Here is a 41,720-nt window from a genome sequence, read left to right as displayed (position 1 = left end):
CAGCAAATCCCGAGCCGATCAGAGCTCACCGACCGAACAGGAGGCCACCCCCGCGGCACTGACCGCCTGAACCATCACATCGAAGAATCACACGACGACGTCGTACACCACGCCCCTGGACTTGACCGTCGATGTCGACCAGGTGCTGCTGACCCAGGCACAGATGCAGGCGATCACCGGCGGCGGCCAGGACCTGACGATCATTCCGACCATGGACGGCAAAGTCCCCGTTGACATCGAGCAGCTGGCCGAATCGGTGCCAAGCGATTGCCGCTTCCTGTTCGCCGAGACCGACACCTTCGGCCCCGATGTCGAGGACTTCCACAAGACCAGCTTTCAGCACCCGGCCCGGCGCGCACTGATCTCGGAGGGGGCGGCGGCCTACCGGGACAACGACACGGCACGCCAGGCGTTCAACATGCTGTCGACGACAGTGCATCGCTGCGCCGCGGGACCGATGGGGTCATATCTGGTCGGCGAGGTCACCGCGGACACCGAATCGCTGCACACCCGGCCGGGCCGGTGCGGCCGCGACTACCGGCTGAAGACGTCGGTTCTGGTCGAGGTGACCTTCTGCACGTATCCCGAGTCGGTGCCCGAGATCGTGATGGCGAACATCGTCAACAAGATTCCGGGTTGAGGACCGTCGAACCGTAACGAATTGTTGGGGCGGTGGCCCACAGTGAGCTTCATTGCGGATACGACGCATCGAATTTCCGTTCCGGAGTCAGTGGCGGCATCGCCGAGTTCGCGAGGGTGATTCACGCCTTCGCGCGATTAGGCCGAATATCCCAAATGTGGAGTCGTGCGGCCGGCTACGCTGACGCCGTAACGGGGTAGTCCGAGCTCCTGTCGGCCTCGTCCCAGAGGTGGAAAATGCTACTGGGGGACGGACGGCCGTTTCATAATGCACCGGACGTTGCACCAGTAGTCGAGGTAAGCGATACTCGACCCTCCTGATGACGCCGTCCAGTCGACCAGTTCCCATCCCTGCGTTCCTAGTGCGTTGAGTTGTTGCAATGCGCTGTCATACGCCAAACTCGTGCAGCTGCGACCCTCGCCTGACGCCGTGAATTGTGTGTACTCCCACCGCTGGGGATACCACTTTTCATCTGATGCCCGCCACCAACCCGACCCGGGCGAGGGAGTGTCCGTCATTTCGGCATCCTACGATGTGCGGGTTCAGCCCGAGTGGCAATTATCGGCGCTCAGAACGGCCCACGTCGTGCCAAGGGACAACAATTCGAGCGAGCTCCTCCGGCGGCCTGATATCCCGAGGCGCAGTCCAGCACCGAATCCCCCTCGCCTCGAGCTCTGCGCAAACGGCATCAGCAGCGGGTTCATCCAATGACGAATGACTGATAAACACGTCATGCGCCATCACAGCCCACCTTCAGACGCGAGCCGAGTCACCGTGAGGGCCACCGTCGACAGAGGCGGACGCATGAGGCGAGACCTCCAGGCGTTTGATCTGCAGTCCCAGCGAAGCCAGCAACGCAGGGAGTTCGCGCGCGAAGTTTCGGTCGTACTCGGCGATGTCTGGATACTTCTCTTGAAGCTCGTCGAACGGAATCAGGTACGGCGAGAGCTTCTTTTCCGGGTCTTTGACCTCCGCCAACTCCCAGCCGTCGTTCCAGCGGTCCGCGTTCCATCGTTCGTGCTCTTGCCGGGCGAGAGTGTCCACCTCGGCCGGCGAGAACGTGAAATGTGTTGCCCTCCAGTCGCCCAGCGGGGTGACGACGCAGTTCATCTGGTGGAGCTTTTTCTTGATATGGCGGGCGTGCGCGAAGTTGGATCGACGGCGCGACTCTTCGAGCTCATCCCACGTCGGCGGATCCGGCTCCCCCGGCTTGCGTTCCATCGCGCGCCAACGTTCGTGGAGGGCCCTCGCGATGGGTTCGAACGACCCACCCTCGACGAGTTGCTTGGTACAGATTTGTTCCAGGGTCAGGAACACCTCGATATCCAAACCGGTTCTGTGCGCGTCTCTGATCAGGCTCGTCACACCGTGGGTACGTGACAGCGCGACCGCCACCGGAATCCCGGGAGGCAGGAGTTGACGCACGTTCAAAGCGTCCTCGGCTGCGATCTCATCGCGGCTCGCGGTCACGTACGCCCGGGTCAACGGTGGCGCACCCGCCTCAGCGTGCAGCTGCGGCAACCGGGCCAGGTCGCGAGCCGTGGCCCTGATCGGCGGAGAGAACCGGCACACCTGCTCCAGTTCCGGGTGGCAGCTCATGAGGTCGGCAACACGTTCCTCGGCGTCCTCGTCGACGACGGTGATCCACAGCGGAGTGCTCGGATTGGTGTCGTCCCAAATCCGTGCGGCGGTCCTGACCAGCCAGGTCCCCAACTGATCCAGCCGGCTGACCAGCAGATGCGGGTTTCGGGTGTCCTTGTCGATGAACGGGCACTGCTCGAGCCACATACGGGCTGCGGTCTCATCGGGATTGAAGTAGTGCAGTGTCGACAAACTGTCGTGTGGATCCTGCGTGGACTGGTCGCCGCTCGACGTCAGTTCGCGGGCGAGCTCCCGGACTCGCAACAAGGCACATAGGTCGGGGTTGTCGATGCGGGCCAGGCAATGCAAGACCCGCCGGTGTCGACTGCGAGCCATGTCCCGAGCAATGGCCACGATCTGGGCGTTGACGGCATCCTGGTCGGTGACCGCCAGCAGGTGCGCGGCATGTCTGATGCCGGCGGCGCGCAGCGTGCGCTCGGACTGTGCATCGCCGATGATCACCGGCACGCCCCGCTGGCGGCACTTGTCGATCAGTGGGTTGGCTGGGTCGAGCTCGACCACAACGACGGTGCGGGACAACCGCTTGGGTTTCCTGCGAAGCAGAGTGTCCAGCGCGGCGGCGATTCGGTCGCGCCGCGGGGCGTCGTCCTCCCGGAGGTGATGGATGAATACGTCTCCGATGTAGCCGAGACCGCACACCACTATGTGATTCGTCATGAATGGAATGCGGATCTGTTGGGTCCGGTCTCGGAAGAGCACAGCCAACGCAGTGAGCGCCGCGTAGCCGGCCACCGCGGGCGCGAGAAAGCGTGCGATATCGAGCAAGACCGGTAGCCCCGGCCGTTCCGGCCCGGATCCGGGGGCAAACAGCCCGAGGGCGTGGTAGAGGTAGTCCGTCCAGCCGCCAGCGGGCTCTCCCGGAGGAAGGGAAGCGTAGGACTGGCGGTACCCGAGGTAGCCGAAAACGGCCGCGATGATCCCCAGCACGAGAAGGACCACCCAGCGCACATCCGCCCACCGCAATGCCAGCAGCCGCTGGAAACGCGCATGTTTGACGAGCCCATCGGGACTGGCGGCTGCGCCGGAGTTCGTCGCGCTCGTCGAGGGGTCCGCCATCGCTTCTCCGTCCCGCACCATGGTGAGCGTCTGCCCGCCCGTTGGCTGGGCCCTCACCGCTGGGATCATCTCATCGGCATCGCGATCATGTCGGGCGATTCAGCTGGGGTTGACCCGAATGACCTGCAGGCCCACGACCGCGAGCAGGTTGGGGATTTCGCGGACGAACATCCGGTCGTACTCGGCGATGTCGGCGGGCAACTGGTCGAACGGCACCAGATAGGGCGTCGTCTTCGCCGCAGGGTCCTTCGGCCCCGGACGCCACCCGGCGGCGATCCGCTCCTTGACCCAGCGATCGTGCTCGTGACTACCCAGATAATTCACCTCGTCGTCGGTGAACCGGAATTCTTGGGCGCCACCGCCGGTCAATGGTGCGATCGCGCATCCAATGAGGTCGAGTTTGACCGCGATATCGCGGGCTTGAGCACGGCTGGAGTTTCGCCGGGACTCGTCGAGTTCGTCCCAACCGGGTGGCGCGGCAACACCGGCGGCACGCTGCTCGCCACACCAGCTCTCATGGATCGCGCGGGCGATGGCTTCAACCGACTCGTCCCGCACCCAACCACAGTAGCGAAACGTGGTCAGTGACACGGCTGCCACTGGCCATCTGGTGACTCAGGCGGTATCGTCGCTCTCTTAGCCTTCGGGCGGAGTACTGCCGGGAGCAACCGTGTCGAACCACCATCCGTCACGTTCGTGGCGCGGCTGCGCAATGTGCAAGCCGCACAAGCGCAGAGGTGCAGGCCGTGCCACCAAAGATCCGGTCGCGGTCAATCGCCGACTCGGGCGAGCGCGTCGGTACACGCGCCGCACAATCGGATAGGGCTATGGCTGTGGACCGATCTCCTGGAGGAGTTGGCGCAACTCCTTCCCGCTGACTTCTTGTTTGTCCTGCAACGTCTTGGCAACCTGTTCGAGCAGCGCTCGGCACGCCTGAAGTCGGCTTCGCGTGTTGCGGTAGGCATCCCGCAGCACCTGATCGATCTTCTGGTCTTGATCGGCGGTGGGCTGGGTTGTCCACCGAAGAAGGCTGTCGGCGCTGAGCCCAGATTGACAGACCAAGAGCGTTGCCAGCCGCGTCGCGACCGCCAGATCGCTGCCCGAACTCTGCCCACCCGCACCGGCGCTGATGTCGTCGGGGCCGAAAATCACTTCCTCGGCGGCACGCCCGGCAAGAACCGTTTCGAGTTGCTCGAGCATACTTCGCCGGGTGAGCACCCGGGTGTCGGCCGGCACGGCCGCGGTGAATCCCAACGAACCATCAAGGCGGGGGGTGATCGTGACGAAAGTCAGGTCCGCCCCCTTCGTGGCGCTGGTCAGCCGAGCGACTGCGTGCCCGGCCTCGTGGATGGCGACCCGGCGCATCTCTGCCGGCGTGAGACGCGGCGCACTGTCGGGGTGCCGGGGGCGGCGGGTGACTTCGGCGAGCAGATCCTCCTGCCCCAGCGGCCTGCGGTTGCGCCGCGCCCGTCGGGCACCGCCACGTACGAAGAACTCGACATCGGCGGCGCTCAACCCGAAAGTCAGCTCGGCCAAACCCCGCACGTCGACATCCGATCCCAGCTCGCCCCCGCCGGATGCGAACAGATCGAGGTAGTAGCCGTAAATCCGTTCCAAGCCTTCGATATTCGGCAAGGGAATCTCGACCACCTGGTCCAGCCGCCCGGCACGACGCAATGCGGGGTCCACGTTGTCGAGATAGTTCGTCGCCGCGATCACGATCACCGACTCGGTTGAATCGATGCCCTGAATCTCCGCGAGCAGAGCATTGATCACCTCGGTCTGATACTGCACGCTGGGTCCCTGGATCCGCTCACGGCTGCCGACGCTGTCGACCTCGTCGATGAACAGGATCGCCGGTGCGTAGCGCCGCGCCTCCGCGAAATCGTTTCGCATCGCCCGCAAGTGCGCGTCCAGGTAGCCCGACGACTGCCAGTTCGCGGCGCTCGCGACGACGAATTTGACGCCGCATTCCTTGGCGATCGCACGGGCCAGCGTCGTCTTGCCGGTCCCGGGTGCCCCGACCAACAACAGGCCCCGATCCACTGCCGTCCACGGAATCTCGCCATCCTGGGCGGCGCGGATATCCTCGATGAGGTCTTCGGCGACCTGACGCGCCTCACCGAGGCCGTGGAGTTCGTTCAGTCGCGGACCGACGTCCGGGGTCACCGCATCCAGGCGCGCCGCCACCCGATCGCGCAGCAACGTCAAGGCTTCCGTAGCGGATAGGCCCAGCCGACGTGGTGCGTGGAAGTCGGCGGGGACCAGGAACCGGGTCCAGTCGCTACCCTCGCCTTCCCAACCCGCAACGGGTTTGACGCCGAATACCCGCTCGAAAATGCGGGCGAAGCGCTGCCGGTCGATCCGCGGGAAGCTCAACACAAGATCGGCCATCCGCCGTAGCGGTTCGGGCACCTCGCCAGCGCGATTGCAGCCGATGAGCACCGACGCGTCGCTCAGCGCCAGATCATTGGCCACTCGTTCGGCGTCGAATAGACCTCGATAGGTCTGAAACGACAGCAGATACAGCTTGCTGTGATTGTTGACGGCGACCTCACAGCGCAGGTCGTCACCGGAGACCGGGCCGGCCCGCACGACATCACCGTGGCCGACGTCGGGCGCGGCGGCCAACCGGGCAACAAAATCCTCGACGAACGGGATGTCCGACTCGATCAGCACCATCGCCGTGGACTCCGACATGAGCCGGGTCAATTGCTCGATCGGCCGGTCGGCATGGGTTTGAGAATTGAAGTGGCGCAACAGAACACTGCCGGGTTTGGTATCAGAGTTGCGCTCCCGCAACGCATCCTCCAGGAGCGCCGCAACCACCGCCTGAGTCACCTCACGGTCGGGTTGCACCGCGTCGTCGAGCGGCCCCTCGCTGCGATACCGCGTATCTGGTGGTTCTGCCGCAAGATGGTCGGCCTGAATCTGTAGTGTCAGGGCCGGCGGCTGCGAGACCACCAAACCGTCGAGTGTGCCGATCGGTTCGTCATCGAGCATCTCCACTTGTCCGTCCGGCCCGACCGCGATCGAGCTGGTGAACAGTGCGTCGCCGTAGGCGATGGTGGCGTCGAACAGCCAACGCCCGTCGTCGCGGCCGCGCGCCGTCAACGGCCGCGTTTGGCCTCTCGCCTCCGCCAACGTCAGCGCCGTTCCCGCCTCGGTTGAGTCGACGTCGGTATCGTCATCGGGCCCGATCTCGGAACTGTCCTCGGTGAGGACGAAGGCGCCCGAATCGGCACGCAGGAAGTAGAAGAAGAACCGGACGTAGTCAGCAACGGTCTCGTCGGTCAATGCCAGCGATTCGTTCTCGTTGGTCTCATGGATAGGCCCCGAGTCCCCGCTCAGCCACACGGTGGTGCCGAGGCCGTCGAGCACGAATGCCCGCTCGGTGCCGTGGTCCCGGACGAAGCCGAGTTCGATCAGCTGATGATCGTCATAGAAAGACAGCGGCGACGAACGGCATTCGAGCACTATCGAATCGGCGAAGAACGCAGGAAGCTCGGCGGCGAGACGAGCCAGGATCTCGGCGGCGCGATCCTCGTCGAGTGGCTCCCATGACGCCCACGGCTGAGTGGATTTTTCCGGCAGACTCACCTATCCGCGCTCCTTCACCGTCGTCACGATGGCCGCGCCGCCAGCCCGAGCGGTGGATAGCCCGGGATCACAAGGTTGCCCAACTCGCCGATCGGCTCATCCCTCCCCATCTGGACAAACCCGCCGGTGGTAACGGAAATCGACACGCGGAACAGTTCGCCAAAATAGGCGACGGTGAGCCGAGCTTCCCACCGATTCGTCGCGTCGCGACCGTGATTCACCATCGGGCGCGCCTTCTGCCGTGCCTCCTCGAGGGTGAGTACATCGCCCGGGCCGTCGACGAGGATGTCACCGGGCTGGATCTCATCGCCGGACTCGACGATGACGAAGGCACCGTCATCGGCTCTGAGGAAAAAGAAGAAGAACCGGATGTAGTCGGCCACCGCCGAATCGGTCAACATCAGGGACTCGGCTTCGTTGATCTCATGGATTGGTGCGCTGTCTCCGTTGAGCCACAGCGGACCGTTGGGGCCGTCGAGCACGAATATTGTTGCGACGACGTCATCGTCACGCGCGAGTTCCAGTTCGACGATCCGGTGCGCCTCATAGAAGGAGAGCTGCGACCACCGGCTGCTGAGCAGCCTGGCACCGCCAAAAATGTGCGGTGTGGCCGACGCCAACCGTGCGAGGAGGTCGGTGCTCTGCTCGTGGTCAGCGGGCAACCACGTCATCCATGACCCCGCACCTTCCGATGACGTCCGTGCCCTGGCGTTGCGTCCGACACCGTTGCGGTTCAATTCTTTCGGACATGAGTAGAGGTAGTCAATATCCGGCGAAACCCACTCGCGCCAGTCCTGTTCGCTGATACCGGCGGTCAGTTTGGTTGCCAGCTCTTCGCTCGGCGTGCTCACCTGCCATAAACGGACATCGTGGTTGGCATCGCCGCTGGCCACGGTGCGTCCGTCCGGGCTGAACACTACGGTGGTGACCTCGCCGCGATGGCCAGTCAGTGGATTTCGGACGGGTGCGCCCGTCCGGATGTCCCACAGCTGGACCGTGTTGTCGTCACTGCCACTGGCCAGCAGCCGCCCGTCGGGGCTGAACGACAACGCGGAGACCGCATTGGTGTGGCCGGCAAGAGGTGGACCGAAAGGCTGACCGGTGTCGGTGTCCCACAAACGAATCACCTCATCCCAGCCAGCACTGGCAACAAGCCGCCCGTCGGGGCTGAAGGTCACCGCGCGAATCGGGCTGATGTGACCGGTCAGTGGCTCACCCGACGGCAGGCCGGTACGGATGTCCCACAGCCTCAACACTCCCTCACAGGCTGCGGCGATCCGATGCCCGTCGGGGCTCAGCGCCATGCAGTCCACCCGACCGATGGACTCCACGAGTGGCTCTCCCACAGCCAGTCCGGTACGCGCATCCCAGACCTGCATTGTCTGCGCAGTCGCGGTGACCAGGCGACGCCCATTCGGACTGAGCGCGACGCTGGTGATCGGGCCGCTGAGTGCGCTGACCGGGGCGCCGACAACAGAATCGGCATCGAGATCCCACACCTGCGTGGTCACACTGGCCAGACCACCGACGGCGAGGCGTTTTCCATCGAGGCTGAAGGCCATGCAGTCCTCAGCATCCCGGTCGTCGTCAACGGTGTCGCCAGCTCCGGCGAGCAACGTTCCGGTGTTGGCGTCCCACAAGCGAACCGTCGGGGCGGGGCTACCCATCGTCGCGCTGCCCAGCGCAAAGCGCTTCCCATCGGGACTGAACGCAACGCACGTCACCACAAACGAATCCGACTCCGTTGGATCCGACAATGGCGCGCCGGTCTGCGGATCCCACCGTCGTGCGCCCTTGGTCCAGCTGGCGCTCACGAGTGTTTGTCCGTCGGGGCTGAATGCCACTTCGACGGCCAATGCGCGGTCCTCGACGCTGGGATCACTGATGCGCTGGCCGGTTTCGCTGTTCCATAGCGACAGCGACTCATCGGTACCGATTGCCAGGCGCTCACCGTCGGGGCTGAAAGTCACACAATGCACTTCAGAGCCGTGACCGGTAATCGGTTCGCCCAACGGCAGGCCGGTGCGGGTATCCCATCGCCGCACCGTCTGATCCCAGCTGGCGCTGGCGAGCCTGAGCCCGTCCGGGCTGAACGCCACGCAGGACACCTCACCGGTGTGCCCGGCCAGGGGTTCGCCGACCGGCTGGCCAGTGTGCGCGTCCCAGAGCCGCACCGTCTCATCGTCGCCCGCGCTGGCGAGAAGTTGCCCGTCTGGGCTGAACGCGACCGTGCGTACCCATCCTTGGTGCCCAGTCAAGGGTTCGCCGACCGGCTGGCCGGTGCGGGCATCCCAGAGCCGCACCGTCTCATCGCCGCCTGCGCTCGCGATCAGCAAGCCATCCGCGCTGAACGCCACACTCCACACCGCGCCGTAGTGACCCATCAACGGAGCGCCGATCAGCAGGCCGGTCTCAGCATCCCACAGGCGCAGCTGCGCATCGTCGCCCCCGCTGGCGAAGAGCCGCCCGTCTGGACTGAACGCAACCGTGCGAATCATGCCGGTGTGCCCGGCTACCGAGTTGCTGATGTCGTGGGAATGAACGTCCATCAGAATCACCGCAGTGTGCCCGACCCCGAGGCTGTTTCCACTGGCGCCCACGAGGTGGCGCCCATCCGAGCTGAAGGAGATGTTGAACATCCAGCCATTCCCACAGGTGAGCGGATCACCAACTGGTTCGCCCGTCTGCACATCCCAGAATCGAACGGTCTGATCCCGCGCCGCGCTGGCGAGGCGGCGGCCATCTGGGCTGAACGCCACACTGCGCACCCAATTTGTATGACCGACAAGGGGTTCGCCAAGTGCTTGGCCGGTGTCCGCGTCCCACAGCCGCACAGTTCCGTCCAGGGAGCCTGAGGCGATCTTGCGTCCGTCCGGGCTGAATCCCACCGTGCGCACCCAATTCGTGTGGCCGACAAGCGGTTCGCTCAGAGGGTGGCCCGTGCCGACGTCCCATAGCCGCACTGTCGCGTCACGGCTGGCGCTGGCCAGTCGGAGTCCGTCGGGACTGAAGGCCACACTCCAGACCATGTCGGTGTGACCGCTGAGGGGTTCGCCGACGGGTTCGCCTGTGTGGCCGTTCCACAGCCGTACCGTGCCATCTTCGCCCCCGCTGGCTAGATATCGCCCATCGGGGCTGAACGCTATGCTGCCCAGTTCACCCAGGTGACCAGAGAGGGGCTCGCCGACCGGTTGTCCGCTGTCGACGTCCCATATCACTATCGTGTCGCTGGAGGAAGCCGCTGCCAGTCGGCGCCCATCGGGGCTGAAGGCCAGTTCGTAGATCAGATCGCTCTGGGCGGTCAGAGGGTCCCCGATGGGGCGACCGGTGCGGGCATCCCACATTCGTATGGTGTGCTCGGCGGCGGTTGCCAGGCGTTCGCCATCCGGGCTGAACTCGACGAACGTGACCTCCCGGAGGTGCTGGGCTATCTCGTCGTCGGTGGAAGCGGCATCCCACACGTGCGCCGGTTCGTCGGGAAGCCGCAAGTTGACATCGCATGCGTGCTGTCCGGTGTGGGCGTCCCACATTCGAATCGCCGGATTTCGGCCGGCGGCATCGCAGGTCGCGGCCGTAAGGCTCTGCCCGTCGGGGCTGAACGCCACGCTCACCACCCCCGCGTCCGCCGCGAGCGGCTCGCCGAACGGCTGGCGGATGCGCGCGTCCAGCAGTCGTGCCGTGCCGTCGTCGCCCACACTGGCGAGATGTTGGCCGTCAGGGCTGAACGCCACACAATTCACCTCGCCGGCATGCCCGACAACGGGTTCGGCGAGCGGTTGGCCGGTCTCGACATCCCACAAGCGCACCGTCGCATCGCGACCGGCACTGGCCACCACTCGCCCGTCGGGGCTGAACGCCACACTGCGCACCCAGCCGTCATGCCCGACCATCGGCTCCCCGATGGGTTGGCCGGTCTGGACATCCCACAAGCGCACCGTCGCGTCACGACCGGCACTGGCCAGCACTCGTCCGTCCGGGCTGAACATCACGCTGCACACGATTCCGACGTGCCCGATGAAGGGATCGCCGACTGCATCGCCGGTCTGGACATCCCACAAGCGCACCGTCGCGTCCCATCCCGCACTGGCCAGCCGGTGCCCGTCGGGGCTGAACGCCACATTAGAGACGGCTGCATTGTGGCCGGGAAGATCCCGGTTGAGCGGCTGACCGACAGCCGAATCCCACACCCGCACAGAACCATCAGCACCAGCAGAAGCCAACCTGCGCCCGTCAGGACTGAACGCCACACCAAACACAAACCCGGTATGCCCCACAAACGGATCAGCAACAGACCGACCGCTGGCCGAATCCCACACCCGCACAGAACCATCAGCACCAGCAGAAGCCAACCTGCGCCCGTCAGGACTGAACGCCACACCAAACACAAACCCGGTATGCCCCACAAACGGATCAGCAACAGACCGACCGCTGGCCGAATCCCACACCCGCACAGAACCATCAGCACCAGCAGTAGCCAAGCTGTGCCCGTCAGGACTGAACGCCACGCTCCTCACACAACTGCCGGTCTCGATGAGTTTGAGTATCTGAGCTCTGGCGGCGAGCGCGTCAAGAATCGGCTTGTCATCGGGCTCAGACGAAAGACCATGGGCCACCAGGAGTTGCTGGAAGGCGCGCACATCCCCACCGGGAGCTTTGCCGGCAAGCATCGCCGCCGATTCCGCGAGGAGTTGACCTGCGACCACATCGCAGAATCGTTGATGCTCGGCCCGCTGCATCTCTTGCTCACGGGCGATCTTCGCGTCTTCGCGAGCCCGCGACGCGGCGAGGAACTGCCTCGCATTGGCGATCTGCTCGGCGAACTCGGCAAATCCCGATGCGGCAATCAGGCTTTCGGCGGCACTGAGCCGGTCACCTTCCAGCAGCCACCCCGGCTTGCGGTCATTCTTGTCCCACGCTCGGGCGGCGCGTTCAAGCTCAGCAGCGGCGACGAGATTATGGCGCTCCTCCTGTAGCCAATCGGCGAGCTGATCCCACTGGCGCAGTAGGCTTTCCAGTGCAACCTCGACGACCGGCTGGCCGTCACGGTGGTCGCGCTGCAGCAGCCGCTTCTCCACCAGAGCGTTGATCAGTCTTTCACTCTCCGAGGGGAGCTCGGAGAGCAGCGCTACCCGGCGCATAGGCTGATCGCTGTCGGGGTTTATCGAGGCAAGCCACGGGATGAACGCAGAGCGCAGCAGTGCCAGCGCGGCATCACGCTCGTGTGGTGCGGTCGGCAGAATCTGCTCGATCTGGTTGTCGACCACATCGCGCATGCCTCCCATCGACTCGTAGTCCGCGACAGTTATCGTTTGGGCGGTTCCGTAATCGGTGTAGAGCCGGTTGAGAGTCAGGGCCAGCAGCGGCAGCGTGTCAGCGCCGTCACCGGCGTCGGCGATCAGCCGGTCGACCAGATCGTCGGCGATCGTGAGTTGATGGCCCGCCTCGGTGGCGCGCTTGGCCGGTCCCCGGATCGCGATTGGGAATTGATGTGGTGGAATCGTTTTCAGTTCGCTAAATACGACCTTCTCGATATCGGTCAGGGCGGGGTGGTTTTGCATCGACTCGTAGCAGTCGGTTCGGATGCTGGCTGCGACCATCAGCCTGACCTCGTGGGTGTTGGCCCGGGCGATCACCGCCGCCAGCAGAGCTAGGAATCGCTCGGCTTCGTGGGCGGCGTCGGTCGAGACAGCATTGGCCGAGAACAACTCTTCGGCTTGATCCAACGGCAAAACCAAAGTGGGACCTACTAATTCGCGGGCCGGTACGACCCCAGCCGCGTCCGGCTTCGTCGGCAGTACGTTCTCGGCGAGCCGCGCGATAGCCGCGGCACGGATTTCCATCAAGAGGTCGTAGACGCGTTCGGCATCCCCGTCTCGACAAATCCTCTTGATCTCGCCCAACGGTGGCGTGCCCGGCAATTTCAGCGCACTACGCGCGGACTGGATCGCCGCGGCCAACCCACGTTCTCCGATGAGTGCATTGCGTCCGGGGCGCACGAGGCCCAACACCACGAAATTGCGGTCGTCACGCTGCAACCGCGGAATCAGGCCGGCCCGCAAAAACGAGGACTTGCCACTGCCCGACGGCCCGAGCACCACGAATAGTGATTTGCGCCCCGCGAATTGAGCCCGAAGTCGATCGCGCATCGACCGCAGTTCGTCCAACCCCCTGGCGATCTCCGCATCCCGGCCGAAAAAGACCCCGGCGTCGATGTCCTCAAAGGGATCCCACCCTCGATACGGCGCACGCCCCGGATCCTCGGCGGGCGGCCACTTGAAGTGTTCTGGCGAAACACCTGAACCCTCAATCGCCTTCTTGACTTGGTCCAGCGCGGCGGTGTTGAACAGCACCGGCGGCCCGGCATCTATGGCGATCTCCGTCTTGTTGCCGTCGGCGAACAGATCACAACGCTGCCACCGCGACGTGATGTCACCATCACCGGCGTCCTCGATGCGGGCGACCAGAATCCGCTTGCCGAAACCCTCGGCGGTCCGGTACTCGACGGGGCATTCTCGCGACGCCGCCCAGTTCCGCGACATCAGACAAATCAGATACTCACAGCGCGAATTGCTGGTGACGAGTTGGGCGTCCCAATGCTCACTGAGCCGCAACCCGGTATCGGTGTCGATGTCCAGGAAGATTTCGCCGGCCAATTCGGGCCGCTGCTCAGTCAACCACTGCTTGAGTGCGACTGCCTCACGCCAATCGAGGCTGGAATGACTAAGGAAGATCCGAGACATGAATCCCCCGCGACCGGCTTCACGAATCAACGACTGGTGCATTGTGGCACCGCACTGGGCCATCAGCCCAGGCCAGCCCGAAGCACACAGGAAATCCTTAGACGACGATTGCCGCCCAGAACGTATTCAGCTCAGCTTTCACCGCGGTGTTGCGAATCGGCATGGCAAACAACGCTATCTGGTCCGATCTGAGATCCGACGATGCCTGGCAACGTCGGTGCCGCACCTCAGCACAGTCGTCGTTGTCAGCTGCGCGCGCTGATCGTGGCGCTGCCGATGACCTCGTCACCGGCCGGATCGGGCCGGTAGAGCACCATCGTCTGGCCCGGCGCGACGCCGCGAAGCGGGGTCCGCAGCGCCACCCGCAACTCGTCGGCGACGATTTCGGCGACGGCCGGCACCACCCCACCGTGGGCGCGTACCTGGACCTCGCATTCCACGAGTCCGGTCGGTGCGACGCCGGAGGTGAACACCGGCCTCGCACCGGTCAGTGACCGCACCTCGAGATCCTCTTTCGCGCCCACCCGCACCGTCTGCGATTCGGCGTCGATGGCCGTGACGTAGCGGGGCAGGCCGTCCGGTCCCGGCCCGGCGATGCCGAGGCCCTTGCGCTGCCCGATGGTGAAGCCGTGCACGCCATCGTGCTCGGCGAGGACGGCACCACTCGCATCGTCGACGACGTTGCCGCGACGCACCCCGATCCGGGCGCCGAGGAACGCCTGGGTGTCCCCGGAGGGGATGAAGCAGATGTCGTGACTGTCGGGCTTCTCGGCCACCGACAGTCCCCGGCGGGCGGCTTCCTCGCGGATCGCCGGCTTGGGAGTGTCTCCGACCGGGAATGCGGCGTGGCGCAGCTGCTGTGCGGTCAGCACGCCCAGCACGTAAGACTGGTCCTTGTCGGCGTCGACCGCGCGGCGCAACCGGCCTTCGGACAGCCGGGCGTAGTGGCCGGTGGCCACCACGTCGAAGCCCAGCGCCAGTGCCTTGGCGGCCAGCGCGGAGAACTTGATCTTCTCGTTGCACCGCACGCACGGGTTCGGGGTTTCGCCGCGCTCGTAGGACGAGACGAAGTCGTCGATGACGTCCTCGGCGAACTTGTCGGCGAAATCCCAGACGTAGAAAGGAATTCCGAGCACATCGGCAACCCGGCGGGCATCGCCGGCGTCCTCCTTGGAGCAGCATCCGCGCGAGCCGGTGCGCAGGGTCCCAGGTGCCTTGGACAGCGCCAGGTGTACGCCGACGACGTCGTGGCCGGCGTCGACCATCCTGGCGGCGGCCACCGACGAGTCGACGCCGCCACTCATCGCGGCCAGCACCCTCATCGCAACGCTCCCAGCGACGAGCTGGCCAGTGCGGCCTGGCGGGCACGCTCGACAGCGGCGGGCAGCACCCGCAGCGCCGCATCGACGTCGGCTTCAGTGGTGGTGTGCCCCAACGACAATCGCAGCGAGCCCCGCGAAGCGTCGGCGTCGGCTCCCATGGCCAGCAGAACGTGTGACGGCTGAGCCACACCGGCCGTACACGCCGACCCGGTGGAGCATTCGATTCCGTTGGCGTCCAACAACATCAGCAGGGAGTCACCCTCGCAACCGCGGAAGGTGAAGTGGGTGTTGCCCGGCAGCCGCCGATCGCCAACGGCGCCGTTGAGATGCGTGTCGGAGATGGAACCCAGAACCCCGTCGATGAGTCGCTCGCGCAAGACACGCAGGTGGGCACCGATCTCCTCGAGGGATTCGACGGCCACGTCGGCGGCCGCGGCCATCGCGACCACACCTGCGACATCCGGTGTGCCGGAACGGACATCGCGCTCCTGGCCGCCGCCGTGCAGCAGCGGGACGCAGGCGGTGGCGCGGCGCAGCAGCAGCGCGCCGACGCCGGTGGGTCCACCGAACTTGTGCGCGGCCAGACTGACGGCCGACAGGCCCGAGCCAGCGAAGTCCACCGGGATGTGGCCGACGGCCTGCACCGCGTCGCTGTGCATCGGCACATCGAATTCGGCTGCCACCGCTGCCAATTCGGCGATCGGCATGATCGTGCCGACTTCGTTGTTGGCCCACATCACCGACACCAGCGCCACGTCATCGTGCTGTTCCAGGATGTCGCGAAGGGCGGCGGCGGTCACCGAACCGTCGGGTTCGGTGGGCAGGAACGTCACCTCAGCACCCTCGTGTTCGGCCAGCCAGGTGACGGCGTCGAGAACGGCGTGGTGTTCGACGGCGGTGGTGACGATGCGGCGGCGGCCCGCAGCCACGTCGCGGCGGGCCCAGTAGATGCCCTTGACGGCGAGGTTGTCGCTCTCGGTGCCGCCGGCGGTGAAGATCACCTCGGACGGGCGGGCGCCAAGCCGCGCCGCGATGCTCTCCCGGGCCTCCTCCATCCGGCGGCGGGCGTCGCGGCCTGCGGTGTGCAACGAGGAGGCGTTCCCGACGGTGGCCAGCGCGGCCGTCATCGCCTCGATGGCAGCAGCGTGCATCGGGGTGGTGGCAGCGTGGTCGAGATACACCGGACCGGTGGTCGGGCTCATAGCTCGTCCAGAATACCGGCCCGAGCAGGTCGCCCTGACCACGCCGAAAACGGGCAGTCAGCCCGCCAGTGCGTGGCAGTGCTCGAAGCGCGGCGCGATCTGGCCGCGAACAGCCACCTCGCAGCGGGACGCCAGCTCGCGCCGGTCGGCGCCGGGCAGCTCCAGGGAGGCGACCTCGACGTCGACGACGGTCAGCCGGGCCCGGACCGTGCGGCTCAGCGACTGCCAGAGCGTGTCATCGCCGACGAACGCCGTGACCGTCGAGGGCCGGCCGTCGCGGTGGAGGTAGGTCAGCCGCAGCGGCTGGACCGGGCGGCCGGAATCGACCGCGGCCTGGAACATCGCCGGGCGGAACTGCCCGTAGGCCAGCCCGCACCAGGTGGTGCCCTCGGGGAAGGCGACGACGGTCTGCCCGTTGCGCAGCCGCCCGGCCACCTGCGCCACGACCTGCGGCAGCCTGCGCAGACTGCCGCGGTCGATCGGGATCACCTTCATGATGCGCGCGGCGAGTCCGACCGCTGGCCAGTCGATCAAGTCGGCCCGCGCGACAAACGCGCCCGGCAGCACCGAGCCGATGACGAAGATGTCGATCCACGAGACGTGGCCACTGACCACCAGCACGCCGCGCAGGTTGCGAATCGGTCCGCCCGACACGGTGATTCGCACGCCGAGGCAGCGCAGGAAGGTCCGGCAATACAACCGCTGCACGCGTGACCGGCCGGGCAGCGGCACCGCCAGCAGCGGCACCATCAACAACATCGTCAACGCCGCCGTGATGCGGACTCCTGCGCGGAGCCCGGCGATGAACCGCCGCGACGGCGGGGCACCGCCGGCGCGCACGCAGCTCGCGTCGCACAGCGCCCGAGGCAGCCAGGCGTGATCGGGGGCGGTCATGCCGTCTCCCCCATCCCGCCGGCCATCTCGCTGGCCGCCGAGACCGAGCGCAGCCGGGTCAGGTAGCGGGTGTCGGCCTCGCGCTTGTCCAGCAGGGCCGGGAAGTCGCCGACGCCGAACTCCGGGTCGTGGGCGGGCTCACCGCAGACCCGGGCGCCAAGCCGCAGGTAGCCGCGCATCAGGGGCGGAATCGTGGGCCTGGCCGGCGGCGCGATGTCGTCCAGGCCGACCCCGTCGAGGACGACCGGGCGGTACGGATACACCGTGTGCTCGGGCGCGGCGGCGTGTCGGCGCAGAACGAAGTCACGGACCCCGCGAATCTGGCTGCCGGGGGGTGCACCCGCCGGGTCTTCTGAATGCGTGGGCACCGAGACGCATCCGGTGACGTAGTCGTATCCGCACCGGTCCAGGTAGGCCAGGATGCCGGCCCACATGAGCAGCACCACCGCGCCGTTGCGGTGGTCGCCGCGGACCACGGCGCGGCCCATCTCCACCAGCGACGGCCGCAGCACGTCGAGCGCGCTCACATCGAATTCTGTTGCGGTGTAGAGACTTCCAGCGGCAATCGCGCCGGGAGGCGGAAGCATCCGGTAGCAGCCGACCAGCTCGCCCGAGATGTCCTCGCGCACCAGCAGGTGGTCGCAGAATTCGTCGAACCGGTCGGCGTCACGGCCGTCGCCGTCGGCGGGCAGTGCATAACCGGGCTCGGTGGTGAACACCTGATAACGCAGCCGCTGGGCCGCCTCGATCAACGTGGGATCGGTGGACAGCAGCAGCGAGTAGCGGGGGCCGCGCAGTGCGGCGGTCTCGTTCTGGTCAGGAGCTATGAGTACAGCGGCAGTGCTCATAGCTGAAACGGTTGCGGAGGTGTTCGGCGGGATGTCAACGCCAGCGTGACGTGTTCGTGCACGCTCGATGACCAATAAAAGCGAGAAGCCCCCGAACACCGGAAACCGGTGCCGGGGGCTTTTCTGAGGTACTTAACCCTTGCGGGCCTTGACCGCCTCGGTCAGCTGCGGGGTGACGTTGAACAGATCGCCCACGATGCCGTAATCGGCGATCTCGAAGATCGGGGCTTCCTCGTCCTTGTTCACCGCGATGATCGTCTTCGAGGTCTGCATACCGGCACGGTGCTGGATCGCACCGGAGATGCCCAGCGCGATGTACAGCTGCGGCGAAACCGTCTTTCCGGTCTGGCCCACCTGGAACTGGCCCGGGTAGTAGCCCGAGTCGACGGCGGCACGCGATGCGCCGACGGCGCCACCCAGCGAGTCCGCCAGGTCCTCGACGACCGAGAACTTGTCGGCACTGCCGACACCACGGCCACCGGAGACCACGACACTGGCCTCAGTGAGCTCGGGACGGTCGCCGGCAACGGCGGGCTCCCGCTTGGTGATCTTGGTGGCGTTCTCGGCCTGTGCGGGCACCTCGACGCTGACCTGCTCACCGGCACCGGCGGCAGGCGAAGCCTCGATGGCGCCGGGACGCACGGTGATCACCGGGGTGTCACCATTGGCCTTGGCCTCGACGGTGAACGCGCCACCGAAGATCGAGTGGATGCCCGTGCCGCCCTCTTTGACGTCGACGACGTCGGACAGCACGCCCGCACCGGTGCGTGCGGCCAGCCGGCCGGCGATCTCCTTGCCGTCGGCGTTGGCGGCCAGCAGCACGGCGGCCGGAGTGGCCGACTCCACCAACGACGCCAGGACGTCGACGAACGGGGTGATCAGGTAACTCTCGGCGTCGGCCGACTCGGCGACGTAGATCTTCGCCGCACCGGCTTCCTTGAGGGCGTCGACCAGCGGCGCGGCGGTGCCGGGGGCACCGATCACGACGGCGGCGGGCTCGCCCAGAGTGCGGGCGGCGGTGATGAGTTCGGCGGTGACTTTCTTCACCGCACCTTCGGCGTGCTCGACGAGCACAAGTACTTCAGCCATAGCTGTTCAGCCTCTTGTCTTTCGGATGATCCGGGAACGGGTTCTAGATGATCTTTTGCGCGACCAGGTACTCGGCGATCTTCTTGCCGCCTTCGCCCTCGTCGGTGATCTTCTCGCCAGCGGTCTTCGGCGGCTTCGGCGTGGACGCCGTCACCGTCGTGCCGGCGTTGGCCAGGCCGACCTCGTCGCCCTCGACACCGATCTCGGCCAGCGTCAGGGTGGTCACTTCCTTCTTCTTCGCGGCCATGATGCCCTTGAAGGACGGGAAGCGCGGCTCGTTGATCTTCTCGGTGACGCTGATGACCGCGGGCAGTGTTGCCTCGACGGTGAACACGCCTTCGTCGGTCTCCCGCTCGCCGGTGATCTTGCCGCCCTCGACGGTCACCTTGCGCAGATGCGTCAGCTGAGGCAGGCCGAGGTACTCGGCGATGATCGCCGGAACCGCACCGCCGGTGCCGTCAGTGGCCTCGTTGCCGGCGATGACCAGCTCGGTGCCTTCGATGGCGCCCAGCGCGCGGGCCAGAGCCCAGCCGGTCTGCACCATGTCGGAGCCGTGCATGCCGGCGTCGAGCAGGTGTACGGCCTTGTCGGCGCCCATCGACAGCGCCTTGCGGATCGCCTCGGTGGCGCGCTCCGGGCCGGCGGTCAGCACGGTCACGGTGCCCTCGCCGCCCTCTTTCTCCTTGATCAGCAGGGCTTCTTCGACGGCACGCTCGTTGATCTCGTCCAGCACGGCATCGGCGGCGTCGCGATCGAGCGTGAAGTCTCCCTCGGACAGCTTTCGCTCGGACCACGTGTCTGGGACCTGTTTGATCAGGACCACGATGTTCGTCATGAGTCTTCTACGTCCTCCTGGCAGGCGTCCTGCGGCCAGGGAAGGTCGCAAGACTTTTGGTCATTCCGCAACTCACATCATGTTACCGATGGGTAACTTAGAGTGGTTCGCACGAACACCATAGCTGGTCGAAGTTTGTGTATTAGCAGCCCATCGGTACCGAGCAGTTCGCGAACCGCCAACTTCGGGTTAGCCTGCCTTGCAATGAGCGCATTCGTGACTGATGCAGGTGACAGCGGTTTACCGCTGACCGGCGAGCGGACCATCCCCGGGCTGGCGGAAGAGAACTACTGGTTTCGCCGTCATGAGGTGGTCTATCGCCGCCTGTTGGACCTTTGCGCAGGTCGTGACGTGCTCGAGGCTGGTTGCGGTGAGGGCTACGGAGCCGACCTCATCGCCTCGGTGGCCAACCGGGTGGTGGCCGTGGACTATGACGAGGCGACGGTGGCGCACGTTGCGGCGCGCTACCCCCGGGTGACCATGCTCGCAGGCAATTTGGCCGCTCTTCCGCTGCCCGACGCTTCGGTTGACGTTGTGGTGAACTTCCAGGTCATCGAGCACCTGTGGGATCAGCCACAGTTCGTCGCCGAATGCGCGCGAGTCTTGCGACCTGGCGGTTTGCTGTTGATGTCGACCCCCAACCGCATCACGTTCTCCCCCGGTCGCGACACCCCGATCAACCCGTTCCACACCCGTGAGCTCAATGCCGCCGAACTGGCCGAACTGCTCACCGACGGCGGCTTCGACATGCGCTCGATGAGCGGGGTATTTCACGGACCCGGCCTGGTCGCGATGGACGAGCGTCACGGCGGCTCGATCATCGACGCTCAGATCGCGCGGGCGCTGGCCGACGCCCCGTGGTCCGACGACCTGCTGGCCGATGTCGCAGCCGTGCGCTGCGAGGACTTCGACCTACTCGAACAAGCCGGGCGCAACATCGACGACAGCCTGGATCTGGTGGCGATCGCGGTGCGTGTATGAGTCTTGACGCACCTGAGCAGGTGCCCGGGCAGTTCACCCTGGTCCTGCACACCCATCTGCCGTGGCTGGCCCATCACGGCCGCTGGCCGGTGGGCGAGGAATGGCTCTACCAATCCTGGTCGGCGGCCTATCTGCCGCTGATGCGGGTGCTGCGCACGCTCGCCGCAGAGGGCCGCCGAGGAGTGCTCACCCTGGGCATGACGCCGGTGGTCACCGCCCAACTCGACGACCCTTACTGCCTGGACGGCATGCAGCGCTGGCTGGCCAACTGGCAGCTGCGTGCGCTGGAGGCCGCCACCCTGCGCACCCCGACCGGCGCCGAGCCTGGTACCGCGACCACTCCGGAAGCATTGCGCGAGTTCGGCATTCGCGAGTACGACGAGGCCGGCCGGGCACTCGAGGAGTTCGGCACCCTCTGGCGCCACGGCGCCAGCCCGCTGCTGCGCCAGCTGATCGACGCCGGCACCGTGGAGCTGTTGGGCGGCCCGCTCGCCCACCCATTCCAGCCGCTGCTCAACCCTCGGCTGCGCGAGTTCGCGCTGCGCGAGGGGCTAGCCGACGCCGGCCAGCGGTTCGCCCACACACCGAAGGGCATCTGGGCGCCCGAATGTGCTTATGCCCCAGGCATGGAACACGATTATGCCGCAGCAGGCGTCGGCCACTTCATGGTCGACGGGCCGTCGCTGCACGGTGACACCGCGCTGGGCCGGCCGGTCGGGTCGACGGACGTGGTGGCCTTCGGCCGCGACCTGCAGGTCAGCTACCGGGTGTGGTCGCCCAAATCGGGCTACCCAGGGCATGCCGCCTACCGCGATTTCCACACCTACGACCACCTGACCGGACTCAAGCCGGCACGGGTCACCGGCCGCAACGTCGACTCAGACGCCAAGGCGCCGTACGACCCTCAGCGCGCCGACAAAGCCATCGACACCCACGTCGCGGATTTCGTCGGCCTGGTGCGTCAGCGACTGGTCTCGGAGTCGGAGCGCATCGGCCGTCCCGCGCACGTGGTGGCCGCCTTCGACACCGAGTTGTTCGGGCACTGGTGGTACGAGGGACCGATTTGGCTGGAGCGGTTGCTGCGTGCGCTGCCGGAAGCCGGTGTCCGAGTCGGCACGCTGCGCGACGCACTGAGCGCCGGGTTCGTCGGCGCACCCGTCGAATTGCCACCCAGCTCTTGGGGATCCGGCAAGGACTGGCAGGTGTGGTCCGGTGACCAGGTGGCCGATCTGGTCCAGCTCAACACCGAGGTCGTCGACACCGCGCTGGGATGCGTCGATAAAGCGCTGGCGCACAGCGCGCCCAGCCGGGATTTCGTCGCCGATCAGATCCTGCGCGAGACGCTGCTGACCGTGTCCAGCGACTGGCCGTTCATGGTCAGCAAGGATTCCGCGGCCGATTACGCGCGCTATCGTGCGCATCTGCACGCCCACGCCGCACGGGAGATCTCCGACGCACTGGCGTCAGGACGCCGTGATGCCGCCGAACGGCTGGCCGCCGGCTGGAACCGCGCTGACGGCTTGTTCGGCGCACTGGACGCAAGGCGGCTGCCGTGATGGCCTCTCTCCGCGAGCGTGCGTGTCGGCACGCTGACACGCCGAATTTCCGAGCAGTTCGCGCACGTTCGCGACAGAAGGTCACCGCGTGAAAATCCTTATGGTGTCGTGGGAATACCCGCCGGTGATCATCGGCGGGCTGGGCAGGCACGTCTATCAGCTGGCGACCGCGCTCGCCGCCGACGGCCACGACGTGGTGGTGCTCTCGCGGCGGCCGTCCGGGACCGATCCCAGCACCCATCCGACCACCGACGAGGTCCACGAGGGCGTGCGGGTGATCGCCGCCGCACAGGACCCGCACGAGTTCGACTTCGGCCGCGACCTGATGGCCTGGACACTGGCAATGGGCCACGCCATGACCCGCGCGGGGCTGACCCTGCACGCCAAGGGCTGGCAGCCCGATGTCGTGCACGCCCACGATTGGCTGGTCGCCCATCCCGCGATCGCATTGGCCGAATTCTTCGATGTGCCAATGGTTTCCACGGTGCACGCCACCGAGGCGGGCCGGCATTCCGGCTGGGTTTCCGGGCAGATCAGCCGCCAGGTGCACGCGGTGGAGTCATGGTTCGTCCGGGAATCCGATTCGCTGATCTCCTGCTCGGCGTCCATGTCGGACGAGATCACCGACCTGTTCGGCCCCGACCTGGCCGAGATCGTCGTGATCCGTAACGGAATCGACTCCAGCCGTTGGCCGTTCGCGCCGCGGCGGGCTCACACCGGTCCGCCGGAGCTGCTGTACGTCGGACGGCTGGAATACGAGAAGGGTGTGCACGAGGCGATCGCAGCGCTCGCCCGCATCCGTCGCACCCACCCCGGAACCACACTGACGATCGCCGGTGACGGCACCCAGCAGGACTGGCTCGTCGAGGTAGCCCGAAAGCACAAGGTGCTCAAGGCGGTTCGGTTCGTCGGCCGCGTCGACCACGATCAGCTACTGCGCCTGCTGCATCAGACCAACGCCGCGGTGCTGCCCAGCCACTACGAACCGTTCGGCATCGCCGCACTCGAAGCGGCCGCCGCAGGCGCGCCGCTGGTCACCTCGAATGTCGGCGGCCTCGGCGAAGCGGTGATCGACGGCGAGACCGGGGTGTCGTTCCCGCCGCGCGACGTCGGCGCGCTGGCCGACGCGGTGCGGCGCGTCCTCGACGATCCCGTTGCCGCACAACAGCGGGCGAACGCCGCCCGCGAGCGTCTGACATCCGATTTCGACTGGCATACCGTGGCCGCCGAGACCGCGCAGGTCTATCTGGCCGCCAAACGCCACGAACGCGATCCGCTGCCGCGCCGGCCGATCATCGAGCACGCCCTGCCCGGGCGCTCATAGTCAGGTCAGGGCGTCCAGATCAGCAGGTCCTGCATGCCGTTGTTCATGGTGACCGTCGTCGGCGGCGGACCGGTGACGTCGAAGTGGATCTTGCCCGTCGCCGTCGCGCCTTGCGGAATGGTGGCGCCACTGATGTTCGACGGTGCCGCGACCATCCACAGCACCCGGTAGGCCGCCTCGTTCGGGGCGACCGCGTTGAACTGCGAAACAGCCGGCGTGACGGGGCCGTTCAGGGCGTTGACCGTGGCCGTGGCCTCCCAGAGCCGGCCCGCGACGGGATAGCCGGGCATGACGTCATTGGATGGCTGGAGGCCGCTGACCGTCCAGGTCAGGGCTATCTGGCCGACACTGTCGGTCATCGTCAGCGGGCTACCCAACCGGCCGACAATGGGATAGTCGGCCGCCGCCGAAAACGGTGCGGCCGCCAGCACGATGAGCATGCTCACCGCGGTGGCCAATACTGCCTTGATGCTTCTGGAGATCGTCACAGGGCCCTCCCCGAGGAGACGTGATTGGATGCCTCTGGCATAACTCCAGACAAACGCCGGACCATAGTGCCCAAAGGCTCACCCTGTGGTGACCTAAGCCTCTAGACGCGAGGCCTTCTTGCGCTCGATATCTGCCAACGCGGCCGCAAGCTCGGCCCGCTGTGCGGCCGAGGTGTCCCAGGCCAGTTTGCGGTTCTTGACCACCTTCGCCGGCGAGCCGACGGCGATCGAGAAGTCTGGGATATCGCCCTTGACAACCGCGTGAGCACCGAGCACGCATCCGCGCCCGATCGTGGTGCCCCGCAGCACGGTCACCTTGGCCGCGATCCAGGTGTCCGGGCCGATGCGGACCGGGCTCTTGATGATGCCCTGGTCCTTGATCGGCATCTCGATGTTGTCCATCTTGTGGTCGAAGTCGCAGACGTAGCACCAGTCGGCCATCAGCGCGGAATCACCGAGCTCGATGTCGAGATAGCAATTGATGACGTTGTCGCGCCCGAGCACCACCTTGTCGCCGAACCGCAGCGAGCCCTCGTGGGCCCGGATGGTGTTCTTGTCGCCGATGTGCACCCACCGGCCGATCTCCAGCTGCGCCAGTTCCGGGGTGGCGTGGATCTCGACGTTCTTGCCCAGGAACACCATGCCGCGGGTGATGACATGCGGGTTGGCCAGTTTGAACTTCAGCAGCCGCCAGTAGCGCACCAGGTACCAGGGTGTGTACGCCCGATTGGCGATAACCCAGCGCAGCGATTCCTTGGTCAGGAACCTGGCCTGACGCGGATCGCGCAAGCGCGAGCCCTTCCACCTCTTGTGGACCGGCGAGCCCCACATCGACGTCATGGGCTGAGAGCCTAACGCCACGAATGGTTCGAGTTACCCTCGCCTGTACTGTCGGGTGGCGGGATGGCGGGATGGAAAGGTGGCACGGGTGCTGCGGCGATTGCTGGCGTCGGCGTCGGCCGCGTTGGTCGTGACCGGGTTGGCCGGGTGTGGCAACACCGACTCTTGGGTCCACTCCACCGCGGCGCACGGCTGGGCCGCCCAATACGGCGATGCCGCCAACAGCAGCTACACCTCCACCGCCGGCGCGTCGGCGCTGCGGCTCACGTGGAGCCGGTCGGTCAAGGGCGAGCTGGGCGCCGGCGCCGCACTGGGCGAGGGCAGCTACCTGGCGGTGAACGGCCAGACACCCGGCGGCTGTTCGCTGATGGTGTGGGAGAACGACAACAACGGCCGCCAACGCTGGTGCACCCGCATGGTGCTCGGCGGCGGATTCGCCAGCCCGCTGTTTGACCAGTTCGACAATCTGTTCATCGGCCAGCCCGGCATGATGCAGGCCTACCCGCCCACCCAGTGGATTCGCTGGCGCCAGAATGTCATCGGAATGCCAACCACGGCAAGGTTTCTCGGCGGCGGCCAGCTGTTGGTGGTCACCCATCTGGGTCAGGTCCTGGTTTTCGACTCGCATCGCGGCGACGTGACCGGGACACCGCTCGATCTCGTCGAGGGGCTCGACCCCACCGATTCCACCCGCGGTCTGGCCGACTGCGCCCGCGCACTGGCCCAGTGCCCGGTGGCGGCTCCGCCTGCGTATGCCGCGAAGACCCAGATGATCATCGTGAGTCTGTGGCAGCCGGGCGCCAGGGCGTCGACGCTCGTCGGCCTGCAATACCACCCCGGCCAGACCCCGCTGCTGACACGGGAGTGGACCAGCGACGCCATCGCCGACGGAGTGCTGGCCGCCCCGGTGTCCTCGAGCGACGGCGCGGTCGTGTACGTCACCGGCCGCGACCAGAAACTCTGGGCGCTGAACACCTCCGATGGCAAGGTGAAATGGTCTGTGCCACTGGACTTCCTGCCGCAGACCCCACCATCGGTGTCACCGGACGGACGGATCGTCGTCGGCGGCGGCCCGGGCACTCATCTCGTCGCAATCAAGGACGCGGGCAACCACGCCGACACGAGCTGGCGCCGCAACGACATCACCCCGCTGAGTTCGTCGAGTCAGGCCGGGACGGTGGGATACGCGGTGGTGGCCGATCCACCGTCGGGGCTGTCGTTGCTGGTGTTCGACATCGCCAACGGCCGCACTCTGAACAGCTATCCGATGCCGGCGGCCGACGGCTTCCCGGTGGGCGTGTCCGTGGGCCTGGATCGCCGGGTGGTGGTGGCCACCAGCGCCGGTCAGCTGTACAGCTTCGACCCGGCCTAGCACCGAGGCCTTTTGGCCAATGCCGTGTCCTGACCCGCTTGGGGTCAGATCTAGTGTGCTGTAAGGGATTCCAGCGCGGAGATCCCAACAGGTTCGAACGTCAAGAGCGGGATGACGGCATAGCGGGTGGCAAGCTTGGCACGCACCGTGTCGATCTGGTCGACCTCGGCGGCGGCACGCTGTCGCAGGAGCGGGTCGGTAGGTGCGGCCGCGGCCACTGAGTTGTTGATGACCCACGCCCACGGTGTGATGCCGGCGCGTTCGAGGTCGTGTTGGAGCTCGGCGGCTTCGAGCACCGGTGTCGTTTCGGCCAGCGTGACGAGGAGGACTTTGGTGAGTTCGGGGTCCTGCAGGCGCATCAACGGGGTGGTGTAGTGCCCGCTGTCCCCCATTTGTCGTGCGATTTCACGATGGTAGGAGCCGGTGGCGTCCAGCAGCAGCAGCGTGTGCCCGGTCGGGGCGGTGTCGAGCACGACGAACTTACTGCGGGACTCGTGGATGACTTTGGAAAAGGCCTGGAAGACAGCGACTTCCTCGGTGCAGGGTGAGCGCAGGTCCTCGGCAAGGGTGGCGCGGCCCGCCTCGTCGAGATTGGCGCCTTTGGTGGCCATGACTCGCTCGCGGTAGGCACGGTTCGCTTCGACAGGATCGATCCGGGACACCTGCAGGTGCGCCAACCCGCCTTGCAGCGTTTCGGCGAGATGAGCCGCCGGGTCGGTGGTGGTGAGGTGCACGTCGTGGCCGCGATTGGCCAGAGCGACTGCGATGGCGGCGGCGACCGTGGTCTTGCCGACGCCGCCTTTGCCCATGCACATCACCAATCCTGTTCCGCCGCGCTCGATGTCATCGATCAGCCGAACCAAGGGAGCGTCGGCTACGGGCGCGATTCCAGCGGGCTCGCTACCCGCATCGTCGACGCCGGCAGTCGGGGCGAATAAGGATTGCAATGCCTCGACGCCGACCATGTTGGTGGCTTTGAGGTCGATGCGGTCTTGCGGCAGCGCGCGCAACGCATCGGGCATGTCGGAAAGGGCAGCCTGTTCCCGGCGGATGATCGCGTCGGCAAGCGGGTCGCTGTCGTTCTGCTGCTGTGGCATGACCGCGTTGACGACGACGTACTGCCGATGCATTCCGAGGGCGGCCAATTCGGTGCGCGTGCGGTCTATTTCGCGTAGGGCAGACCGTGACGGGCGGGTCACCAGGACCAGCCGGGTGCGGTCAGGGTCGGCCAGTGCGGCAACCGCTGCGGCGTAGGTTGTTTTGTGTTTGTCGAGTCCTGCCAGCGGCCCCAAGCATGAAGCATCGCCCTTTCCGGCCTCGAGGAACTCAGTCCAGTTGCCGGGCAGTTGTAGCAGCCGGATCGTGTGCCCGGTGGGAGCGGTGTCGAACAGCACGTGGTCGAACCGCGACACCGCTCCGTCAGTGTCGGTCAACAGGGCGGTGAACTCGTCGAAGGAGGCGACCTCGGTAGTGCAGGAACCCGAGAGTTGTTCGGTGATCGAGGCGATAGCCGACTCGGGCAGCACACCGCGCACCGGTCCGACGATGCGTTCGCGATAGGCCGACGCGGCCTGTTCGGGGTCGATCTCCAGGGCCGACAGACCCGGCACGGCAGGAATGTCGGTGATGGTGTTCCCGATCGGCACCCCGAATACTTGGCCGACGTTGGATGCCGGGTCGGTGGATACCAGCAGCACTGCCTTGCCGGAACTTGCCAACGCAACGGCGGAGGCACACGCAACGGACGTTTTGCCGACTCCGCCCTTTCCGGTGAAGAACACGAACCGCGGCGGATCGGTCAGGAATCTCGGTTGGTCACCGGCCATGGTCACACCTGTTGACGATCGTGTCTCGAATGACGTTCAGCAACAGTCTGTTTCCCCGGGCGGGCAGCATGCCGCCGCCGTGGCGTCGCTCAATCCGAGACCGGTGACCCCGGCCGGAACGATCGCCGGTACTTCCAGGCCCGCCCAGCGAGACAGTTCGGCACGGGTTGGGTAACGCCCGGTGAGCACCGTCACCCCATCGACGGCCACCAAAGGCAGTCCCTCCGCACCGGCGATCTCCAGGAATCGCTTGGCGACAGCTTCCTGGGCGAAGGCCATTGGATCGTTGGCAAGATTGTGGCGCGTGATCGCCGCACCCTGCTCGCTTAGCCAGGCCATGTCCGCGCTGAACGAAACGAGGTTGACGTCGACATCGTCGCCGCACACCCCGGTATTGCAGCACAACGCCGGCTCGAAAACCGAAATCGTGGGCACGTGATCCTCCTCCGCCGTTTGACGGCTGTATTGATAGACATCAATATAGGCATGTGCCCACCGCATCGTCACCCCCACCTGAAGCCTGTTGCCCACCGCTGGCTCATCAGCCGCTTGAAGCAGACTGGGCCGACGAGTTAGCCCGGATGTTCAAAGCCTTGGGAGATCCGGTGCGGCTGCGCATGCTGAGTCTGATCGCCAGCCATGAGGGCGGCCAGTGCTGTGTTTGCGACATCTCCCCCTCCTTCGAGCTGTCCCAGCCGACCATTTCCCATCACCTCAAGACGCTGCGCGAGGCGGGCCTCTTGGACTGCGAACGACGCGGTACCTGGGTGCACTACTGGGTGATACCGACTGCCATCGCCCAGCTTTCCGCGGTGCTGGCACTCGACCCACACCACTTCGCCACCACATCCGAATCCCTGGAGAGGACCTGCCGATGAGCACCAAACCGTCCGTGTTGTTCGTCTGCGTGCACAACGCCGGACGTTCACAGATGGCGGCGGGGTTCCTGTCAGCCTTGGCCGGCGAGGCCATCGAAGTCCGTTCGGCCGGCAGCGCTCCCGGTGACGCCGTCAACCCTGCCGCTGTGGCGGCGATGGCCGAAGTCGGAATCGACATCTCGGACCAGACTCCGAAGATCCTGACCACCGACGCCGTGGAGGCCTCCGATGTGGTGATCACCATGGGCTGCGGGGACACCTGCCCGATATTCCCAGGCAAGAGCTATCGCGACTGGGTCCTCGAAGACCCCGCCGGCAAGGGCGTGGAGGCCGTGCGACCCATCCGCGACCAGATCAAGGCTCGGATCGAAGAGCTCATCGCCGAACTGGTTCCAGACGCCACGGAAGCCGAAAACCCGGCCTAGGAACAGCAATTCGGGTCGAGCACCGCAACCAATGCCGCGACTGCGTCCCGGTGCGGACGGTGATAGACGTTCATACCGCGCCGGGTCGACTCGACCAGTCCGGCGTTGCGTAGCTGGGTCAGGTGGTGGCTGGCCGTGGATTCACTGACCCCTACCGCGGCAGCCAGATCCCGGCTGTTCTCCTCGCCATCAGCCGAACCGAACAGCAGCGACATGATCTTGACTCGCGCCGGGTCGGCCAACGCTTTGAGCCTGAGTGCGACCTGCAGGGCGTCGTCATCACTCATCGCCCCAGCCGCCACCGGCGCACAGCACACCGGTGAGGACATATCGATCAACGGCAACGTCTTGGGCATGAGACCATGGTGCCACAGATCTTGACATATATCGAAAAGGTGGCATCCTGGGTGTCGTCCCAATAGTTCGACATATGTCGCACAGGTTTCAGGAGGCATCCCATGTCCCGCGTTCAGCTGGCCCTCAACGTCGATGACATCGACGCGGCCATCACCTTCTACTCCAAGCTGTTCAATACCGAGCCGGCCAAGGTCAAGCCCGGCTACGCCAACTTCGCCATCGCCGAACCGCCACTGAAGCTCGTGCTGCTGGAAAACCCCGGCCACGGCGGCAGCCTCAACCACCTCGGAGTCGAGGTCGAATCCAGCGACCAAGTCCACGCCGAGATTGGGCGGTTGAGCGAAGAAGGCATGTTCACCGAGGAGGAGATCGGCACCACCTGCTGCTTCGCCACCCAGGACAAGGTCTGGGTGACCGGCCCAGGCGGGGAACGCTGGGAGGTCTACACCAAGCTCGCCGACTCCGACACCTTCGGCGTCAGCCCACAGATCGGCGAAGCATCCGACGACACCCCGGTCTGCTGCGGCACCGCTGCCGACGGACAACCCGCTACCGCGACTCAAGCGTCCTGCTGCTGAGCCCCGCATAAACCCGGGGACCGGCGGCGCGCCAGCTGGTCCCCGGGAATTCGTTCACGCGTTGTTTCCTTGTGACCTGATTCGATAACTGTCAATATCGATGGGTGTCGAATTCGTCCGACCCCGGCTGCTGCGAAATCGCACCGCTGGTCCGCGAGCCACTGAGCGCTCCCGCCGCGGCCGAGCTGGCGGGGATGCTCAAAGCGTTGGCCGATCCGGTTCGCCTGCGGCTGCTCAGCATTATCGCCAGCCATAGCGGCCGCGAGGCATGCGTCTGCGAAATCTCCGAAGGCATCACGGTGGGCCAGCCCACGATCTCCCACCACCTCAAGGTGCTACGAACCGCCGGACTCATCGACAGCGAACGGCGTGGCTCGTGGGTGTACTACCGTGTGATTCCCGAAGCACTGCAACAGCTTTCAACCGTGCTTGGCACCGACAATTTGGTCGGGGTTGGCTGATGGAAACCATCGGCCTACTTCGACGGCTCGTGGCCGAATTCGTCGGCAGCGCACTGCTGGTCACTGTCGTGGTGGGCTCCGGGATCGCCGCCGCGCAGCTGTCCCCGGGCGATGTCGGGCTGCAGCTCCTGGAGAATTCGACAGCCACCGTCTTCGGACTGGCGGTCCTGATCCTGCTGTTCGGACCGGTCTCCGGTGCTCACTTCAACCCGGTGGTCACCGCATCCGACTGGCTCCTGGGGCGCAGGGCCGGCACCGGCATCAGCACCCGCGACGCCGTCGCCTACAGCGCTGTCCAAATCGCGGGCGCAATCTGTGGGTCCTGGCTGGCCAACCTGATGTTCGACCGTCGGGTCTTCGAGATCGCGACCAAGGACCGCATCACCACCGGACACCTCGTCGGCGAAGTCGTGGCCACGGCAGGCCTCATCGCGCTGATCTTCGCGCTGGCCCGCACTGGCCGCGCCGGAATGTCCGCCGCCGCCGTCGGCGCCTACATCGGCGCCGCCTACTGGTTCACCAGCTCGACGTCGTTCGCCAACCCCGCCGTGACCATCGGCCGGATCTTCTCCGACACGTTCGCGGGTATCGCACCCAGCTCAGCGCCAGGCTTCATCATCGCCCAAATCGTCGGGGCCCTAATCGGTTTGGCACTCATCGCCACGCTGTACCCCGACATTGCCGCCGACGCCGACGACGTCGTCGTTCCCCACCCCCACGCCGACAGCCACCCCCGCGACTCCGTCTGACCCACACCAACCCCACTTTCGAGGAGCCCCGTCATGGCGTCTCGCCATATCATCGCGGTCGGCGGCAGCGACGCCGGCATCAGTGCGGCCCTGCGCATCCGCGAACTCGACCCCACCACTGAGGTCACCGTCGTGGTGGCCGACGCATACCCCAACTTCTCCATCTGCGGTATCCCCTACTACGTCTCAGGCGAGGTCACCCACTGGACCAACCTCGCTCACCGCACCGCAGCGGATCTGGCCGCGACCGGCATGCGCGTACTGACCGACACGCGCGCAACTCGGATCAATGTTGATGCCCACACCCTCGACGTCCTCAGCCCGGACGGGCGGCCCGACCAGCTGGCTTATGACGCCCTGGTGGTCGGGACGGGCGCCGTCAGCGCGCGGCCACCTATCACCGGACTGAGCGGACCCGATGCCCTGGGCGCCGAGGATGGCGTGCACCTGCTGCATTCCATGGGTGACACCTTCGCTGTCATGGACTCACTGCAGCAACGCAATCCGGCCACCGCGGTCATCATCGGCGCCGGTTACATCGGTCTGGAGATGGCCGAAGCGCTCACCATCCGCGGCATCGCCGTGACCCAGATCGAAGCCCTGCCCGAAGTGCTACCGACCGTCGACCCCGAACTCGGCTGGCTGGTCCGCGGCGAACTCGAACGCAACGGTGTTGAAGTGCTGACCGACACCGCTGTCACCGCCATCAGCCGCACCGACAGCGGCGCCGTAACGGTCACAGCTGAGCATGACGGAGAACTTTTGCGCCGCACTGTTGATTTCGTCCTCGTCGTCGTCGGCGTACGACCCGATACGGAACTGGCCAGCGACGCTGGAGCAGATCTCGGCGCGAAAGGGGCCATCGCAGTCGATGACACCATGCGCACCAACCTGGCGGATGTCTTCGCCGCCGGAGACTGCGTGCACACGCACCACCGACTGCTCGGCCTGACCTGGCTGCCGCTGGGCACCACCGCACACAAACAGGGTCGCGTCGCAGGCGAAAACGCCATCGGCGGCCACGCTCGTTATGCAGGCAGCCTCGGCACCCAAGTCGTCAAAGTCTTTGATCTAGTCGCCGCCCGCACCGGCCTCCGCGAACACGAAGCCAGAGCAGTACAACGCGATTGGAAACCAGTCAGCACCACCGCTACACCTGACGACCACAAGGCCTACTACCCCGGCGCCACGCCCATCCACATTCGCATCACCGGCGACCACACCACCGGCCAACTCCTCGGCGCCCAACTCATCGGCCACCGCAGCGCCGAAGTATCCAAACGCGTCGACACCTACGCGACCGCCCTGTTCCACACCATGACCGTCGATGCGCTCAGCGAGCTCGACCTCGCATACACCCCGCCCCTTGGCTCACCCTGGGATGCCACACAGATGGCTGCCCAAGCCTGGGTGAGCAAACATCAACTGGCGAGCCGACTTCGCCCGGCCCGCCAGTAAGCCGGGCAGGGATCACACGGCCAGCGGGGGCAGCGCCGTCCGCGGTACCGAGGCCGATGTGGCGCCGGCATCCGATGGCAGCAACTCGCCCTGGCTGAAGAAGAAGATCACCGCGTCATTGGTGACCGCGAAGTTCTGGTAGTGCGACGGGTCGAGCCCATCGCTGGTGGCAATGACACCGGTCAGACCGGTCTGGCGCTCCAGATCCCGTTGCACGATCGGGAATATCGCGTTGACGGCATTGGCCTCTGCCGCGAACAGGGTGTCAAAGGTGACCGGTTTGCGGTGCGCCACATCGTAGGTGAACGATTTGTACCAGGTCGTCGGGTGCGCGCCACCGACATCCTGGAAGAGTTTGAGCACCACACTCTGGGTGCCGCCGGTGGGCGGTCCGGATGTGAATGATTGTGTGGTGACGTCCATTTCGTACGGTGCATTTCGCGCAGCCGGCGTCTGGGCGACGTTGGTGAATCCGTCGCGGTTCTGCGCCAGGTAGTCGAGCATGGCCTGCTCGTCGGCGTAGTTGGTGGGGAACCGCAAATCCATGGTGTAGCTCGGTCCGGTGCTGTGCACATGGCAGATGTTGTCCGCCTCGACCGCTCCGCCGAGCGCCACGCAGTCGGTCGCGGCGCTGGAGACCGCCACGGTCTGCTCGCCCAGCAGAACGCCCACGGCCAGAGCTGTCAGGGTGAGAATGCGCATTCGTTGATCGTCCTCGCGCTGTGCGACGGCACCGTAGCCGTCGAGGCCAGCGTACCCGCGCTATCGGGCTGCGGCGGACGGTCGGCACAGGAACGCAGCAGTGCGTTCGCCTGCGCCGGAGCCGATTCGGGTGATCACCAGCGATATCGCGGTGTTGCCCGTGGGCTTCAGCCGCCGCCGCAACGCATCGGGGTCGACGTCCACACCGCGCACCAGGATCTCCAGCTGACCGCAGTCATGCTGAGCGAGTGCGTGGCGCAGTACCTTCTCGCGCAGCGGCAGTTCGTCGAGCACTTCGAAACCGCGGACGCCGGCAGGCACGTGATCGCCACTGAGATAGGCGATGTCGGGATCGAGCTGCCACAGTCCATGCCGCGCGGCGTAGTGCCGCACCAACCCGGCCCGCACGATCGCCCCGTCCGGGTCGATGATCCACCGGCCGGCCGGGCCCACGAGGCAGTCGTCGGGATCCGCGTCGGTGACGACCTCGTCGCGGTCCAGCACACAGGCCCGGCGGCGCACTCCCGGGGTGGCCAACTCGGCCGACCACAGACAGGCCTCCCGCACCGAGCCGCCGGCCGACGTCACCTCGATCTCGCCGTCGAAGCCCAAGTGCCGGACAGCCTCGAAATCGATTCCGGGCGCGCATTTCACGACGGTGGCCCGTCCGCGATAGGCGTCGAGCAGGCCGTCCAGCGCCGGGACGTAGGCGCTCGGGTCGAAGCGGCGCCGTCCGCCCGATCGGCGCGCCGGGTCGAGCAGGACGACGGCGTCCCTGGTGACCGGGTGCAGCGCGTCGGCGCGGCACAGCACCACGTCGGGCACGTTGTGGCGGGCCATGGCCAGCCGGACTTCGTCGATATCGCTGCCGAGAAGCACCGCCACCGACGAACGCAGAGCGGCCAGCTCGGTACCGATCGAGCAGGTCGCGTCGTGCACCACCGCACCGGCCAGCCGGACGGCCCGGTGCCGGGCGACGGGCGCGGCGGTGGCCTGCTGCAGCGCCTCGTCGGTGAACAGCCACCCGGACACGTCAGCCAGCTCGCCGAGCTTGGCGACGGCCTTGCGGCGCAGCAGGGTGGTCTCGATCAGGGCAACAGAACGCTCGCCGAACCGGGCGCGGATGGCGGCGACATCGGGCAGTCGGCTGGCGTCGGTCAGGGGGTAGCGGGCAACCTCGGCCAGCGCCGCCGCACCGGCGTCACTGCCGAGGTAGGTGACGTCGTCGCGCCCGAAGGTCAGGACGGTTTGACCCCGGTGATCATGACGTTGTAGTACCAGCCCTTGGGCACCACGCGGCGCCAGACGTTGTCGTCGACCCAGCTCAGGCCGATCCAGCTGTTGAACGCGAACTTGGCATAACCCCAGCCCAGTTTGCCGGGCGGCACGGCGGCCTCGAAGGTGCGCAGCGGCCAGCCCAGCATCGCGGCGGTGAACTCCGTGGTCGTGGTCGACACGTCGACGGCGCCGGCGCTGCGGGCCATCCGCTCGAGGTCGTCGGGGTCGAAGGTGTGCAGGTCGACGACCGCCTCCAGCGCCGCGGCGCGCGACGATTCGTCGAGCTCGGCTTGCGGCCGCCGCCAGCCCTGAAGGCCGGGCAGCTTGGTGGCGTTGGTGGCCACCCGCCAGGTCAGCGTCGACAGCGACCGCGCGTAGGTGTTGCCCACGCTGGTCGGCTCGCCGGCGAACACGAACCGGCCGCCTGGCTTGAGCACCCGGACGACCTCGCGCAGCGACTTCTCGACGTCCGGAATGTGGTGCAGGACAGCGTGACCGACGACCAGGTCGAAGGTGTCGTCCTCGTAGGGAACGCCTTCGGCGTCGGCGACCCGACCGTCGATGTCCAGGCCCAGGTTCTCGCCATTGCGGGTGGCGACCTTGACCATGCCCGGCGACAGGTCGGTGACCGAACCGCGCCGGGCCACTCCGGCCTGGATCAGGTTGAGCAGAAAGAAGCCACTGCCGCAGCCGAGCTCCAGCGCACGGTCGTAGGGCAGCTCACGCAGTTCCTCGGGCGGCACAGTGGCATCGAAGAGATTGCGGGCGTAGTCCACGCAGCGCTTGTCGTAGGAGATCGACCATTTGTCGTCGTAGCTCTCGGCCTCCCAGTCGTGGTAGAGGATCTGGGCGAGTTTGCTGTCCTTCAGCGCCGCTTCCACCTGTTCGGCCGTGGCGTGCGGCTGCGGGGCGGGGTCGATCGTCGTCATCAGGGCAGCCTAACTGCCATCGCCGGCGGCGAAGACCTGACCGTAGCGTTGCGCCTGCTCACCGGCATCGAGCCCGCCGTCGATCAACGCCTTGGCGCCGGCCAGCGCGCTCGGGGCGGCCTCGACGAACCGGCCCGCCCACACCGCGGCCGCGTCGAAGACGTGGTCGGGGGCCACCATCTCGTCGATCAGCCCGATCGCCAGCGATTCCTTGGCGTCGACGAATCGGCCGCTGAAGGCCAGGTCCTTGGCCCGGGCCGGACCGATCGCTCGGGCCAGCCGCTGCGCGCCACCCCCGCCGGGGACCAGGCCAGCCAGGATCTCGGTGGCGCCGAGCTTGACGTTGTCGCCGCTGACCCGCCAGTCGGCGGCCAGCGCCAAGCTCAGTCCGGTGCCCAGGGCGTAGCCGGTGATGGCGGCCACCGTCGGCTTGGGGATCGCGGCGACCGCATCGATCGCCTGGCGGCGCAGCAAGTCGGCGGCCTCGGCTTCGGCGCGGTTCAGCGTGCGCAGTTCGGGGACGTCGTCGCCCACGGAGAAGATCTCGTGCCCGCCGAACAGGATGACGGTGGTGATGTCGGCGCGCTCGGCCAGCTCGGCGGTGGCCGAGATCAGCTCCCGGTAGGTCTGCCGGGTCAGCGCGTTGGTCGGCGGCCGGGACACCAGCAACACCCCGACGCCGGGGTGCTGCTCGCCGACGTGGATGCTGACGAACTCGCGCACGTCAGTCCCCGCCGTGGCTCGCCGGGCTGCGGCGATTACGGGCGGCGTTGTAGCGATCGCTGTTGAAGAATTCGATCTCCCAATTACCGCCGTGCACGGCGAGATTGGGCTGTACTGCCACGATCTGGCGGTCCAGCGCCAGCACCTCGCCGACGGTACGCCCGGCCAGCGAGTCCAGTTGGGTCCAGGTCGGCGGCAACAGGAATGAGCGAGCCTCGGCGAAATCCTCCAGCGCCGCTTCGGGGCTGGTCCATGCCGCCTGTTCGGATTCGGTGTTGTGGCCGTCGGCGCGCTGACCGTCGGGAAGAGCGCCGACGAAGAAGTACGTGTCGTAGCGGCGGGTGCGCTCCTCTTCGGGGGTGACCCAGTTGGCCCACGGCCGCAGCAGGTCGGCCCGCAGCACCAGGTTTTCCCGGTGCAGGAATTCCGAGAACGACAGGCTGCGGTCGACCAGTGCCGCGCGAACCTCGGCGTAGACCGACGCATCCGCGACGATGCCGTCGGGGTCGTCGGCAGGCCCGGCGAACAGCACGCCGGACTCCTCGAACGTTTCGCGCGCGGCGGCGCACACCAGCGCCTCGGCGAGGTCCTCGGAGATACCGAACCGCTGCGCCCACCAGTCGGGGCCGGGCCCGTACCAGGCGATGTCGGAGTTGCGGTCGCGATCGTCCACCCCGCCGCCGGGAAATACCATCACGCCACCGGCGAACTCCATCGCGCGGTGCCGGCGCATGAGAAAGACCTCGACACCGTCCGCTGGCGTATCCCGGATCAACATCACCGTCGCCGCCGGGCGGATCGGCAGCGGTTCGGGCTTGTCGTCGCTCACAATCGCCTCCTGTGGGCCGCGCGACTGCGCACGCGCCGGGCGAAGTAGCGGCCATCGATGTTGTCCAGCGCGATCGATTGCCCGAACGCGGTGGACAGGTTCTCCGATGTCAGCGTGTCATGCAGCAACCCACCGGCCACCACCTGGCCCTCGGACAGGATCAGGCAGTGGCTGAAGCCGGGCGGGATCTCCTCGACGTGGTGGGTGACCAGCACCAGCGCCGGCGCGTCGGCGTCGGCGGCCAGATCGGCCAGCCGGGACACCAGCTCCTCGCGACCGCCCAGATCGAGCCCGGCTGCCGGTTCGTCGAGCAGCAGCAGTTCGGGATCGGTCATCAGCGAGCGTGCGATCAGCACCCGTTTGCGTTCGCCTTCCGAGAGGGTGCCGTAGGTGCGTTCGGCCAGGTGCTCGGCCCCGACGCTTTCCAGCGTGTCGACCGCTCGCTCGTAGTCGACGTCCTCGTAGCTCTCCCGCCAGCGGCCCAGCACGGCGTAGCCGGCCGAGACGACCAGATCGCGGACCACCTCGCCGTCGGGCACCCGCTGGGACAGCGCCGAGCTGCTGAGCCCGACCCGCTGGCGTAGTTCGGACATGTCGGTTCGGCCGAGCCGCTCACCGAGCACGTGGGCGGTGCCGGACGATGGGTGTTCCATGGCCGCGGCGATACGCAGCAGCGAGGTCTTTCCGGCACCGTTGGGGCCGATCACCACCCAGCGTTCGTCGAGTTCGACCTGCCAGGTGACGGGTCCGACCAGGACCTGTCCCCCGCGGCGCAGCGAGACTCTCCGGAAGTCGATCAGCAGGTCGGGGTCGACCTCGTCGGCGGCGTCGGGCACTGCACCATCGTGCCGTATTCGTCTTCGTCCGCACGTGTTGGGTCGTTGCGTTTTCGGGTGTGTCCGACGATGTGCGCCCAGCCGCTGACGGCCAGGATCGGCGTCGGTGTCAGCCTCAGCACCAGCTGAACCATCGGTCCGATCCCGAACGCGTAGATGACGGTCCCGACGCCGACGCTGCCGCCGAGCAGCCAGCCCGCCCCCAGCACGGTCGCTTCGATCGCCGTGCGCACCAACCGCACCGAAAGACCGCTCCGCGCAACCAATCCCGTCATCAACCCGTCGCGAGGCCCCGGCCCCAGCCCGGCGCCCACGTACAACACGGTGGCCACTGCATTGAGCAGGACTGCCCCCAGCATCAGGGCGATCCGGGCCGGCATCGACTCGGGCGCGGAGAGCACTGCGAGGCCGGCGTCGACGGTGATTGCGATGACGACGACGTTGGCGACGGTCCCGATGCCGGGGGAGTTCCGCAGCGGAATCCACAGCAACAGGACGACGACACCGACCACCGCCGAGGCCACGCCGATCGTCATCGGAGTGTGCAGCGTCAGGCCCTGATGGAATACGTCCCACGGGTCCAAGCCCAGACCGGCCCGCACCATCATGGCCATCGAGAGGCCGTAGCAGGCCAGTCCGATCAGCAGCGCGGTTCCGCGCAGCGTCGCCGTCACCGGTGGTCGGAGAACCGGACGCGCAGCGCGTCGAGGTCACCACGCAGCCGACGGGCATCGGCGTCGACGTCATCCCATCCGGTCGTTGTCGGATTCCACGGGCCGTGATCGGCGTCCAGTAACGCCGCCAGCCGGTGGGCCACTCGAGAAAACCAGGTACTCATGACAGCCATCCTTTCGAGCAACTGGCTTGCCCATCAATAGCCAGTTGCCGCATACTGGCTTGCAAATGGCGACGACATTGACGGCCAGGGCCTTGGATCCGGACCTTGTGGCCCGCGAACTGGGCAACTGGCGTACCTCCAGCCGGAGTGGCCCCTCCTATCAGGCGCTGGCCGACGGGCTGCGGATGCTGATCGTGGACGGCCGGCTGCCGGTCGGGTCGCGGCTGCCCAGTGAACGCGCACTGGCCGAAGCGCTGCGGGTCTCCCGCACCACCGTCACCGCGGCCTACACCGAACTCGGCGAGAGCGGCTATCTGCACGCCCGCCGCGGCGCCCGCAGCACGGTCGCACTCCCCCACACACCGGTCAGCGTGCCCAGCGACACGGCGGCCAGGATCAACCTGGCCGAGGCCGCCCTGGCCGCGCCGGCCAGCGCCGTACAGGAGGCGTTCACCGAGGCGGCCAGTCAGTCCGCCGCGTATCTGCAAGAGACCGGTCATGACATGCGCGGGGTACTGTCTTTCCGCACCGCGATCGCCGAACGTTATTGCGCCAGAGGACTTCCCACCACTGCCGACCAGATCATGGTGACCAGCGGTGCACAGCATGCGATCGCGCTGATTCTGGCCACCTATGTTCAGCCCGGCGATCGCGTGCTCGTCGAACAGCCCACGTATCACGGCGTACTCACCGCGATCGGCACCGCGGGCGCCCGGCCGGTTCCGGTCGCGATGACAAGGGAGGGTTGGGAACTCGACGCCGTCCACGCCGCCGTGCGCCAACTCGCCCCGACCCTGGCCTATCTCGTGCCTGATAACCACAATCCGACAGGGTTCTCGATGCCGGCCGCTGATCGCAAGCGATTATCCGACATCGTCATCGAGACCCGCACCCGCACGGTGATCGACGAGACCATGACCGACATCTGGCTCGACGAGCCGGTGCCCCCGCCGGTGGCCGCGTCGATGGGTTCGCGCACCGACCTGATGATCACGATCGGTTCGATGTCGAAATCGTTCTGGGGCGGGATGCGCATCGGCTGGATCCGAGCCGAGCCGAACGTGCTCGCGACCATCCGAGCGCTTCGCCCGTCCATCGACCTGGGCACGTCGGTCATCGAACAGCTCGCTGCCGCATGGCTTCTCACCGAGAGGGCCGACGATGTACTGCCCGAACGTCGCGAGATCCTCCGGGGCAGAAGGGCTTTGCTACTGGAACTGATCGACGAGCATTTGCCCGAATGGCGTCCGTTGCCGGGCAATGGCGGGATGTCGATGTGGGTGCAGCTGCCCGCGCCGGTCAGTTCGGCGATGTGCGCGTCGGCGTCCCGGCTGGGTGTCGAGCTGCCGCCCGGCCCGCGCTTCGGCGTCGACGGCACACTCGAGCGATTCGTCCGAATTCCGTTCGCGTTGCCCGAAAATGAGCTGACCGAGGCCATCGAACTGCTCGGCCGGGCGTGGCGCAATATCACCGGCGCGGCGATCCCCGAGGCCACCGCCGTGGTGATCTAGCGATTTCGGCGCGGAAACCGCCGCTGAGCGAACGTTTGCGCGCCGAAATCGCTGAATCTACTCCGGCGGGATCTCCACCCGGCGCAGCGTGCCGTCGACGGCGTCGGCAGCCTCGATCTCGGCGCGGGTGATGCCGAGGATGAACAGCACCGTGTCCAGGTAGGGATGACTCAGCGAGGCGTCGGCCACCTCGCGCAGCGCGGGTTTGGCATTGAAGGCCACTCCCAGCCCCGCAGCGGCCAGCATGTCGATGTCGTTGGCACCGTCACCGACCGCCACCGTCTGCTCCATCGGCACCCCGGCCTGGCGCGCAAAGTCGCGCAGCGCCTTGGCCTTACCGGCGCGGTCGACCACCTCACCGACGACCCGTCCGGTCAACTTGCCGTCGACGATCTCCAATTCGTTGGCGGCCACGAAGTCCAGCATCAGCTCGTGGGCCAGCGGATCGATGACCTGACGAAAACCACCCGACACCACACCGCAGTGAAAACCCAAGCGGCGCAAGGTCCGAATGGTGGTGCGTGCGCCGGGAGTGAGCTCGATCTGGTCGGCGACCTCGTCGACCACCTCCGCGGGCAAACCGGCCAGGGTGGCCACCCGGCGGTGCAGCGACTCGGCGAAGTCCAGCTCGCCGCGCATGGCCGCCTCGGTGATGGCCGCGACGGCCTCCCCGGCACCGGCGTGGTCGGCCAGCATCTCGATGACCTCACCCTGGATCAGGGTCGAGTCGACGTCGAACACAATGAGCCGCTTGGCCCGGCGCTCCAGGCTGTAGTTCTCGACCGCGATGTCCAGGCCCTGCTCGGCAGCCACCCGAGCCAGCACCGTCCGCAGTTCACCGCTGACACCCGCCGGCACCGACACCCGCAGCTCCAAACCCGTCACCGGGTAGT

37 protein-coding genes (1 of these 37 only partly in view) are annotated in these 41,720 nt (G+C 66.6%); 12 read left to right on the top strand and 25 right to left on the bottom strand.

The annotated features are described in order from the left end of the window. Positions 1–121 precede the first annotated feature (121 nt). The gene (locus HPC46_RS07090) at positions 122–640 is read left to right on the top strand and encodes a sensor domain-containing protein (protein WP_233716266.1); all 519 of its coding nucleotides are present in this window, start codon (positions 122–124) and stop codon (positions 638–640) included. 558 nt (positions 641–1,198) lie between these two features. On the opposite strand, the gene HPC46_RS35935 is transcribed toward HPC46_RS07090, so the two are convergent. The 11 genes from HPC46_RS35935 to HPC46_RS07035 all read right to left on the bottom strand — a co-directional run bounded on the left by HPC46_RS35935 (position 1,199) and on the right by HPC46_RS07035 (position 19,888). After that, positions 1,199–1,381: a TIR domain-containing protein gene (locus HPC46_RS35935; RefSeq protein WP_179468215.1), complete on the bottom strand. Its 183-nt coding sequence runs from the start codon at positions 1,379–1,381 to the stop codon at positions 1,199–1,201. A gap of 12 nt (positions 1,382–1,393) precedes the next feature. Continuing rightward, on the bottom strand, positions 1,394–3,415 hold the full coding sequence (locus HPC46_RS07080; RefSeq protein WP_179468213.1) for an NAD-binding protein: 2,022 nt from the start codon (positions 3,413–3,415) through the stop codon (positions 1,394–1,396). Between the two features lie 42 nt (positions 3,416–3,457). Then, positions 3,458–3,916 (bottom strand): RyR domain-containing protein, encoded by a 459-nt coding sequence (locus tag HPC46_RS35730; protein ID WP_179468211.1) that lies wholly within the window; start codon positions 3,914–3,916, stop codon positions 3,458–3,460. Positions 3,917–4,183: 267 nt separating this feature from the next. Next, complete coding sequence (locus HPC46_RS07070; protein WP_179468209.1) at positions 4,184–6,958, bottom strand: AAA family ATPase; 2,775 nt, start codon at positions 6,956–6,958, stop codon at positions 4,184–4,186. 23 nt (positions 6,959–6,981) lie between these two features. After that, positions 6,982–13,632 (bottom strand): nSTAND1 domain-containing NTPase, encoded by a 6,651-nt coding sequence (locus HPC46_RS07065; protein WP_179468207.1) that lies wholly within the window; start codon positions 13,630–13,632, stop codon positions 6,982–6,984. A 311-nt stretch (positions 13,633–13,943) separates the two neighbouring features. Then, positions 13,944–15,020, bottom strand: coding sequence for a tRNA 2-thiouridine(34) synthase MnmA (mnmA, locus tag HPC46_RS07060; RefSeq protein ID WP_179468205.1), 1,077 nt, complete (start codon positions 15,018–15,020; stop codon positions 13,944–13,946). After that, positions 15,017–16,222, bottom strand: a complete 1,206-nt coding sequence (locus tag HPC46_RS07055) for a cysteine desulfurase family protein (RefSeq protein WP_179468203.1) — start codon at positions 16,220–16,222, stop codon at positions 15,017–15,019. Before HPC46_RS07055 ends, mnmA begins: the two co-directional genes overlap by 4 nt. Before the next feature lie 57 nt (positions 16,223–16,279). After that, positions 16,280–17,116 (bottom strand): lysophospholipid acyltransferase family protein, encoded by an 837-nt coding sequence (locus HPC46_RS07050; RefSeq protein ID WP_179468201.1) that lies wholly within the window; start codon positions 17,114–17,116, stop codon positions 16,280–16,282. Beyond that, positions 17,113–17,964, bottom strand: a complete 852-nt coding sequence (locus HPC46_RS07045) for a GNAT family N-acetyltransferase (RefSeq protein ID WP_179468199.1) — start codon at positions 17,962–17,964, stop codon at positions 17,113–17,115. The genes HPC46_RS07050 and HPC46_RS07045 overlap by 4 nt, the downstream gene beginning before the upstream one ends. A gap of 132 nt (positions 17,965–18,096) precedes the next feature. Further along, positions 18,097–19,053 carry an electron transfer flavoprotein subunit alpha/FixB family protein gene (locus tag HPC46_RS07040; protein WP_179468197.1) on the bottom strand — a complete coding sequence of 319 codons (957 nt, stop codon included), beginning with the start codon at positions 19,051–19,053 and terminating at the stop codon, positions 18,097–18,099. A gap of 43 nt (positions 19,054–19,096) precedes the next feature. Next, entirely contained in the window at positions 19,097–19,888 is a 792-nt protein-coding gene (locus tag HPC46_RS07035; protein WP_179468195.1) for an electron transfer flavoprotein subunit beta/FixA family protein, read from the bottom strand. Positions 19,889–20,023: 135 nt separating this feature from the next. Between HPC46_RS07035 and HPC46_RS07030 the strand changes: the two genes are divergently transcribed. The 3 genes from HPC46_RS07030 to HPC46_RS07020 all read left to right on the top strand — a co-directional run bounded on the left by HPC46_RS07030 (position 20,024) and on the right by HPC46_RS07020 (position 23,749). Then, positions 20,024–20,869 (top strand): class I SAM-dependent methyltransferase, encoded by an 846-nt coding sequence (locus HPC46_RS07030; RefSeq protein ID WP_407665474.1) that lies wholly within the window; start codon positions 20,024–20,026, stop codon positions 20,867–20,869. After that, complete coding sequence (locus HPC46_RS07025) at positions 20,866–22,425, top strand: 1,4-alpha-glucan branching protein domain-containing protein (protein ID WP_179468191.1); 1,560 nt, start codon at positions 20,866–20,868, stop codon at positions 22,423–22,425. The genes HPC46_RS07030 and HPC46_RS07025 overlap by 4 nt, the downstream gene beginning before the upstream one ends. A gap of 88 nt (positions 22,426–22,513) precedes the next feature. Next, positions 22,514–23,749 (top strand): glycosyltransferase family 4 protein, encoded by a 1,236-nt coding sequence (locus tag HPC46_RS07020; protein WP_179468189.1) that lies wholly within the window; start codon positions 22,514–22,516, stop codon positions 23,747–23,749. Between the two features lie 5 nt (positions 23,750–23,754). On the opposite strand, the gene HPC46_RS07015 is transcribed toward HPC46_RS07020, so the two are convergent. Together HPC46_RS07015 and HPC46_RS07010 are read right to left on the bottom strand one after the other, a co-directional pair. Further along, positions 23,755–24,189, bottom strand: a complete 435-nt coding sequence (locus tag HPC46_RS07015) for an MPT63 family protein (RefSeq protein WP_179468253.1) — start codon at positions 24,187–24,189, stop codon at positions 23,755–23,757. A 141-nt stretch (positions 24,190–24,330) separates the two neighbouring features. After that, positions 24,331–25,077, bottom strand: coding sequence for an acyltransferase (locus HPC46_RS07010; RefSeq protein ID WP_179468187.1), 747 nt, complete (start codon positions 25,075–25,077; stop codon positions 24,331–24,333). Between the two features lie 88 nt (positions 25,078–25,165). Here HPC46_RS07010 and HPC46_RS07005 point away from each other — a divergent pair, with 88 nt between their 5' ends. Next, positions 25,166–26,449, top strand: a complete 1,284-nt coding sequence (locus HPC46_RS07005; protein WP_179468185.1) for a BamB-related PQQ repeat family beta-propellar protein — start codon at positions 25,166–25,168, stop codon at positions 26,447–26,449. 50 nt (positions 26,450–26,499) lie between these two features. Here HPC46_RS07005 and arsA read toward each other — a convergent pair whose 3' ends face one another. After that, entirely contained in the window at positions 26,500–28,275 is a 1,776-nt protein-coding gene (arsA, locus tag HPC46_RS07000) for an arsenical pump-driving ATPase (RefSeq protein WP_179468183.1), read from the bottom strand. Positions 28,276–28,311: 36 nt separating this feature from the next. Continuing rightward, positions 28,312–28,710, bottom strand: coding sequence for an arsenite efflux transporter metallochaperone ArsD (gene arsD, locus HPC46_RS06995; protein ID WP_179468181.1), 399 nt, complete (start codon positions 28,708–28,710; stop codon positions 28,312–28,314). Between the two features lie 53 nt (positions 28,711–28,763). On the opposite strand from arsD, the gene HPC46_RS06990 reads away from it, so the two are divergent. Next, positions 28,764–29,153 carry an ArsR/SmtB family transcription factor gene (locus HPC46_RS06990; RefSeq protein ID WP_179468180.1) on the top strand — a complete coding sequence of 130 codons (390 nt, stop codon included), beginning with the start codon at positions 28,764–28,766 and terminating at the stop codon, positions 29,151–29,153. Beyond that, positions 29,150–29,578: an arsenate reductase ArsC gene (locus HPC46_RS06985; RefSeq protein ID WP_179468178.1), complete on the top strand. Its 429-nt coding sequence runs from the start codon at positions 29,150–29,152 to the stop codon at positions 29,576–29,578. The genes HPC46_RS06990 and HPC46_RS06985 overlap by 4 nt, the downstream gene beginning before the upstream one ends. On the opposite strand, the gene HPC46_RS06980 is transcribed toward HPC46_RS06985, so the two are convergent. Next, positions 29,575–29,934, bottom strand: a complete 360-nt coding sequence (locus HPC46_RS06980) for an Rv2640c family ArsR-like transcriptional regulator (protein WP_005141617.1) — start codon at positions 29,932–29,934, stop codon at positions 29,575–29,577. The genes HPC46_RS06985 and HPC46_RS06980 overlap by 4 nt on opposite strands. A 102-nt stretch (positions 29,935–30,036) precedes the next feature. Here HPC46_RS06980 and HPC46_RS06975 point away from each other — a divergent pair, with 102 nt between their 5' ends. The 4 genes from HPC46_RS06975 to HPC46_RS06960 all read left to right on the top strand — a co-directional run bounded on the left by HPC46_RS06975 (position 30,037) and on the right by HPC46_RS06960 (position 33,181). Further along, on the top strand, positions 30,037–30,513 hold the full coding sequence (locus HPC46_RS06975; RefSeq protein ID WP_179468176.1) for an ArsI/CadI family heavy metal resistance metalloenzyme: 477 nt from the start codon (positions 30,037–30,039) through the stop codon (positions 30,511–30,513). A 104-nt stretch (positions 30,514–30,617) separates the two neighbouring features. Continuing rightward, positions 30,618–30,974 (top strand): metalloregulator ArsR/SmtB family transcription factor, encoded by a 357-nt coding sequence (locus HPC46_RS06970; RefSeq protein WP_179468174.1) that lies wholly within the window; start codon positions 30,618–30,620, stop codon positions 30,972–30,974. After that, positions 30,974–31,723, top strand: coding sequence for an MIP/aquaporin family protein (locus tag HPC46_RS06965; protein WP_179468172.1), 750 nt, complete (start codon positions 30,974–30,976; stop codon positions 31,721–31,723). The genes HPC46_RS06970 and HPC46_RS06965 overlap by 1 nt, the downstream gene beginning before the upstream one ends. A 33-nt stretch (positions 31,724–31,756) precedes the next feature. Continuing rightward, positions 31,757–33,181 carry an FAD-dependent oxidoreductase gene (locus HPC46_RS06960; RefSeq protein ID WP_179468170.1) on the top strand — a complete coding sequence of 475 codons (1,425 nt, stop codon included), beginning with the start codon at positions 31,757–31,759 and terminating at the stop codon, positions 33,179–33,181. A gap of 12 nt (positions 33,182–33,193) precedes the next feature. Here the strand turns inward: HPC46_RS06960 and HPC46_RS06955 are convergent, their stop codons facing one another. Genes HPC46_RS06955 through HPC46_RS06920 form a run of 8 tightly spaced genes read right to left on the bottom strand, consistent with a single transcriptional unit; the run spans position 33,194 to position 39,316 of the window. After that, positions 33,194–33,883 (bottom strand): esterase, encoded by a 690-nt coding sequence (locus HPC46_RS06955; protein WP_179468168.1) that lies wholly within the window; start codon positions 33,881–33,883, stop codon positions 33,194–33,196. A gap of 60 nt (positions 33,884–33,943) precedes the next feature. After that, the gene (locus HPC46_RS06950) at positions 33,944–35,164 is read right to left on the bottom strand and encodes a THUMP-like domain-containing protein (protein ID WP_233716284.1); all 1,221 of its coding nucleotides are present in this window, start codon (positions 35,162–35,164) and stop codon (positions 33,944–33,946) included. Further along, positions 35,122–36,090 carry a class I SAM-dependent methyltransferase gene (locus HPC46_RS06945; protein WP_179468166.1) on the bottom strand — a complete coding sequence of 323 codons (969 nt, stop codon included), beginning with the start codon at positions 36,088–36,090 and terminating at the stop codon, positions 35,122–35,124. The genes HPC46_RS06950 and HPC46_RS06945 overlap by 43 nt, the downstream gene beginning before the upstream one ends. Positions 36,091–36,099: 9 nt before the next feature. Continuing rightward, positions 36,100–36,813, bottom strand: a complete 714-nt coding sequence (locus HPC46_RS06940; protein WP_179468164.1) for an enoyl-CoA hydratase — start codon at positions 36,811–36,813, stop codon at positions 36,100–36,102. A gap of 1 nt (position 36,814) precedes the next feature. Next, the gene (locus HPC46_RS06935) at positions 36,815–37,591 is read right to left on the bottom strand and encodes an NUDIX hydrolase (protein WP_218893828.1); all 777 of its coding nucleotides are present in this window, start codon (positions 37,589–37,591) and stop codon (positions 36,815–36,817) included. A 47-nt stretch (positions 37,592–37,638) separates the two neighbouring features. Beyond that, positions 37,639–38,478, bottom strand: coding sequence for an ABC transporter ATP-binding protein (locus HPC46_RS06930; RefSeq protein WP_179468160.1), 840 nt, complete (start codon positions 38,476–38,478; stop codon positions 37,639–37,641). Next, positions 38,439–39,152, bottom strand: a complete 714-nt coding sequence (gene yczE / locus HPC46_RS06925) for a membrane protein YczE (protein ID WP_179468158.1) — start codon at positions 39,150–39,152, stop codon at positions 38,439–38,441. The genes HPC46_RS06930 and yczE overlap by 40 nt, the downstream gene beginning before the upstream one ends. Next, entirely contained in the window at positions 39,149–39,316 is a 168-nt protein-coding gene (locus HPC46_RS06920; RefSeq protein ID WP_005141604.1) for a hypothetical protein, read from the bottom strand. The genes yczE and HPC46_RS06920 overlap by 4 nt, the downstream gene beginning before the upstream one ends. Before the next feature lie 65 nt (positions 39,317–39,381). On the opposite strand from HPC46_RS06920, the gene yczR reads away from it, so the two are divergent. Continuing rightward, entirely contained in the window at positions 39,382–40,827 is a 1,446-nt protein-coding gene (gene yczR / locus HPC46_RS06915) for a MocR-like transcription factor YczR (RefSeq protein WP_179468156.1), read from the top strand. 57 nt (positions 40,828–40,884) lie between these two features. Here yczR and serB read toward each other — a convergent pair whose 3' ends face one another. Then, positions 40,885–41,720, bottom strand: the 3' portion of a protein-coding gene (serB, locus tag HPC46_RS06910; RefSeq protein ID WP_179468154.1) for a phosphoserine phosphatase SerB. It continues 397 nt past the right edge of the window; the window shows 836 of its 1,233 coding nt (coding positions 398–1,233); its start codon lies off the right edge, out of view; it ends in the stop codon at positions 40,885–40,887.

Origin of the sequence: Mycolicibacterium vinylchloridicum, from assembly GCF_013404075.1 — a bacterium.
In the GTDB taxonomy this organism is placed as follows: domain Bacteria; phylum Actinomycetota; class Actinomycetes; order Mycobacteriales; family Mycobacteriaceae; genus Mycobacterium; species Mycobacterium vinylchloridicum.
Note: the sequence above shows the minus strand (reverse complement) of the source record. Positions and strands in the feature narration are given on the sequence as shown.

Coding starts and splice junctions, on each gene's coding strand:
- HPC46_RS06965 (WP_179468172.1), top strand. CDS start 30,974: ATGGAAACCATCGGCCTACTTCGACGGCTCGTGGCCGAATTCGTCGGC.
- HPC46_RS06975 (WP_179468176.1), top strand. CDS start 30,037: ATGTCCCGCGTTCAGCTGGCCCTCAACGTCGATGACATCGACGCGGCC.
- HPC46_RS06955 (WP_179468168.1), bottom strand. CDS start 33,883: ATGCGCATTCTCACCCTGACAGCTCTGGCCGTGGGCGTTCTGCTGGGC.
- HPC46_RS07040 (WP_179468197.1), bottom strand. CDS start 19,053: ATGGCTGAAGTACTTGTGCTCGTCGAGCACGCCGAAGGTGCGGTGAAG.
- HPC46_RS06980 (WP_005141617.1), bottom strand. CDS start 29,934: ATGCCCAAGACGTTGCCGTTGATCGATATGTCCTCACCGGTGTGCTGT.
- HPC46_RS07055 (WP_179468203.1), bottom strand. CDS start 16,222: ATGAGCCCGACCACCGGTCCGGTGTATCTCGACCACGCTGCCACCACC.
- HPC46_RS06920 (WP_005141604.1), bottom strand. CDS start 39,316: ATGAGTACCTGGTTTTCTCGAGTGGCCCACCGGCTGGCGGCGTTACTG.
- HPC46_RS07035 (WP_179468195.1), bottom strand. CDS start 19,888: ATGACGAACATCGTGGTCCTGATCAAACAGGTCCCAGACACGTGGTCC.
- arsA (WP_179468183.1), bottom strand. CDS start 28,275: ATGGCCGGTGACCAACCGAGATTCCTGACCGATCCGCCGCGGTTCGTG.
- HPC46_RS07015 (WP_179468253.1), bottom strand. CDS start 24,189: ATGCTCATCGTGCTGGCGGCCGCACCGTTTTCGGCGGCGGCCGACTAT.
- HPC46_RS35935 (WP_179468215.1), bottom strand. CDS start 1,381: ATGGCGCATGACGTGTTTATCAGTCATTCGTCATTGGATGAACCCGCT.
- HPC46_RS07045 (WP_179468199.1), bottom strand. CDS start 17,964: ATGAGCACTGCCGCTGTACTCATAGCTCCTGACCAGAACGAGACCGCC.
- mnmA (WP_179468205.1), bottom strand. CDS start 15,020: ATGAGGGTGCTGGCCGCGATGAGTGGCGGCGTCGACTCGTCGGTGGCC.
- HPC46_RS06960 (WP_179468170.1), top strand. CDS start 31,757: ATGGCGTCTCGCCATATCATCGCGGTCGGCGGCAGCGACGCCGGCATC.
- HPC46_RS06935 (WP_218893828.1), bottom strand. CDS start 37,591: ATGTTGATCCGGGATACGCCAGCGGACGGTGTCGAGGTCTTTCTCATG.
- HPC46_RS06985 (WP_179468178.1), top strand. CDS start 29,150: ATGAGCACCAAACCGTCCGTGTTGTTCGTCTGCGTGCACAACGCCGGA.
- HPC46_RS07025 (WP_179468191.1), top strand. CDS start 20,866: ATGAGTCTTGACGCACCTGAGCAGGTGCCCGGGCAGTTCACCCTGGTC.
- HPC46_RS07050 (WP_179468201.1), bottom strand. CDS start 17,116: ATGACCGCCCCCGATCACGCCTGGCTGCCTCGGGCGCTGTGCGACGCG.
- yczR (WP_179468156.1), top strand. CDS start 39,382: ATGGCGACGACATTGACGGCCAGGGCCTTGGATCCGGACCTTGTGGCC.
- HPC46_RS06945 (WP_179468166.1), bottom strand. CDS start 36,090: ATGACGACGATCGACCCCGCCCCGCAGCCGCACGCCACGGCCGAACAG.
- HPC46_RS07010 (WP_179468187.1), bottom strand. CDS start 25,077: ATGACGTCGATGTGGGGCTCGCCGGTCCACAAGAGGTGGAAGGGCTCG.